This is a genomic window from Streptomyces sp. NPDC050546 (genome assembly GCF_044457425.1).
GTDB lineage: Bacteria > Actinomycetota > Actinomycetes > Streptomycetales > Streptomycetaceae > Streptomyces.
Genome location: NZ_JBITGX010000017.1, coordinates 55,484 through 111,262 on the forward strand (window position 1 = coordinate 55,484; position 55,779 = coordinate 111,262).

Genomic DNA, 55,779 nt, shown 5'->3' on the forward strand with positions numbered 1-55,779 from the left:
TGTGTGCCCCCACTGGCCCAACCATGACGCTGTCCGGCACTTCGTCTCTCTTGCCGGACGGGGTGCTGGACCCCGCTTCGGGGGTGGTCCCCGCTCTTGGGCGCGGAGACCACGCTCGTGCGGCCGCCCCCGTGGCGGTCGACCCGGAAGCGGAGGGCCTCGCCCTCGCGGCCGTACGTGTGCTGGGAGCCGACGCGTTGCTGCCGAGCACCCTTCACCACACCCCGCCCCCGCCCGGCGAACTCGCCGTGTTCCGGAAGGCCGTGGAGGCCTACCCGCCCGGCGCCCACGCCGCCCCCACCGTCGTGTGGAGCCACTGGGCCATGCGACGCACGCTGCGCCGGCTCGACCCGGGCCACGCCGACGGCCCGGACGAAGAACCCGACACGGCCTGGCTCGAGGGCGCGAGCTGGCAACTCCTGACGCACCAGCTCGCGGTGCTGGCCGCCCTCGCCCTGCCCGGCGAGGACAGCGCGGTCGCCCGCGCGGCCGTGCACCGGCCGGTCGACGTCGCCCGCGGCTTCGTGCGCGCCGTACGCCGCAGGGACTGGCGGCAGGCGGCCGGCGCCGGACGCTGGCTGACCCTGCTGGACGGCGTACCGCGGACGCTGGGCCTCGAGAACGGCCTGGACTTCGTGGAGCTGATGGGCGGTCAGGACCCGCTCGTGGCACTGCAGGTGCGGGCGGCACGGCTGACCCGGACGGGAGCGTTCGTGTGAGCGACGTACGGGGGCCGCGCCAGGTGGCCGAGGACGCGCTGGCGTGGGTGTCCGCGCATCGCGAGCGGTTCGCGCTGGGCGAGGACGCGCTGGCCGCCGACGGACAGGTGAACCGCAGCTGGAAACCGCTCGGGGAACTGGCCCAGGTGTGCGCGACCGTGTCCCGGCACACGGCGCCCCCTGATCCGCTCCACGCCTGCGCGGCCGACCTCATGGCCTTCGCGTGGCAACAGACCGGCCGGGGAGAGCTGTTCGTGCGCCTGCAACGGCTGGAGCCCTTCGCCACCTACCCGTTGGAGGTGTACGCCGCCATGGCCGCGGCGGGCCTGCGGCACCCCGGCTACGAGGCGGCCACCGCCACGGTGGCCCGCACCCTCGGCTGGCGGCTCACCGAGCAGGAGCCCACCCGGCGGCTCGGCGTCCTGAACGCCGAGAACCGCAGCGGCATCCGGCAGTCCGACGCGATGCCGCAGGCGCTGCGGCACACCTGGCTGGCCGGGCTGCCCGAGCCCTGGACCTTCGAGAAGTCCTCCGGCTACTCCCTCACCCACGTGGTCTTCCACCTCACCGACTGGGGGCGCGCCGGGCCCGGCGGCGTACCACCGGACGTCGCCGACTACCTGGCCGACTGGCTGCCGCCCTGGCTGGACACCTGTCTGGACGCCGGGATGTGGGACCTCGGCTGCGAGCTGCTGGCCGTGGCGGCGAGCCTGCCCGTGCTGCCCGAACCCGCCGTCCTCGAGGACGCCTGGGCACGGGTCGCGGCGGTTCAGCACCCCTCCGGCGCGATCCCGGAGCAAGGAGGCGGAACGGACCACGACGGCGGCCCGGACTTCCTCACCCACTACCACCCCACCCTCATGGCCGCCTTCGCGGCAACCCTGACCACAGGGCGTCTCGAGGACGGAGCCCGGGCAGGCACACAGCACCGGCCCGGCGGACAAGGAGTGCTGGGATGACCGACACCCGCCTGATCCACAACGTCGGGGCTAGCGCCCTGGAATGGCTGTGGGCCCACCGCGACGGATTCGAGCTGGAACCCGACGTCGACCCGGAGGTCGGATTCCTGGAGCGCTTCAAACCCATCGGCGAACTCGCCATGATCTGCAAGGTGCTGTTCCGCGAGGGCGTTGCGGGATCACGCCAGGCACAACTGGCCCGGCAACTCGTCGACCACGCCTGGCGCGAGACGCTGGACGGCGGCCGCATGCTGGTGCGCGGGCAGCTCACGGAGCCGATCTCACCCATCCCGTTCGAGGTGTACCTGCCCTTCAAGGAACTCGGCTACAGCCAGCCGGAGGTGGAGCGGGCGGCCGCCCTGAACCACCGGCTGGACAGCTGGGTGGCGTTCGAGGCGACCCCCACCCGCAGGCTCGGACTGTCCGCGTTCCAGCGCCGGTTCGGCCTCCCACCGCGTCCTGCCGAGGCCGAACTGCGGGACACCACCTGGCTGGCCCGCACCCCCGAGCCCTGGACGGTGGAAGGGCACATCGCCTACGACGTCACGCACAACGTGTTCCATCTGACCGACTGGGGAGAGAACCCGGACGGCCTGCCGCCCGCCACCGCCGACTACCTCGCGACCTGGCTGCCCGTCTGGATCGACGACTGGCTGGACCTCGAGCGCTGGGACCTGCTGGGCGAACTGCTGGTGGTCGACGCCTGCCTGCCCCGCCCCACCCTGGACGAACGGGCCTGGGAGGGCTTCGCCGCCGCACAGCAGCCCGACGGGGCCATGCCGGCCCTGCGGACGATGCCCGAGGGCGACCCCGACGAGGTGTTCGACATCGTCTACCATCCGACCCTGGTCGCCGCCTACGCGTCCGTCCTGGCCACCTCCCGCTCCCTGTCCCGCCTGGCACACGCCTCGTGACGACCGGCCGGCGCGCCTCGCGGCAGGGCGAACCGCTCGACGACCCTCGTGCCACGCCCGCGGCCGCTCACCCCGCCCCGCCCGTCCGGTCACCGGAACTCGTCCCGGACGACGGGGCGCTCGGCATGCTGCTCGCGGACGCCGTCACCGCCACCGACGCGCCGGACGTCGTCTTCGCCCTCTCGCGGCACGGCCGCCGCATCGTCCTGAGCGGCGGTACCGCCCCGCCTCCGCCGCTTCCCCGGGAGGATCTGCGGTACGAGATCGGCTCGGCCGCCAAGACGTTCACCGGGCTGCTGCTGGCCCGGCTGATCCACAGCGGAAGGCTGTCGGGCGGTGAGCCCGCCATCGCCTTCCTGGACGGGGGCCGGCCGGCCGCCGCCCACCCGGTGACGCTCGCGCATCTGATCACCCACACCTCCGGACTGCCCGCCCTGCCGCCCGGGTTCTTCCTCCGGGCCCTGCCCGCCTGGCACACCAACCCCTACGGCCGCTTCCCGGCCGCCCGGGTCGTCGACGCCTTCCTGCGTCACCGGCCGCGCCACCGCCCCGGCACCCGGTGGCGCTACTCCAACTACGGTGTCGCCGTACTCGGACACGCACTCGCCGCCGCGACCGGCACACCGTGGGAGGACCTGCTCACCGGCCAGGTCCTGCACCCGCTCGGTCTGGACGGCACGACCCTGCGCGCGGACGACTCCGGGCTCGACGCACTCGGGCACGGCAAGGACGGCCGGTCGCCCGTGCCCCCCTTCGACGCCGGGGGCTTCCAGGCCGCGGGCGCCGTACGGGCCACGCCGCACGACCTGCTCACCTTCCTCGAGGCCCATCTGGACCCCACCGGCCGATCACCACAACTCACCGCGGCCCTGCGCGAGGTGCGCCGGCCCGTGCTCCGCCGGGGCATCGGGCACCGGCATGTCCACACCACCGCCTGGTTCCGTCACCCGACCGACGGCGGACCGATGTACTTCCACAGCGGGGCGACTCTCGGCCAGCAGACGTTCCTGGGCTTCTGCCCCGACACCGGCACGGCCCTGGCCGCGGTGTGCACCCGCCGCTTCCGCGGCCACGACCCGTTCCTGGCGTCCGCGTACGCGCTGCTGACGGGGGAGCAGCGGGCCCGGCCCGGCGCCGACGGGAGCTGCCGGGCCGGCGCCGGACCGTCCTGACCCTTCGTCACATCCGCTGCCACAGGGCCGGGGTGCGGGTGGGCGCCCACGGGCCCTGGGCCTGGTGGGTCTGCAGGCACTGGTAGCGCACTCCGGCGTGACTCACCGTGACGCCGGCTTCGTAGACCCGGCCGGCGGCCCAGGTCTGCGCGACGTTGCCCTGCGGTGCCGCGGCTTCGGCGACCGCGGTCTTCAGAGTGAGACCGAATGCGCTGAGCAGCGGATTGATCGGCTGGAAGAACGTCGTGCCCCCGCTCTTGCAGTCGCCCGTACCACCGGAGGTCACGCCCTGCGCCTGGACGCCCGCGACGTAGGGCCCGCCGGAGTCACCCGGCTCGGCGCACACCGTCGTCCGGGTCAGCCCGTCCACCCGGCCCTCGGCGTAGCTGACACTGGCGTCGTGCTGCTCGACCTTGCCGCAGTGCCACCCGCTGGTGGAGCCGGAGCGGCAGACGGCGGCCCCGACGAGCGCCTGGACCGAGCCGGTGACCTGCACCTTCTGCTCGCCCTCGACCTTCACGTTCGCCGTGGTCGTCCACTGGTCGTTGACGGCCACCCACGACATGTCCTTGCCGGGGAACGTGGAGGCCTGGAACGTGCCCTGTTCGGCCTGGTTGAACCCGGTCGTCGTATCGCCCTTCTTGCCGCAGTGCCCCGCCGAGGCGAAGCCCTGCTGCTGGCCCTTGGTGACGGAGAACCCGATCGAGCAGCGGGCGCTGCCGTTGATGTAGTAGGCGTCGCCGCCGGTGAGATCCGCGAACAGCCGTGGCCGCTCCGCCGTCACGGTCACGCCCACGCTCTTGGCGTCGAGGCCCGCGGCCTTGACGAACGCGGCGGCCGCGGCCTTGCTCCGGGCCTGCACCGCGACCCGGTTCGCCGGGAGGTCGACGTACCACAGGGGCGTGTCGCGGGTGTTGGCACGGGCCGCTGCCCCGTCGAGCTTCTTCTTCGCCGTCTGGAGGTCCCGGAGCGTCTTCTTCACGACGGCGGCCTTGGCGCCCTGGGCCTTGATGGCGGGCACGTCCGCGGTGTTGGTGGTCGCCACCACGAGCTCCTGTGCTGTCGTGCCGCGCAGCCAGGCCCCCGCGAAGCGGGTGCCCAGGGCGTTGCGCAGCCGCCCCGCCCGGGTGCCCGCCTCCGCCTCGTTGACCAGCCGCCGGGACGCCTGGGCCGGGGTCAGCCCGAGGTCGCGCTCCAGGGCACGCAGCACCGGAGCCGACGGCCGGTCGGCGCCGAGGGTCTGGGCGGCCGAGGGCAACGGGCCCGCGGGAGGCGTCGGCTCGGCCGCCACGGCGGAGGGGAGCCCGGTGGCGACGAGCGCGCCGAGGGCGGTCAGGGCCGCCCGGCGGCCGGTCACGGCGTGTCTGTGGACCATGCGATGTGTCTCCTTCGATCACGGTGGAACTGCCGCAAGCCATAGGCCTTGCCGGAACGGCACGGAGAGATGTCCCGGTCCGCCCCGTTTCGCGCTTTGGCGCGGGGAAGGGCGCCAAGTGCAGTACTGCGGTCGCCGGGTGTGTCACGCGGACTTCAGGCCGGGCGAACCCACCTCCGTGACGAAGGACGCGGTCGTCGCGACGGTGCCCCCGGGCTGCGTGATGGACGGGACGGTCCGGAAGTCGACCTGGGCGTTCGCGCGGCCCAGTTCCACCCGGACGTAACCGCGCCGGCCGTCGTAGTACTTCATATGGGGGTTGGCCCGCAGGTAGGTGTCCCAGTTGTCGGGCTTCTCGGTCCCGTTGCCGCCGCTGGAGACGGAGGTGCAGGTGAACTCCGTGCCCAGCGTCCTGGACCGCGGGTCGTCGAAGTCGTCCTTGATGTCGAAGGCGTATCCGACGTGGACGTCGCCGGTGAGGACCATCCAGTTGTCGACGCCCGCGGCCTTCGCGCCCGCCGTGACCCGGTCGCGGGATGCGCGGTAGCCGTCCCAGGCGTCCATGGAGACCCGGGCCGGCCCGGTCACGTCGAACTTGCGCTGTGCGAAGCACACCTGCTGGGGCATCACGTGCCACAGCGCGGAGGAGTCACGCCAGCCGTCCAGCAGCCAGCGTTCCTGAGCGGCGCCGGTCAGCGTGCGGGCCGGGTCGTCCGACTCGGTGCCCGGCGCGTGCGGCCGGTCGTCGTAGGCCTGGTCGGAGCGGTACTGGCGGGTGTCCAGGAGGTCGAACTGGACGAGTGACCCCCAGTTCAGGCGGCGGTACAGCCTGGCGTCGGGGCCCTGCGGCAGCTGCTCGGCGCGCAGCGGCTGGTTCTCCCAGTAGGCCCTGTATGCGGCGGCGCGGCGCGCCAGGAACTGGTCCGGGGAGGTGCCGTTCTCGTCGAAGGCGCCCGCGTAGTTGTTCTCCGTCTCGTGGTCGTCCCAGGTGACGAGGAACGGGTGCCGGGCGTGCGCGGCGCGCAGGTCCGGGTCGTTCTTGTAGAGCGCGTAGCGCAGCCGGTAGTCCGCGAGGGTGATCGTCTCGCGGTTGAACACGTCGGGCAGCTTGCGGTCGCTGTAGCGGCGGGCCCCGCCGGCGGAGTCCACCGGGTACTCGTACAGGTAGTCGCCGAGGTGGAACACCGCGTCGACGTCCTCCTCCGCCAGATGCCGGTAGGCGGTGTAGTAGCCGTCCTGGTAGGCCTGGCAGGCCACGGCGGCCAGCCGCATGCCGGCGGTGGCGCTGCCGGCGGCCGGTGCCGTACGGGTCCGGCCCGTGGGACTGATCCAGCTGCCCACCCGGAACCGGTAGTAGTAGTGGCTGTTCGGCCTCAGGCCCTTGACGTCGACGTGCACGCTGTGGGCGTACTCGGGATGAGCCGTGGCGACACCCCGCTGCTCGACGAGCGCGAACCACTCGTCCGTGGCCACTTCCCAGGAGACGGCGACCCGCTCCTGGCCCAGACCGCCGTCCGCGGTGAACGGCTCGGGGGCCAGGCGCGTCCAGATCAGCACCGAGTCGGGCAGCGGATCGCCGGAGGCCACGCCGAGGGTGAAGGGGTCGTCGGAGACCCGGGCGGCGTCGAGTTCCGGAGCGGCGGTGGCGCCGCGGGCCGGCCGGTTGGTGGTGAAGGCGAGCATCGCCGCCGCCGCGGTGACGGTCAGGAACCGACGGCGGGCGACGTGCGGAGCCGCGGTGCGCAGTACGGTGTCGTGCGGGGAGAAGGCATGCTCGGACGGTGCTTTTCGACGGCCCGTCAGCGCCATCTGATGTCCTCTCGTACGGGGCAGGGCGCCCCGGACGGACGCGTGGGGCATCGCCGACGTGGGGAGCGCGGAGCATGCATGCTAAGCAGACAAAATGCCTGAAGCGGGCGCGACCTGCGGGGCGTTCACACCAGAGGCGGTACGGGAACGGCGTCTCGCGTCACCTGTCGCGGAACACGGAAACGCCGCCGGCGTCGGCCGGCGGCGGTGGGTGGAGGGGTAGGGGCGAGCTGGCAGGGGCCCAGGGGCCCAGGGGCCGCCCAGGGAGCTAGCGGGCGGCCTGGGCGGCGGCCCCGGTGGTCGCGTGATCACCGACCGGCAGGTGGTAGACGTGGAACGCCCGCCCGATGACCGGCTGGGCGACATTGCGCACGCGTACGCCGCCGCTCGTCATGCCGTGTTCCGTGCCGGCGTGGGCGTGCCCGTGCACCGCGAGGTCGGCGCCCGCCGTGTCGATCGCCTCGGCCAGCAGATAGCTGCCCAGGAAGGGATAGATCTCCAGCGGTTCGCCGGCCAGCGTGTCCGGGACGGGGGAGTAGTGGGTCAGGGCGATCCGCGCGTCACAGCCCTCCTCGCCGAGCCGCTCCAGGGACGCCCGCAGGCCGTCGGCGCAGTGACGCGAGTGCCTGACGAACTCCTTCATGACCGGCTCGCCGAACTCCCCGGCGCAGCGGCCGACGAAGCCGCCGCCGAACCCCTTGGTGCCGGCCACGCCGATCCGCGCCCCGCCGCACGGCACGACCGTCCCCTGCCCCTCGAGGACATGGGCGCCGGCGTCCCTGAGCACGGCCGTGACCTCGTCGGGCTGGTCGTCGTGATGGTCGTGATTGCCCAGGACGGCGACCACCGGCACCCCGAGGCCCTGGATCTCCCGGGCCACCACCCGGGCCTCCTCGGGAGTGCCGTGCCGGGTGAGGTCCCCGGCCAGCAGCAGGAGGTCGGCGCACTCGGGCAGGGTCTCGAACGCGGGGCGGAGCAGGCCCTGGCTGTCGGGCCCCATGTGGATGTCTCCGACGGCTGCGACGCGGATCATGAGAGGTCCTCCGCGTGGTCGGGGGAGGACGCGTCGGTGACCACGAGGTCGCTGTGCACCGGTGTCCCGGCGAGTTCCTCGAGGGCGGTGCGCAGGATCTCGTCGCGGCAGGGGGCCGAGGGCACGGTGCCGGTGAGCAGCACCGTCCCGCCGCGGGCCTCGGCCCGTACGCCCAGTTCACCGAGTTCGCCGGAGGCGAGCCGGTCCTGGAGGTGGGCGATGCGGTAGTCCAGGCTCTGCGCCGGCGGCGCGCCGCCCGTGTCCTGGGAACCGTGGGTGCTCATGGCTGCTCCTTCAGATGACGTCGAGGCGCTCCAGGAGAAAGAAGAAGGCGGCGGGCATGGGCGCGTCCCCGCACTCGCGCCGCACCCGCTCCCAGTCGACCTTCTCCCGCAGGGCGCGCGCGATGGGAAGGGCGGCGCCGAAGTCGCAGTGGTGCTCGGAGAAGGCGGCGGCCAGGCTCCACAGCAGGTCGGTCGGGGCCAGCACGGGCATGCGCACCGAGTCGACCGAGATCTCCTCCGCCCGCTCCAGCATGTCCGCGCCGACCGGCCGGTCCGCCAGCTCGAAGATGATGTCGACGGGCTGGCCGAAACACGTGGCCTTGATCAGCCAGTCCTCCGGCGGCGTGTAGACGGTCAGTCCCGCGTCGCGGAGCGTGACCGCCACCGCCTCGGCGTCCTCGGGGCGGACGGCGAAGTCGACGTCGTGCTGGAGGTTCTTCTCGCCCCCGTGCGCGTAGACGGCCACGCTCCCGGCCAGCGCGAAGAGATGCCCCTTCCGCTTCAGCAGGGAACCGACCTGTTTGGCCGCCTCCAGAATCGCCTGGTTGCGGTCCAGGGGCAGTTCGTGCGGAGGCTCGCCGGCCTGCGGGTCCTGGGGCGGCGCGGGCTCGGTCCGGTCCGGGGCCAGTCGGAGGTCGGGTATCCCCGGCCGCCGCACGAGCGTCGCGTCATCACCGTTCTCCGTCATGACCACTCCATTCGCCGAACCGGACACTCCGCTGCCGCGAGGGGCCGTGTGCCCGCTCTGAGTACCCAGCGCGCCCGTGCCGACACGGAAGGCTGCGACTCGCTGCTCCGGCCGAACAAGACAAGCGCTCACACCGCCGACGACGGAATATAGGGCAGGAAGCTGGAAAACCGTTCTAAGCCGGACAAAAGCGCGCCTGTGGAGGTCGACATGAACCAGGAGACATCACGTTCGTCGGATCTTCCGCAGCCGTTGCGGGCCGTCGCCTCCGGCCTCAGGCATCTGCCGGGCGCGGAGCAGGTGGGCAGGGTGGCCGGAGGAGCCCTGGACAAGGTCGGCGCGGTGTCGCCGCGCGGCCGCCGGATGGCCGTCTACGCCGGTGCCGGTGTGCTCGGTGTGGCCGGAGTGGTGGAGTGGCCGGTGGCGCTGACTGCCACCGCGGTCGCCTGGCTGACACAGCCCCGGCACGGGCAGGAGCCCGACGGCGCGTCACCGAACGGCGGCACGCGGACCGCCCGGTCCGGTGAACGCCGCGAGGGCACCGGTGCCCAGGACACGCCGGACGATCAGGACACCTCCGCCTACGGCCCCGGCGGCAGGCTCGCCGCGTCCCACTACCGGCACGAGCGGCACGACCGGTCCGAACAGCACGTCCACGAACAGCCCGCCAAGGTGGGCGACACCGCCACCGCCTCCGCGCTGAAGCAGGTCGCCGAGGCCACCGCGCATCACGAGGCGCACGGCGAGGAGCCGGACCGGGAACGCGCTCACCCCCAGGGACACGACAGCCGGTCCGCCGGCTGAGCCGGGACAGCGGCAGATGCTCACACGCTTCGAGGTCGCCCCGCTCGTCGGGGCCGTGGCCGGGGCGGCCGCAGGGGCCGTCCGCAGCACCGCCCAGGGCGTGACGTCCGTCTACGACACCACGCGGCGGGTGCGCAACGTCGCGCGCAACGCCCTGACCGGCGGACAGCACTGGAAGGCCGGGCAGCACGTCCACCTCGCCCTGCGGCGCTCCGACGGCGAGGCCGGCACGCTCGCCCGCGAGCTGGCCGGGGAACTGCTCGACCACCCGGACGTCCTCATGGCGTACTGGGACGAGGGGCTGTCCCGCATGGTGATCACCGTGGCCGAGGAGGCCGCCACCGACCGGGTCACCGAGCGGGCCACCGCGCTCGCCGCCCGCTTCGGCCTGGACGAGGGCGCCGACCCGAACGCCCGGGACACCAGCCACCCCGGCGACCCCACCGAGGTGCGCGTCACCGCGGCGGCGATCCTGCTGGACGCCGCCGGCGCGGCCGGCGCCCTGGCCGGCCGGTCCCTGCGCCTGCCGCCCACCTCACGCATCATCACCGCCGGCGTCACCCTGCTGCGCGAGAACCCCCGCTTCCGCGCCCTGCTCCGGGAGCGCTTCGGCAGCTCCGGCATGGAACTCGTCCTCGCCGCCGCCAACGCCGCGGCACACGGCGCCGGCCAGACCCCGCTGGCGCTCCTGCTCGACGGCTTCCTGCGCGGTACCCAGCTGACGGAGGCCGTGGCCAGGGCCGCGGCCTTCGAGGCACTGCACGACGACATCGTCCACGAACGGCGCACCAGTCTGCCCTGCCCCCCGGACACCCGGCCGCCGCTCAAGGTGACGCCCGCCGCGGAGTACGCCTCCCACGCGAGCACGGGCAGCCTCGCCGGTGCCGCCGCCACCCTCCTCGTCACGCACAGGGCGAGCGACGCGGCCGAAGCGGTCCTCGCGGGATCCCCCAAGGCGGCCCGGTACGGACCGGCCGCCTTCGGCGCGACCCTCGGCACCTTCCTCGCCCACGCCGGGATCCTCCTGCGCAACGGGGAGCGCCTGCGGCAGCTGGAGATCGCCGACGCCCTGGTCCTGCACGCCGACGCCCTGCGCAGTCGGCGGGAGGACCACGAGGACGACGCCGACGGGCTGCCCGACGACCCGGTCCACCCCTTCGCCGAGGCCGTCCTCGACGCCGCCCGCAGGGCGGGACTGCACGTCGTGATCGCCGGCGGCTCCGACCTGAAGGACATCACCCGGCTCGCCGACGAGGTCGCCCCGGGTGCGAAACCGTTCGGAGACGTCGTACGGGCCCTGCAGCAGGACGGGCACGTGGTGGTGACCGTCGCCCGCCTCAGGGCGTCCGGCGACGGGCACGTGGCGGCCGGACTGCCCGCGGGCGACGTGGCCATCGCCCTCACCGACGGGCGTGCCGCCGTCTCCTGGGGCGTCGACGCACTGGCCCCGGGCGGCCTCGCCGACGTCTGGCGGCTGCTGACGGCGATCCCCGCGGCCCGGCGCGTCGGACGCCGGTCCCAGACACTGGCCCGCGCGGGCGCCGCCCTGTCGGGGCTCCTGGTCGCCCGCGGCGGACAGCGCATGGGCCGACTCGGGATGTGGCCCCTCACCCGGCACGCCCCCGTCAACATCGCCGCCGCCAACGCCCTGTTCACCGGCTGGCTCGCGGGCGTCCAGGTGGCCCGGGCCACCCCGCCCCCGCCACGACTGCACATCCCCTGGCACGCCCTGGAACCCCACGAGGCCCGCGACCGGCTGGTACGCGCCGGGCGCGACGACGAGCCCCGCGGACTCGCCCTGCTCGCCGACCGATCGCGACAGCAGGCCGGGCGGCTGATCCGCCACCCGGTCATGACCCCCGGGCGCTGGACGTGGCAGGCGGCCGGTGCCGTACGCCGCGAACTCGACGATCCGCTCACCCCCGTCCTGGCCACGGGCGCCGTCGCCTCCGCACTGCTCGGCTCGCTCGTCGACGCCCTGCTGGTCGTGGGCGCCATGGACCTCAACGCCGTGACGGGCGGACTCCAGCGGATGCGCGCCGAACAGGCACTGGCCCGGCTGGCCGCCCGGCAGCAGCCCAAGGCCCGCAAGCAGGACAGGCACCGGCGCACCGTCACCGTCGACGCCGCCCGGCTGCGGCCCGGCGACGAGATCAGTCTCGGCGCGGGCGACGTCGTCCCCGCCGACGCCCGGCTGCTGGAGGTCGACGGCCTCGAGGTCGACGAGTCGGCACTCACCGGTGAGTCCCTGCCCGTCTCCAAGGCCGTCGACGCCACGCCCGGACTGCCGGTGGGCCGGCGCACCTGCATGGTGTTCGAGGGCACGACCGTCGTGGCCGGACGCGCCACCGCACTCGTCGTCGACACCGGCGACCAGACCGAGGCGGGCCGCGCCGTCACACTCGCCGCCCGCACCCCGCCGCCCGCCGGCGTCCAGGCCCGGTTGCAGGAACTGACCCGCAAGGCCCTGCCGGTGACCTTCACGGGCGGCGCCGCCGTGACCGGACTGTCCCTGCTGCGCGGCAGCCCCGTACGACGCGCCGTCAGCGGCGGTGTCGCCGTCGCCGTCGCCGCCGTGCCGGAAGGACTCCCGCTCGTCGCCACGGTCGCGCAGATGGCGGCCGCCCGGCGGCTGTCCCGGCGCGGCGTCCTGGTCCGCACCCCGCGCACCCTGGAGGCGCTCGGGCGGGTCGACACCGTCTGCTTCGACAAGACCGGCACCCTCACCGAGAACAGACTGCGCCTGGTCCGCGTCGCCACCGCCGACGGCACCGTCCTCGAGACCGGCACCGAACAGGCCCTGCCGGTCGTACGCCTGGCCGCGCGCGCCTGCCCGCAGGAGGAGACGGGACACGGCCGCCGTGTCGCACACGCCACCGACGAGGCCGTCCTCGACGTCGCCCCGCCCGACGAGGGCTGGGCCCCGACCGGCGAGCTGCCCTTCGAGACCCGGCGGGGCTACGCCGCGGCGGTCGGCCGTGACGGCGACCCGGACTTCGGTGAACTCCTCGTCGTCAAGGGCGCCCCGGAGACGATCCTGCCGGCCTGCCGGGACCTTCCCGGCCACGCGACCGACACCGCCCACGAGCTGGCGGGAAAGGGGCTGCGCGTCCTCGCCGTCGCCCGGCGCCCCTGCCGGGCCGACGACGCCGAGGCCGAACTCGAGGCGCCGCTCGCCGACCTGGAGTTCAGCGGCTTCGTCGCCCTCGCCGACGTCCCGCGCGACACCTCGCACGCCCTGCTCGCGGAACTCCGCCGCTCCGGCATCCTGCCCGTCATGCTCACCGGCGACCACCCCGAGACCGCCCGCGCCATCGCCCTGCAACTGGGCTGGCCGGAGGAGACCGAGGCGGTGACAGGCGACGAACTCGTGGCGATGGAACGCCGCGAACGCGTCCGGGTCCTGCACGGCGCCGGCGTCATCGCCCGGGTCGCACCCGAGCAGAAACTGCACGTCGTCGAGGCCCTGCAACAGGCCGGACGGGTCGTGGCGATGGCCGGTGACGGTGCCAACGACGCTGCCGCCATCCGCGCCGCCGATGTCGGGGTCGGCGTCGAGTCCCGCGGCTCCGCGGCCGCCCGCAACGCCGCCGACCTCGTGCTCACCACGGGCGACCTGTCCGTCCTCGTCGACGCGGTCGCCGAGGGCCGTGCCCTGTGGCGCAGCGTGGCCGACGCGGTGAGCATCCTCATCGGCGGCAACGCCGGCGAGGTCGGCTTCAGTGTCCTCGGCACCCTGCTGGCCGGCGCCTCCCCCCTGTCGACACGTCAGCTGCTCCTGGTCAACCTGCTCACCGACATGTTCCCGGCCATGGCCGTGGCGGTCACGCCGAGCGACGACCCCTCGACGGCGGAGAACGCCGCGACCGGCCCGATGAGCCTCAACGTCCTCGGCGCCCCGCTGCTGCGCTCCATCCGGCGCCGGGGCATCACCACCTGCCTCGGCGCGGTCACGGCGTACCTCATCGGCCGCCTCACCCCGGGCACCGAACGCAGGTCCACCACCATGGCCCTGTGCGGCGTGGTCGGCGCCCAGCTCGTGCAGACCCTCTCCGGCCGCCGCCGCAGCCCGCTGGTGTGGGTGACGGCCCTCGGCTCGGCCGCCGTGCTCGCCGCCCTCGTCCAGACCCCCGGCGTCAGCCACTTCTTCGGCTGCACCCCGCTCGGCCCGGCGGCCTGGGCGGGCGTGGCCGTGGCCATCGCCCTCTCGGCCCTGGCCCCGCGTCTGGAACACCTCCGGGCCGTCCACCTCCTCTACGAGGCGGTGACACGCCTCGCGCTGCGTCTGGGCGACCTGACCCAGCAGGCCCGGGAACTGCTGCAGAGCGGGATCGCCCGGCCGGTGGTGGCGTAGCGGGCGAGCACGCACGCGAAAGGCGGCCGTCACCACTGCGCGTGGTGGCGGCCGCCCGCTGTCGCCGGCTCAGACCGCGCCGCGCCAGGCGCCCGTCTCCGACCCCCGGGCCTCCATGAACTGCTTGAACCGCCGCAGGTCACCCGAGACCTGCCGCTTGACGAACCCGAGCTTGTCGCCCACGGTCTCGGTCAGCCCGACGGGGTCGAACTCCAACTGCAGCATGACCTTGGTCGTGTCGTCCTGGATGCGGTGGAAGGTGACCACACCGGCCTGCCTGGCCTCCCCGCCCACCGTCGTCCAGGCGACGCGCTCGTCGGGAACCTGCTCGGTGATCTCCGCGTCGAACTCCCGCTCCTGGCCGCCGACCTTCGTCACCCAGTGCGTCAGCGTGTCGGTGCGTTGCTCGATGCGCTCGACACCCTCCATGAACTGGGGAAAGTCCTCGAACTGGGTCCACTGGTTGTAAGCGGTGTGCACGGGGACGTGGACCTCGATGGATTCCTCTACCTGTGACAAGGCGGTACCTCCCTTTCTCGTACGGAGAGCGACGGACGGGTACCAGATCTCGCGCCGGGCACTCATGGTCTTCACGACTTGTAAGGTCGGGTGCCGTGGCCACCTTGCTGATCGTCCATCACACACCCTCGCCGCACTGCCAGGCGATGTTCGAAGCCGTCGTCTCCGGGGCGACGGACCCCGAGATCGAGGACGTCCGGGTGGTACGCCTGCCCGCGCTGTCCGCCACCGCCTCCGACGTCCTCGCGGCCGACGGCTGCATCCTCGGCACCCCCGCGAACCTCGGCTACATGTCGGGCGCCCTCAAGCACTTCTTCGACCAGGTCTACTACCCGTGCCTGGACGCGACGCGCGGCCGGCCCTTCGGCTTCTACGTGCACGGCGGGAACGACGTGACCGGAGCGGTGCGGGGCATCGAGTCGATCACGACGGGTCTCGGCTGGCGCCGCGCCGCCGAGGCCGTGACCGTCACCGGCGAGCCGGACAAGGGCGACATCGAGAGGTGCTGGGAACTGGGCGCGACGGTCGCCGCCGGCCTCATGGGCTGACCAGCTCAGGGCCCCTCGACCCGGCGCCGGTCCTCCTCGTCCCACGCGCGGGTGTCACGCGGCTGGGTGTACGGCTCCTCCTCGGGCGGATGCCCACCGGCGACGGCCCGCTGCCGTACCGTCTCCGCGTCGAACTCCAGGCCCAGCAGGATCGCCAGGTTGGTGATCCACAGCCACACCAGGAAGACGATGACACCGGCCATCGTGCCGTAGGTCTTGTTGTACGAGGCGAAGTTGGCCACGTACACGGCGAAGCCCGCCGACGCGGCCAGCCAGATCAGCAGGGCCAGCACACTGCCCGGTGTGACCCAGCGGAACCCCTTCACCTTGGCGTTCGGGGTCGCCCAGTACAGGATCGCGATCATGATCGTGACCAGTACGACGAGAACGGGCCACTTCGCGATCGACCACACGGTCAGGGCGGTGTCGCCGATGCCCAGAGTCGTCCCGGCCTGACGGGCCAGCCCGCCCGTGAAGACCACGATCAGCGCGCTCATCGTGGCCATCACCATCAGCACCACCGTCACACCCACCCGCACCGGCAGCACCTTCCACACCGGCCGCCCCTCGGGCACGTCGTAGACGGCGTTGGCGGAGCGGATGAACGCCGCCACGTAGCCGGAGGCCGACCACACCGCCAGGACCAGACCGACGATCGCCATCAGTGAGCCGATCCCGGCGTTGCCCTGCAACTGCTCGACGGCCCGGGTGATGATGTCCCGTGCCGCGCCGGGAGCGAACTGCTGGATGTTCTCGAGCACCTTGTCCGTGGTGGATCTGCCGGTGATCCCCAGCAGCGACACCAGGACGAGCAGGGCCGGGAACATCGCCAGCACCGTGTAGTACGTCAGCGCCGCCGCCCGGTCGGTCAGCTCGTCCTTCTTGAACTCCCGCACGCTCCCCTTCAGCACCGCGCTCCACGACGTCCGGGGCAGCTCACTCGGCGTGTCGGGCGCCGCACGCTCCACATCGGGCCCCGGACCGGCCGTCCCGGGCGCTTGCCGAGAGCTCTCGGACTGCTCCGAAGGCGGAGCCTCAGTCGCCTCGTGTTCTTTTCGTCCTGGAATATGCAGCTTCACCATGTGGGCCCGGGTAACCCCGGTCCCTGCCCTTAAGCGGTCAGCCCGCTTCGCATCGAACGCACCGAACGCGCCAGGAGGCGCGGAAGTGGCGCAATCGCGCGTTGCCGACTGGTGCCATCGGGCGCAGCGTGGGAGTGCGGGAGCGCTCCCACGCCGCGCCCGCACTCCCCACACAAGGCACACCGCAAGCACCGCAACCCCCACATCCGAAAGTAGGAGATCATGAATTGTCATGGTCATGTCTATAAGGCTGGGCCCCGTCCGGTCCGGTCCCGTCTGACGCTCGCCCTGAGCGTGCTGGTAGCCGCGCTGCTCAGCCTGATTCCATGGAGCGGCACCGCTGTCGCCCACGGCTCGGTCGTCGACCCGGCATCCCGCAACTACGGCTGCTGGCTGCGCTGGGGGAACGACCACCTCAATCCCGCCATGGCCCAGCAGGACCCCATGTGCTGGCAGGCGTGGCGGAGCGACGCGAACGCCATGTGGAACTGGAACGGCCTGTACCGCAACGGCTCCGGCGGCAACTTCCAGGCCGTGGTGCCCAACGGCCAGCTGTGCAGCGGCGGCCGTACCGAGGGCGGCCGGTACAACTCCCTCGACACCGTCGGCGCCTGGAAGACGACAGACATCGGCGGCAACTTCACCGTGAAGCTGTACGACCAGGCCAGCCATGGCGCCGACTACTTCCTGGTGTACGTCACGCGGCAGGGCTTCAACCCCGCCACCCAGCCGCTGACCTGGAACGACCTCCGGCTCGTCACCCGCACAGGCAGGTACGCGCCCAGCCAGAACTACGAGATCCCCGTGAGCACTTCGGGGCTGAGCGGCCGGCATGTCGTCTACACGATCTGGCAGGCGTCGCACATGGACCAGACCTACTTCCTGTGCAGTGATGTGAACTTCCGCTGACCTGCCGCTTCGACTGCCGTATCCCGCCGGACGGGGCGAGTCCGGCGGGATACGACTGTGCGGGCTTTCTGAGAGTTCCCGAAGAATTTCAGGAGCGGCTGAACGCTCCGGTGCTCCCGCACGTATGGGGCGAGGGGATTTTCATGCCCGGCACGCCTCAAGCGCAGGAGAGCACCCTTGGCACGCAATTCGCGAAGACGCCCTACAGGCCCACGGCGCGCGACCTTCGCCGCAGTCGCGCTGATGCTGGGCGGAGGCGGCCTGATGGCGGCGAACGTCTACGCCTCGGCCACGGACGGCGGTTCGGGCGGTGAGTCCGCCCAGACGCGGTCCGGTACGGGGGTGCGGACCGCCGGCGCCACGATCGACTGCCCGGACGTCGGCACCAAGCTGACCTCGGTCCCCGAGCAGGCGAGGACGGAGGTCGACAAGGAACTCGCCCTCCTGGACGAGCAGATCGCCAAGGCCTACCAGCGGCTGAGCGAATCGGCGCAGCAGATCCAGCAGGATTCCGGCTTCGCCGACAACGCGATCATGAACCCGCTGAAGGAGAAGCGGGGCGCGACCCTCGAGCGCATCGCCATCGCCATCGACCGGGTGGGAGACCGCCCCCAGGGACTCGACGCCCTCGCGGCCTGCACCGTCCGGGACTCCGGCAACCAGGCTCCCGAGCAGGGCGAGGGCCAGGACGGCGACGGCCAGGAGCAGCCCGGCGAGGAGCAGGACCAGGGCGGCCAGGAGCAGGGGAACGGCCAGGAACAGGGCCAGGGCAACAACGGCGGACAGGCGGGCAACGGACCGGTCGCCGCAGACTTCGCGGACATCACCGGCGTCCAGCCCAATGTGAACAGCCCCCGCCAGAAGGGCAACGCCTCCCGCGGCACCTTCGCCACCAGTTGCGGCGTGAACGAGAACGGCCTGTTCAACTCCGACAACATCATCGCCGCCCCGGGTGTCACCAACGGCGCCCACCACTTCCACGACTACGTCGGCAACCAGGCCAACAACGCCTTCGCCAGCGACCAGGACCTCGCGAACGCCGAGACCAGCTGCGACGACCAGGGCGACAAGTCCTCCTACTACTGGCCCGTCCTGCGCGTGCAGAACGGCACCCAGGAGCAGGACGCCAACTCGCCCGGCGGCGGCATCGAGGGCAACGCCGGCGCGATCGTCACGCCGAAGCAGGTCACCCTGAACTTCGAGGGGAACCCGCGCGACAAGGTCACCGCCATGCCGCGGCTGCTGCGCATCATCACCGGCGACGCCAAGGCGTTCGTCAACGGCACGGCCAACGCCAACGCCTCCTGGAGCTGCACCGGCTTCGAGGACCGGCAGCTGAAGGACAAGTACCCGCTCTGCCCGAAGGGCAGCGACGTCGTGCGCTCCTTCAAGTTCCAGAGCTGCTGGGACGGCCGCAACATCGACAGCGCCAACCATCGCACCCACGTGGCCTTCGCCGACGCCTCCGGCGCGTGCCCGTCCGGCTTCCGGCCGATCCCGCAGCTGGTCCAGCGCATCGTCTACGACGTCGACGCGCCGAGCCTGCGGGACGGCGGCCGTACGACGCCGCTGTTCGCGGTGGACTCCTTCCCCGAGCAGCTGCACAAGCCGGTCACGGACCACGGCGACTTCATCAACGTCTTCGACGAGGACCTGATGGGGGAGATGGTCGACTGCATCAACGAGGGCCGGAAGTGCGGAGCAGGAGCGGGAGCGGAGCCGGGCGGGGAGCCGAGCCAGCAGCCGGGCGAGGAGCCGAGTCAGGAGCCGACGAAGACCCCCGAGGCTCCGCAGGAGCAGCCCACCCGCACCCCGGACGCCCCGCAGGACGGCAACGCGGGCGGCAAGCCCGGCGACACGGGCAATGGCGGCAAGGGCGGCAAGGACGAGGCTGCCAAGCCTCCGGCGACGGACAAACCGGCCCCCGAACCGGAGCCCAGCGACTCGCCCGCCGGCGAAGCCGAGGTGTACGCGACGCCCTCGGCGAAGTCCGGTGAACAGGACGGTGCGAAGGACGGCAGCGGCGAGGACTCGGACGGCCTCGGCCAGTCGCAGGCCGTCGGCACGGCGACCAGCGCCGCCGCCACCCCGGCGACCCCGCCCCGGACCGAGCCCCAGGCGGTCGGCAGCGGCAGCCTGGCCGAGACCGGCGCTCAGCTCTGGCCGGCCGCGGCAGGCGCCGTACTCGTCATGGCGGGCTTCGTGGTCCTCCGCCGGGCCCGGCGCAGCTGACACGACAACGCCCTGACGTGCCCCGGGAACGGCGGCGGGATCCCCTGGGATCCCGCCGCCGTTCTCTCGTCCATGTATCCGGGTGACATCGATCCGGCCGGCTCGATCTCAGGCGTCCGGCACCCTTCGGCGAACCCCGAAGTGCGCACCCTCTAGCGTGATCCCATGGACAGCACCTGGAACGCCGGACGCGGCGCCGGCGGCGGAGTCGCGGCATGACGCCCTGGGAGATGGCGGCCGTGTTCGCGGCCGGTACGGGCGCCGGTGCCGTCAACGCCGTCGTCGGCTCGGGAACGCTGATCACCTTCCCGGTGCTGCTCGCCACCGGACTGCCTCCGGTCACGGCCACCGTGTCCAACGGGCTCGGGCTGGTGCCCGGCTCGATCAGCGCGGTCATCGGCTACCGCGAGGAACTCCGGGGTCAGAGACGGCGCGTCCTCCTGCTCGGCATCGCTGCCGTGCTGGGCGGCCTCGCGGGCGCCGTGCTGCTGCTGACCCTGCCCGCCGCGGCCTTCGAGCGGATCGTGCCCGCCCTGGTGGGCCTCGCCCTGGTCCTGGTCGCCTGCCAGCCCCTCATCGCGGAGCGGGTGCGCCGCCGCCGTCGCCGAACCGGCGGCCCCGCCCGTCCCGACGGCGGTCCGCTGCTGTTCACGGGGCTGACTCTCGCCAGCGTCTACGGCGGCTACTTCTCCGCCGCGCAGGGCATCATCTACGTCTCCCTGATGGGCATGCTGCTCGACGAGACGCTCCAGCGGCTCAACGCCGTGAAGAACGTACTCGCGGCCGTCGTCAACACCGTCGCCGCCCTGCTCTTCCTCTTCTTCGCGGAGTTCGACTGGACGGCAGTCGTCCTCATCGCCGCCGGATCCGCGCTGGGCGGCCTGGTCGGGGCCAGGACGGGCCGCCGCTTCAGCCCCGCCGTCCTGCGGACCCTGATCGTGTCGGTCGGCGCCGTCGCCCTCGTCCACCTGGTGCTCCACTGAGGCCGGCTCGCTACGGCGCCGGACGGCCGCCCGCCGTGGCCTGTTCCCCTTCGGCGTCGATGTGGGGGAGCACCCGGTCCAGCCAGCGCGGCGTCCACCAGGCGTGCGCCCCGAGCAGCGTCATCACGGCCGGCACCATCAGCAGCCGTACCACGGAGGCGTCGATGAGCACGCTGACGGCCAGTCCCAGTCCCAGCATCTTGACCACGATGTTGTCGCTGATGATGAACGCCGCGAACACGCTCACCATGATCAGCGCGGCGCTCGTGATGACCCGGGCCGTGATCTCCAGGGCGTGCGCCACCGACGCCTTGGCGTCTCCGGTGCGCCGCCACGCCTCGTGGACGCGGGACAGCAGGAAGATCTCGTAGTCCATGCTGAGGCCGAAGATGATGGCGAACATCATCATCGGCACATAGCTCTCGATGGGCACCTTGCCGTGCACGCCGAGCGCGGGCCCGCCCCAGCCCCACTGGAACACCGCGACGACCACGCCGTACGACGCGGCGATCGACAGCACGTTCAGGACGGCCGCCTTGACGGCGACGAGCAGCCCCCGGAACACGGCCAGGATGATGAGGAACGCCAGGCCCACCACGACGGCGATGATCACGGGCAGCTGGGAGGCGACGATGTCACGGAAGTCGACCTGGGTCGCCGTCGTGCCGGTGACGTACCCCTTGGCGTCCGTCCCCTGCACGGCGTCCGGCAGTGTGTCGCCGACGAGACGGTTGGTCAGGTCCGTGGTCGCGGCGTTCTGCGGGGACACGGTCGAGTAGACCGTGCCGACCAGGACGTCCCCGTCCTGGGTGGGCGTCAGCGGGGTGACGGTGGCGGCCCCTTCGACCGAGTCGAGCGTCGTCTGGGCGCGCGAGGCCAGATCGTCGCGCTGCGAGTCCGGTACGTTCGTCTGGTCGATGACCACGGTGAGCGGACCGTTGGAGCCCGGCCCGAACGCGTCGGTCATCAGGTCGAACGCCCGCCGGTCGGTGAAGGAGGTCGGGTCGGCGCCGTCGCCGATGTGGCCGAGCTGGATGGAGAACAGCGGGATCGCGAGCACCGCGATCACGGCGACGCCCCCCGACAGGAACCACAGCGGCCTGCGCTCCACCCGCTGCGCGTACCGGTGCCAGGTGCCCTGCGCCGTCTCACCCGCCTCGGCGTTCGTCTCGGCGACGGGGCGGCGCACATGGTAGCGGTCGATATACCGGCCGATGAGGCCGAGCAGGGCGGGGACCAGGGTGAGCGCGCCGACGACGGCCGAGACCACGGTGACGGCGGCGGCGAGACCGAGCAGGGAAATGAAGGAGACCCCGGACGCGGACAGACCCGCCAGCGCGATGATCACCGTGCAGCCGGAGACCAGGACGGCGTGGCCGCTGGTGCTCGCGGCCTGCCCGGCGGCCCGCACCGGGTCCATGCCGTCGATGAGGTTCTGCCGGTGACGGGTGATCATGAACAGGGCGTAGTCGATACCGACACCGAGGCCGATCATGGTGGCCAGGGTCGGCGAGACCGTCGCGAAGGTGAACGCGGCTGCCAGCAACCCGAGGATGGCGAGACCGCCGACGACGCTGATCAGCGCGGTGAGCAGCGGAACGCCGGCGGCGATCACGCTGCCGAACCCGACCAGCAGCACGATGATGGCGACACCGAACCCGATCAGCTCGCTCACCCGGTCGTCGGCGGGGGGCCTCGCGAGTTCGCCGAGCGGCCCGCCGTACTCGACCTCCGCTCCCGCCGAACGCAGCGGCTGTACGGCGGAGTCGACGCCGTTCAGGTACCCGGCGCCGAGCGTCGAGGGCTGCACATTGAAACGGACCGTGATGTACGCCGTCTTCTTGTCGTCCGAGAGCGGCCCGACGTTCGGCTGCGACTGCTGCGAGGACGAGCCCGGGGCGGACAGCGGGTTCTGGGCCGACAGGACGTGCGGGAGCTTCTCCAGGTCGGCGACCGTGGTGGACATCTGCGAGCTCAGCGCCGTCAGTTCCTGGCTGTCGTCGCGCAGCACGATCTGGCTGCTGTAGCCGCCGGCCTGCGGGTCGTGCTCCTTCAGCACGTCCAGACCCTTCTGCGCCTGCGCCTGGGGGAGGGAGAAGTTGTCGGAGTACTCACCCCCGGACACATGGTTGACGACCTGGAGAGTCACCAGCGCCACGAGCCAGGCCCCGATGACGATCCCGAAGTGGCGTGCGCACCACTCGCCCAGCCGCCGCAGCAGACCCGCACGCGCGGCCTTCTTGTCCCCTTGACCGGTGCGGGAGTGCGGCATCTACGGGCTCCTGTGTCGGCTGAGACATTAGGTGCCGTCCATTAGATGCGCGGGGGATCACTCCGGCATTTCCGGCGCGCGGGCGCCCTGCCACTCCGGGTGGGCGTTCCCCCGAAAGGTCGTCGCCGGGGCGGCGCGCCGGGTTCGCCCGCCGAAGCGCCGGCGCGCGGCGGTCAGGTTCAGCGCCCCGGACCCCAGGGCGACGCCGAGGCCGACCAGCGCGCTGCCCGCCGCCTGCGCCAGGCCGTAGGAGCCCGTGCCGACGAGTGGCGCGGTGCCGGCCGCCGCGACCGGGATGAGGCCGGAGAACAGGGTGGCCCGTTCCGCGCCGATCCGCTGCATGCCCATGTACCAGCACACGAACCCGATCACGGTGACCACCACCGCCTGCCACAGCAGCGCGGCGGCCTCGGCGGCGTCCGGACGCCGAAGCCACCCGGCACCGTCGACGAGCGCACCGACCGCCGCCGACTCCAGCGCGGCGACCGCGCACACCGTGGCGGACAGCAGCCGGGGGCCGAGCGGCCGCAGCACGGGTACGGCGAGCACGGCGAACCCGACCTCCCCCGCCAGGGCGCACACGGAGAAGGCCAGGCCCGCGCCGTCGGCGCGCCCCCAGCCCTGGACCGCGCAGGCGCCGACGGCCACGAGCAGAGCCCCGCACAGCACCGCCCGCCTGGGCCCGCGCCCGTCCAGGAGCGGCACGAGCACGGCGACGACGACCGGCGCACAGCCCACGAACACACCGGGAACCGCCGGTTCCGCCGTGCGCTCCGCGGCGATGACGGCCAGGTTGAAGCCGACCATGCCGATGGCGGCGAGCAGGACGAGACGGACCCACTGACGCGGCGTCAGCGCCCGCAGCCGGGCGGTCGAGCCCCTCCCGGCCAGGGGCAGGAGCAGCAGACAGGCAAGCCCGTAGCGCAGGAACTGGCCGCCCGCGTACGGGTACTCGCCCAGGACGCTGTTGGCCGTGAAGGACGCTCCGACGAGGACACAGGCAAACGCGGCGAGCAGGGCTCCCCGCGTGGTGGTGACGTTCATACCGGCGACGCTAGGCAGCGCGGCGGCCCGGCTGGAGGTCCACTCCCGTGCCTGCTTCATGGACCAATCCGCCCCGGGCCGCCGCCCTGGGGTCAGCCGATGTGGTAGCTGTCGCCGTAGACCTTCCAGTCCAGCGGCGGATCGAGGTCGAGGTTGCGCCCGCGCAGGAAGACGCGCTGAGCCGTGTCGACCCGGCTCGTGTCGCTGTGCGCCTCCTCCTGCCTCATGGCCCACACCCGCGCGTCCAGGAAGGCGTCGAGGTAGGTCACCTCGTCACCGCCCGACGCCGGAGGCTCAGCCGTACGCAGGGCACGCTTACGGATGTTGCGGAAGCTCAGCGGGTCGTTGCCGTCGCCGTGCATGACGATGGCGTCGTAGTACGCGAACTGGCCCAGCACCCGCAGCCCGTCCGCCTTCCCCTGCCGGACCGCCGGGCCGAAGTACACCCGGTCGCGCTCGTCGTCCTGCGCCCGCCGGAACACGGCGTCACGGGCCGCCCGGCGCCAGTCGCCGGGGAAGCCCGGGTCGAGCCCGTCGTGCGAGTCGGAACCGTCGACCCGGCGCAGTGCCGGCAGGTACCGCGCGAGGACGTTGCCGGGCCTGCGGCCGGTGTAGAGCTCGACGAGGTCGAGCATATCGCCGGTGCCGGAGCAGAACCCGATGATGCCGGCGGTGTAGCCGCGGCCGTCGCGGATGTCCTCGATGTACTGGTACTGCGCCTTCCAGTCGAGTGAGGAGTTCTCCGCGCTCGACACGAGCTGCATGGCGATCTCCTTCTTCGCCGGGTCGTCGAGCCCGATCGCACGGGCGGAAGCCGTGGCGTGCGACGGCCTCAGGAGCGGGGCGGCGGCGAGGGCGGCGCCGAACAACGCCAGAGCGGTGCGGCGCGGGGTCGGGTGTCTCACGGGGCCTCCAGACAGAGTGGGGGGTGGGAGAGCTGGCCGTGCACAACTGATAGGAAGGTTTCCTATCACTGTCTCGGCGTCCCGGGAACCGTCAGAGGCGAAGTTCGTGGGGTCGAACGAGCCGGCTGATCGCCCTCACGGGAACCAGGAGCCCGCCCCGCACGTCAACTCATTGCGCAGCGAGGCCGATCGGCCTCGAAGGCCGGCGAGAGAGGGGAATCGCGGTGGACGACGCGACGTCGCAGCAGGGGAGCGAGACGGAGGCGGCGGCACGCAGGGCCCGCTTCGGCGCACTGCCGGAGCCGGTGCGCGTGGAGGACATGGTCGAGGAACGGGCCGCGGGCGCCCCCGACCCCGCGCGCACCGCCTACAACCAGGACGAGTGGATGGTGCGCTACTGCCTGTGACCCGGCCCTACGAGCGGCTCTTCGCGCCCAGTTCGCGCAGCCACCGCACGACGTCGTCGGCGTCATGGGCGCGGGCGATGTCGAGCGGTGTCATGTCGTCGTAGCCGCACCAGTCGGCGTCCGCGCCGTGCTCGTGGAGATACCGCGCGGTGGGCAGCTGCCCGCCGTGGCAGGCGCCCCAGAAGGCGCTGGTGATCTCGTCGGCCGAAGGGGACTCCCCGGCCTCGACGTACACCTTGACCCGGTCGAGCAGGCCGAGCGTGGCGGCGTCCTGGAGGGTGGTGCGGGCGCCGTGCTCGACCAGCCGGCGCGCGGCGCGCCACTGGCCGAACGCGCGGGCGTCGGCGAGCGGAGTGCCACCGGCGATCACCGCCCCGGGGGCCTCGATGTCGGCCCCGGCGGCGATGAGCGCGTCCAGGACGGCCACGTCGTTGCTGCTGGCGGCCCAGTGCAGCGGCGTCTCCGTGTGCGCACCGCCGAAGCGCGCGTCGGGATCGGCCCCCGCGGCGACCAGGGCGGCGACCACCTCGGGACCGTGGGGGAAGTGGCCGGGCCAGTCGGTCGCGATGTGCAGCAGACTGCGCGTGCCCTTGCCGTCCTCGCCCTGCTCGGTGACGCGTGCCGCGGCCAGACCGGGATGGCCGGCGAGCAACCGCCCGAGCTCCGGCAGGTCCCCGGCCCGGATCGCCGCGGTGACGGCGACGGCCAGCGGATCCTGTGATGTCAGCGTCTGCAAGCCGGCCTCCCGATCGCCGTCCAGGGCCTCCGATTCTGTAGGAAGACACCCCCGCGCACCACGCTCCGTGCCCGTAGCACGCATCCACGCAGTCCCGCCCGACGACATGCCCGCAGGCTCCGTGAGGCGTAGCGTCCGGATAGGAGCGGGAGGACAGCATGTCCGCGAGCAACGCGCCGCCCGGGGGCGCCGGGACGCTGGACGCCCTGGGGACGGCCCTGGCCGACACCGTGCGCGGAACCGGAGCCTCGATCGGCGGCCTGTACCTCATCGAGGAGGCCGAGCCCGTGCTGCGGCTGGTCGCGCTCTGCGGCCTGCCGATCGCGTTCAGTGCCCCCTGGCAGCGGCTGCCCCTGACCGCGCCGGTCCCGGTCGCCGACGCGATCCACGACGACACACTGGTCAGTATCGCCAGCCAGGAGGAGATGGCCCGCCGCTACCCCCGCGCCGCCGCGGTCCTGCCCTACCCGTTCGCCCTGGCAGCCGTGCCGCTGGCCGGCGTACGGCGCCGCTGGGGCGGCATCGTGCTGATGTGGCCCGCCGTCCGGCCGCGCGGCATCACGCCACGCGTACGCGGCCACATCACCTCCAGCGCCCGCCGCATGGCCCGCCTGCTGGACGACGCGGCGGGGCCGCCCGCCCTGCCCGACCAGCCGCGCGTCGTCCCCGTCGACGCCGAGCACCACCCCGTGCAGACCGGCCTGGCCGCCGCCGACTACCTCGAACGCCTCCCCGAAGGCGCCCTGTCCCTCGATCTGGAGGGCCGTATCACCTTCGCCACCACCACCGCTGCCCGCCTGCTCGGCTGCCGCGCCGACCGGCTGCTCGGCACCCGGCCCTGGCAGTCCCTGCCCTGGCTGGACGACCCCGTCTACGAGGACCACTACCGCACGGCGGTCGTCGGCCGCACCCCCGTGTCGTTCACCGCGCTCCGCCCGCCCGACCTGTGGCTCACCTTCCAGCTCTACCCGGACACCAGCGGCATCAGCGTCCGCGTCGCCCCGGGCGGAGAGCGGACCGAGACCCCGTCACCGCCCGCCGCCGCGCGCAGCCCCGCGGCGGCCCCGACGGGACGCCTCTACCAACTGGTGCACCTGGCCGCCGCGCTCACCGAGGCCGTGACCGTGCGCGACCTCGTGGCGCTGAGCGCCCACCAGATCCTGCCCGCCTTCGGCGCCCAGGGCCTCGTGCTGTCCGTCGCCGAGGCCGGGCGTCTGAAGATCACCGGCTACCACGGCTACGCGGCCGACGTCATGGAACGCCTCGACGCCCTGTCGCTGGACACCGACCTCACCCCGGCCGGCCAGGTCCTCGCCAGCGGCACCCCCGCCTTCTTCGCCTCCCCGGCCGAGCTGGCCGCCAACTACCCCGGCGCCCCCCAGATCAGCGGCAAACAGGCCTGGGCCTTCCTGCCGTTGATCATCTCCGGCCGGCCCGTGGGCTGCTGCATCCTGTCCTACGACCACCCGCACACCTTCACCGCCGACGAACGCGCCGTCCTGACCTCCCTGTCCGGACTGATCGCCCAGGCCCTCGACCGCGCCCGGCTCTACGACACCAAACACCGTCTCGTCCACGAACTGCAGCGCGCCCTGCTGCCCCGTGCCCTGCCGAACCTGTCCGGCCTCGACGTCGCCGCCCGCTACCTGCCCGCCGGCCACGGCATCGAGGTCGGCGGCGACTTCTTCGACCTCCTGCGCCTGGACGAGACGACCGCGGCCGCCGTCATCGGCGACGTGGAGGGCCACAGCATCGCCGCCGCCGCTCTCATGGGCCAGGTGCGCACCGCCATCCACGCCCACGCCACCGCGGGCGCCGCACCCGACGAGGTCCTCGTGCGCACCAACCGGCTCCTCGCCGACCTCGACTCCGAACTGCTCGTCTCCTGCCTCTACGCCCATCTCGACCTGACCCGCCACCAGGTGGCCTTCGCCAGCGCGGGACACGTGCCGCCGCTGCTGCGGCACACCAGCCGCCCCGCCGCGGCCCTCGACGTCGAGCCCGGCCCCCTGCTGGGCATCGACACCGGCAACCACTACCCGGTCACCACCGCGCCCCTGCTCCCCGGCACCACGCTCGCCCTCTACACCGACGGTCTGGTCGAGCTCCCCGGCACCGACGCGACCCGCACCACGTCCGATCTCGCCGCGCAGCTGGACGCCGCCGACGGCCACGACCTGGAACGGCTCATCGACCGGCTCGTCCACCACACGACGCCCACCGGGCAGCACACCGACGACATCGCGGTGCTCCTGCTGCGCGCGTACCGCCCCGACCGCCACCGGGCCTGAGCCCGCTGCCGCGACGTCCCGGTCAGGCCTGGAAGGGATCCGGGCGAACGTGCCGGGCGACGTCGCGCAGCTTGATGTTGTGGTTCTGCGAGATACGCCGCAGCACGCCGAAGGCCTCGTCCTCGCTCAGCCGGTGGCGTTCCATGAGGATCCCCATGGCCTCTCCCACGGCGTGCCGGGTCTCCAGGGCGTGCTCGAGCTGGTCGACGGTACGGGCGGTGTCCAGTGCCACGGCGGCATGGGAGGCGAGCAGCCAGCCCGCGGCCTCGATGTCCTTGCCGAAGGCCCCCGGGTGGCGCGAGTAGAGGTTCAGCGCGCCGAAGTCCTCCTGCTCGGTGTAGAGCAGCACACCGGTCATGCTGCCGATCCCCAGATCGCGGGCAGCCTGGGAGAACCGCGGCCAGGACGCCTGCGGCGTGGTCATGTCGGCGATACGGAACAGCCGCTCGCCGTCCACACGCCGGGCGGCGTCGAAGCACGGCCCCTCGCCCAGCTCGCCCTGCAGCCGGTCGGACTCCTCGACCATGTCGCCGCACGCGGACAGTGTCACGGCCCGGCCCTTGGACACCGTCAGGATCCCCGCCGCGTCGCAGCCCTCGACGAGCTTCACCGCCGACGCGGCGATCTCGTCCAGCGTCGCCTGCACCGAATCCTGGGCCACCAGATCCCGGGCGAGCTGCGCCATCTGCTCGGCATACCGCTGCCACTCCACCGCCACCACCGCCTCGCTCCCCGGTCCCGCCCACCGTACTCCGAACCACACCACCCACCCCCGTGCCCCGCGCCTGCACCGCCCGACCGCCGCCGAGGCGCCGGCCCCGACGAGCCCGACCGGCCCGGCCCGCGCCGCGCCGAAACCCGCCGGTCTCTGGATACGGCGGCACCCACCGGACCGGGGATGCGGGCGGCGCCAACCGGGCCGGGCCAAGCGGTGACCAGGCGTGCTGGGCGAGGCGACGTCCGCCGACCCGGACATGCGGACCCCGTAGGGGCCGACGAAGTGGCGGCGCCTGCCGGACCGGGGCGGCGGTGCCGGTGGGGCCTGGATGTACCGGTGCCGGCCGGGGCGGATGGCGTGGTGCCTACTGGGCCTGGATATGCGGTAGCCGGACGGGTCGCGTGCGGGGCGCTCGCCGGGCGGACGTGCCGGTGCGGCCGGGGCGGATGGTGTGGCGTTCACCGGGGCCGGGATGTGCGGGGGAGCCGCCGAGCTCGGTGCGGCGGTGATGCCGGGGGCCTGGATGCGGCGGTCCCCCTTCGGCGCAGCCGGGGCCGTGACCGGCACGCCGCGCCCGTCAGCGGTACGCCGTCAGCAGGAGGGCCACGTCGTCCGGTCGCTCGGGGGCGCGTCGGGCTGTTCTCACCAGGCGGTCGGCGAGATGCTCCACCGAGTCCGCCGGGGTGTCGGCCAGCGCGCGGCGGACCTCCTCGATGCCCGTCTCGATGTCACTGCCGGGCTGTTCCACGAGCCCGTCGGTGTACAGGGCGAGAACACTCCCGGGGTTCAGCGTGAGGGCGGTGACGGGATAGACCGAGTCGGGCTGCACACCCAGCATGACCCCGCCCACCAGGTCCAGCGTCTCCGCGTGCCCGTCGGGGTGGCGCAGCAGCGGCGGGGGATGGCCGGCCCGCACGGCGAGCGCCCGCCCGGTGAGCGGGTCGAGTTCGATGTAGCAGCAGGTGGCGAAGGCGTCCGACTCCAGCTCGGTGAGCAGCCGGTTGGTATGGGTGATGACCTCCTGCGGCGGCCGCTCGCTCGCGGCGAAGGCGTGCACCGCACTGCGCAACTGGCCCATCACCGCGGCGGCGCCGACACTGTGGCCCTCGACGTCCCCGATGACCAGGGCCACACCACGCCCGGTCGTGATCACGTCGTACCAGTCACCGCCGATGGCCATGCCCTGCGTCCCCGGCAGATAGCGGCCGGTGGTGCGCAGCCCGTCGACCGCCGGCAGCCGGTGCGGCAGCAGCCCCTCCTGGAGACCGCGGGCGACGGCGGACTCCGAGTCGTAGAGCCGTGCCCGCTCCATCGCCTGGGCGGCCAGCCCGCCCAGCGCCGTGAGGGCGGACCGCTCGTCGGCGGTGAACCGGTGCGGGGCGTCCCAGCCGAGGATGCAGGAGCCGACGGAATGACCGGAGGCGATCAGCGGCAGGAACGACCAGGCGTTCATCCGGTCCAGGGCGATGCCCGGGTAGGCGAGGGAGAGGTCCTCGGGCGACTCGAAGAAGAGCGGCAGCCGCGTGGTCAGCGCGTGCACGCCGGGCAGCCGCGTGTCGAGGGCGACGCCCTCGAACTGGGTGAGGAAGCCCTCCGGGTACCCCGACTCCCACTGGAGGTACATCCGGCCCTCGCGGACGGTGTACAGGGCGAGCTCCCGCGCGCCGAACGCGGGCAGCAACTGCTCGGAAACGGCCCGGCACACGTCCTGCACGGTGACCGCCTCGGTGAGCACGCTCGCCATCTGCACCACGTGGTACAGCGCTCCGGCCCGCGCCGCCGCCACCGGCCCGGGCGGCGGCGCCACGGCCGCGGCGCCCGGCACGGGACCGGCGGACGACCCGGCCTCGCGCGCCTCCTCGCCTCCGCTGGGCGGGACGGTCGGATGGACCCGCCCGGTCAGCCCGTGCACGTCCGGGAACAGCACGAAGCTCAGCCAGTTCCCGGCGGGATGCCGCACGAGGAAGGACACCTGCTCCTGCGACAGCATCGCCGCCCGGTAGCGGTCCTCGTACGCGGGATCCCGGAGCCAGGTGATCACCTCCCACGGATAGCGGCCGAGGAGCTCCTCCCGGCCGGCGCCGAGCAGTTCCTCGCAGCGGCGGTTGGCGTAGGTCAGACGGCCGTCCTGGTCCAGGGAGAACAGCCCGTCGGGCAGTCGCTCCGCCGCCTCGGCCGCGGTGAGCCCGCCCGCCGCGTCGACGAGGGCGCCCACCAGGATCCGGGCGGAGCCGGTGCCGCCGCGCAGGAGATGACCCCACAGTTCGACGGGCCGGTAGCCGATCTCCCCGCTGCCGGCGGAGTCGTCCCGGACCCGGAAGTGACGGGATCTGACCCGGCCGTGCGTCAGCGCGTCCTGCCGGCTCGCCCACAGTTCGTGCAGGTCGTCCGGGCTGACCCGGGCCTCGACGGCCGTCATGGTGCCGTCGAAGTCCGCCTCGGAGATGCCGAGGAGCGCGAGGGCCTCGTCGTCCGGCGTGCACCGGTCGCTGTCCAGGTCCCAGTCGAACAGACCGACCCGCACGGGGTGGACGGCGGCCGTGGGCAGCCGCACGCTGACGGGTTCGTCGTCGAACTCCACCTGGTACGCGCCCGAGCCGGACCGGCCGGCGGCGAGGCGGCCGAGGCGCTCCTCCATCTCCCGCCCGGCGGGGCGCAGCGCGCGATCCACCGCCTCGGCGTCCATCGGCGACCGGGCGGCCGAGCGCAGCACGACCAGCACGCCCACGGCCTCCCCGCCGGCCCGGACGGGCTGGTAGGCGGAGCCGAAGGAGTACGGCAGCCCGGCGGTGAAGTGCGGGAAACGAACCATGGTGACGCGCTCGTCCGGCAGCCACAGGGGCTCGTCGCGCCGGTAGACCTCGGCCATGGGCAGCGCGCCGCCCGTGGGCACCCGCCACCACGCCCTGAGCAGCGACCGGGGCACCCCGGTCACCAGGGCCAGCACCAGCGAGCGCCGGTCGCGGGAGCGCAGGTAGACAAGGCCGCCGTACCCCCCGAGGTCCCGTACGGCCGCGATCAGCGGAGCGGTGAGGGCGTCCTCGATCCGGCCGGTGTCTCCGGTCCGGACCCGGCCGTCGCCCCCGCCCCGGCCGCCGGATGACCGCGGCCCGTCCGGCACGGCGGCTGCCTCATCCATCTCGCGTCCTCCCGGTACGGACGCACCGGACACCAATCGCTCCCCATCAGGATGTGCCATGGTCGGCACTCCGGCACGGCAAGTGCAACCTTCCGGTCGTCACGGCCGTCTCACCCGATATCAGCAACACATAAGCCTCGGGGGCGAAAATGGTACGAATCCGAACTGCATGCGCGACTCTCGCACTCGTGGGTGCCACCGTGGGCGTGGCCGCGGTCCCGGCGGGCGCGGCTCCGGTCGCCGCCCGGCAGACGACCCAGGCCGCGGCGTGCCCCACCGGCTGGGGAAGTCTCGCCAAGACCGACACCAGCGCCACGATCGCGCCGGTGAAGGACATCAGGACCGGCCGTCACACCTGCTTCGACCGGATGGTCATCGACCTGCCCGGCGCGGGCCGCGACGCCGGGTACTCCGTCCGCTATGTCGACCGGCTCCACCAGGACGGATCCGGCCGCCACATCCCCGTGACCGGCGGAGCCGTCCTCGAGGTGCGGGTCGCGGCGCCCGCCTACGACCCGGAGACCGGCGCCGCCACCTATCCCGGTCGTGTGGCGCGTCCGCTGCCGGGAGTGGACCTCACCGGCTATCGCACCTTCCGGGACACCCGCTTCGCGGGCAGCTTCGAGGGGGAGACCCAGATCGGACTCGGCCTCCGCGCCCGGCTCCCCTTCCGGGTGCTGCAGCTGGACGACCGTGTCATCGTCGACGTCGCCCACAGCTGGACCGCCGCGAGGTGACGGCACGGCGCGCCCGGTTCTCCGGAGCCGGGCGCGCGGGTCCGGATGATCCGCCGGGTGCGACAGGGCAAGCACCTCCACGGTGATACGTCCGCTCGGGCCGCGCCCACCGGCGCCCCGCCCGCCCGGCGGGGCCGCTCTCACCGGCCGCGCATGCGTCCCAGTTCCGCCAGGGTCCGTGCCGCGGCGCCGGCCAGACGGGGCCGGTTGCGCACGAAGCGGCGGGCGGCCCGGGCGGGCTCCCGGCCCAGCCAGTGGACGGCTCCGCCCGGCACGGGCCGTACCACCGCCCCTTCGTACACCCGCAGGTCACGCGTCTTGAGCGACTCCTTGTAGCGGGCGGGGCCGCTCCCCAGGTCGACCGTCTCCACACCGTCGGCCGCCGCGGCCTCCAGCATCCTGAGCTGCAGCACGAGGCCGGGGGAGTACTTGGCGCAGGCGCGGTCGTAGGCCGGGAACCACCAGGACAGCACCGTGCGCGAGCGCAGACCGAAGTGCGCGGCCACCGGCCGGTCCGCGGCGTAGAGCACGGACAGCACGCCGCGGCACTCCGGTTCCTCGCTCTCCCCGAGCAGCGTCACCAGCCGGGTGATCCACTCCTGTGCGAACCGGTCGCGCCGGCCCGTCCGCCGGTACTGCGCCGACTTCCAGTCCATCAGCGCCCGCAGGGCGTCCGGGTCCCGGGCGTCGTACACGAACCGCACCTCGCCGACCTGCCGGGCCAGCTTGCGCTCCTTGGCCAGGGTCTGTCTCAGGAAGCCCGGCGACTTCGCCCGCAACCGCTCCCTGTACCGCTCGAACCCCTCGCCGATGTCGACGACCGGGGAGGCGAGCTCCTCGGCGGCGTGCGGCAGGAACAGCCCCTGGCCGGCCTCCAGGTTGTCGAACTCCCAGGACGACAGCGCGCAGGACCGCAGCAACCCGCGGGCGTCGAGCCGGATCCCGGGCCGCAGCACGGCCCCCTGGCTGTCGGACACACCGAGCCCGATGGCCCGGCCATGGCCCAAGGGGCCCCTCTCGTACGGGAAGAACCCGACCGGGGAGCCGTCGTCGAGCAGTACCGCCACTCTCGCGCCCGGCCTGACCTGTCCCACCGCGGTGGTGAACGCCGGGTCGAGAAAGGGATTCGCGGGGGCCGCGGACTCCGTCCGTATCTCCCGCCACATCTTCTGGTCGTTCGGGCCCAGTTCGTCCGGCCGCAGAACGAGAACGCGCTTTCCAGGCAACTCTGCCTCCTGTGTCATCGGCATGGGGACACACGAAGGCCTGTACATCGCCGCGAATCGGCACCAGGCAGTACTCAGGCCGCACGGCGCAGGCCCCTTGTCGGTACTGCCGTCACTCAGCAGCGGAACGTCTGCAGCTCCACGGCGTTCGGGGCGGACCCGGCCGTCCCCGTACACCGGCTGGTCTCCACCGCCCGGAGGTCCGTACCGCCCCGGTCCGCCACGGGCGTCCCGGTCACCACCACGCTCGCCCCGGCCGCGCCCGCGGCCCTCGGGGTCCGTGCCGCCAGGTACCGGAGCGAGGGCTCCGCCTCGCACGGACAGGGCTCCCCGGCTCCTTCGGCCTCAGGTGCCGATGCCGCACCGGCCGGCCGCACATCCGCGGCCGCCGTGACCGCGGCCCCCGCCGTGCGCTCGCCCTGTGCCGGCCCCGGGACGACGAGATGCAGCAACAGCAGGCAGACCACCAGGCCCACCACCGCCGCCCATCGTCGCCGCACCATCAGACCCCCCGACACGGCCGCTGCGCCTACCAGTAGGCCGAGCGCGTCTCGCCCGCGTCAAGCCCTTGTGGGCCGATTCGCCCCGGTCGGCCAGTTGCTGCCGAAATCCAACGGAAAGCGCTGCCGCCCTCCTTGCCGGACCGGGTCAGTTGCTGCCGCCGGGCAGGCTCAGCACCTCGCCCGCCTTCGGCGCCCGGATGCCGAGGGGCTCGTCGAAGGCGCTGAACGCGGTGGTGGTGTGCTGTGCAGCGTTCTTGTAGACCGTCTTGAGCAGGTAGGGCTTGCCTTCGTCGGCCACGTAGAAGGTGTACGTCCCTTCCTTGTCCGCCTTGTCGGTCACGATCAGCTCGATGGCCTTCGTGCCCCCGACCCGGGTGGAGCCGCCCTTCTCGGCCGTGCCGAACGAGTCGAAGGGCCGTTCGCAGGAGGTGAGGTCGTTGCCCGAAGCGGCCGGGTCCACCGGCGTCTTCACCCACTTCCGCTGTTCGCCCGTGACACCCGGGTTCTTCTTCCACTTCTGCAGATAGGCCCGGTTCGGCCGGACGAAGTCGGTCTCGCCCAGACGGATCTGTTCCAGAGCGGCGCCTCCGGGCATCTCGGTCTTCGCTCTGCACCGGCTGTCCAGGTCGGTCTCCAGATGGCTGGTGACGGTACCTCTGGTGGTGCGGTTGGTGATGTCGACGGTGACGGAGTCCAGCTTTCGCATCGTCGCGTTGGCCTCGTCGAGGAGATCGCCCGCGGACCTGTCCTCGCCGGTGCCGCCGGAGCCGCACCCGGCCAGGGCGGCGCCCGCCAGCAGGCACGCGAGCGCGGTCGTCGTCACGGTAGCCATGGCCCGCACGGAGCCCCCCAGTTGTTCGTGTCGGCCGGTGATCAGCACGGGAGCCTACCCGTCCGCCGGTGCGCCCGGCGGACGGACCGGGTTCATGCTCCGGAACCGGCCTCCCGGACCAACTCGATCGCCCGGCCAAGGGTGTCGAGCCGGTCGTCCAGGGTCTCCCCGGCCGGGTAGAGGCGGACCGTGTCCACACCGGCGTCCCGCCAGACCCGCAGCCGTCGCCGCACCATCTCCTCGGTGCCGATGAGCGTGGTGGCCAGCACCATCTCGTCGGTGACGAGCCCCGCCGCGCCGTCCCGGTCGCCCGCCTGCCAGCGCTCCCGCACCTCCGCGGCGACCTCGGCCCAGCCCTGACGCCCGTAGGCCCGGTTGTAGAAGTTGGTCGACGCGGAACCCATGCCGCCCAGGCTGAAGGCGAGTTCCTTCCTCCGGCTCGCGATCATGCCGCCGAGCGCCTCCTCGTCACGGGCGAAGGCGACCTCGGCGCCCTGGCAGACGTCGAACCCGGCGCGTCCGCGCCCGGCGGCGGCCAGCCCCTCGTCCAGCGGTGCGAAGTAGGCGTCCGCCGCGCCCTCCGGTACGAAGCTGGTGCCGAGCCAGCCGTCCGCGACCTGGCCGGTCAGCCGCAGCATGGCGGGCGACAGCGCGGCCAGGTAGACGGGGACGGGGTGTTCGGCCCGCATCGACAGGCGCATCGGCACCGCCTCCCCGCCGGGCAGCGGGATCCTGAACTCGGAGCCCGAGTGGGAGATCTTGCCGCCCGCGACCACCTGCCGCACGATCTCCACGGTCTCGCGCATCCGGGCCAGCGGGCGGGCGAACGGCACCCCGTGCAGCCCCTCCATCACCTGCGGTCCGGACGGGCCCAGACCCAGCAGGAAACGCCCGCCGGACAGGTTGGACAGCGTGATCGCGGCCTGGGCGAGGGCCACCGGGGTGCGCGTCCCGACCTGCATGACCGCGGAGCCCAGCAGCATCCGTTCCGTACGGGCCGCGTAGAAGCCCAGGGCGGACGGTGCGTCCGATCCCCAGGCCTCGGCCACCCAGCAGACGTCGAGCCCCAGTTTCTCCGCCTCGACGACGAAGTCGGCCTGCCGGGACCAGGAGCCGAGGGCCGCCGCCTCGACGGTCGTCGCCGTGCGCATCACGCCTCCGCCCGCTGCCTGATGTGCTCCAGCGTGGCGGTCATGCCTCGCTCGAACTCCCGCAACCTCACGAACACGATCTTCTGCTCCTTCTCCGGCATGGCGTCGATCGCGAAGGAGAGGCCGGAACGCCCCGGCCCCATCCGCATCCACTGCGACAGCTCGGTCCCGCCGTCCCTGGGCTCGAGCCCGAACCGCCAGACGGCGCTGGGCTCGGCCGGATCCCCGACCGCCCAGGCGAACACCCGCTCCGGGTCACAGGTGACGACCGTGGAGGTCGTCTCCCACGCACCGAGCGACTCGTGCCTGCTCCGGCCGGTGAAGCGCGCCCCGACGGCAGGCCCGGCGGCTCCGTCGGCCCACCCCGCCCACTGCAACTCCTCGCTCAGCTCCGGCATCCGCGTCACGTCCGACACCAGTGCCCACACTCTCTCCGGCGGAGCGGCGATCCACGTCGTCACCTCCACCGTCGGCCCGTCCGCGTACCGCGCGCCCGTCCACTCCATCGCGTGCCGGCCTCCTCGTTGACAGGGACTGTGGGCAGAAGGGTTGCGTAATGAGACTCACCAGGTCAAGAGGGCGTATGTGTCCGTGCCTTTAACGGGCCGTGAAGGTGGGCGCAGGCGTGTCCCAGTGCGCGGAACAACACTCGCGGGGCCGCGTACGCTACCGATGGCTGCACCCCGGGGGATCTTCACGTCTGACGTGCCCGCCGGTGGGGAGTCATCAGGGACGGCAGTGGCCGAGCCGATCCGTCGGCGGGCACCGTGAAGTACGGCCGGGCGCGGCCGCGAGGGTGCGCCCGAGTCTTCGAGTGGAGGACGAGATGGGATCGGCGATGGGCGAGCGGGATCACCGCCGGCAGAGATGGGCGGCCAGGGGAGCCCTGGCCGCGGTCGCGCTCGCGGCGTTGCTGCCTCTCGTCTCAGGCGGTCTGAAGGGACTGCTGCTGCTTCTGGCCGGCCTGGCGGGACTCGCCCTGACCGCGGCGGCGCTCTGGTGGGTCCTGTCCCGCCGCGGACCGGCACGCATGGCGGCGGCCGTACTGGCCGTCGTCGCCCCCGTCGGCGTCATCATCCTCTTCGCGGCCGCGAATCTGATCTGGGTGGTCTTCGCCTCGCTGCTGCTGTGGTGCGTCGCGGTCTGGAGCGGCCGCTACGCCCTGCGCAGCACGGGTCTGCGGCCGGTACGGGTCAAGGAGTACCGCACACCGCCGCCGCAGCGCCCCTTCCTCCTGCTCAACCCGCGTTCCGGCGGCGGCAAGGTCGAGAAGTTCTCCCTCAAGGAGAAGGCCGAGGAGCTGGGTGCCCGGGTCGTCATGCTCGACCCGGACCACCATCAGGACGTCACCGCCCTGGCCAAGGCCGCCGTGGCCGACGGAGCCGACCTCCTGGGCGTCGCGGGCGGCGACGGTACGCAGGCGATGGTCGCCGCCGTCGCGGCGGAACACGGCCTTCCGTTCCTCGTCATCTCGGCCGGCACCCGCAACCACTTCGCCATGGACCTGGGCCTGGACCGGGACGACCCGTCCACCTGCCTCGACGCCCTCACGGACGGGGTCGAACTCCGCGTCGACCTCGGCTTCGCCGACGACCGCCCCTTCGTCAACAACGCGTCGTTCGGGGTCTACGGGGCCGTCGTCCAGAGCCCCGGCTACCGCGACGACAAGGTGGGTGCCGCGCTGGAGCGGCTGCCCGAGCTGCTCACCCGCCAGAGCGGCCCGCGTCTGACGGCCAGTGCCGACGGCACCACCATCGCCGACCCACAGGCCGTCCTGGTGAGCAACAACGCCTACCGCATGGACGACCCGTTCGGCTTCGGCCGGCGCGAGCGGCTCAACTCCGGGAAGCTGGGCGTGCTCGCGGTCCGCGTGGACAGTGCCGTGGAAGCGGCCGAACTCCTGCTGTCCCCGCGCCCGGAAGGCCTCACCGTGCTCACCGCCCAGCACGTCGTCGTCCACTCCGACGAACCGCATCTCGAAGTCGGCCTCGACGGCGAGGCGCTCACCCTGCCAGCCCCCGTCCACTGCCGCATCGCACGCCGGGCCCTGCGCGTCCGGGTGCCCCGCAACCGCCCCGGAGTCCCCGAGGCGCCACCGCGCCTGGACTGGCGCCGGCTCCGCAAGCTGGCGGCCGCGGTCGGCCGTACCGCAGCACCCACACGCTCCCGGCGCCCCTGAGCGCGGCGCCCGGTCCCATGTGAGAGGTCCCCCCTGCCCGAAACGGCAGGGGGGACCTCTCACATGCGATCAAGCGGGTTACGCGCCCTTCGGCCCCGCCTGCTGTACGACCTCGAAGGACCACAGGGTCGAGTCGCTCGCGGCGGGCTTGGGCCGCTCGCCGCCCTCGCCGCCGCCCTGGTGCGCGGCCTTCATCGGCCCCTCCATCCAGGCCTGGAACGACGCCTCGTCACGCCACCGCGTGTAGACGAGGTAGGTGTCGGTGCCCTCCACCGGGCGGAGGAGCTCGAACCACTCGAACCCGTCGGAGCTCTCCACGGTGTGCGCGCGGGAGGCGAACCGCTTCTCCAGCGTCTCCCGCTGCTCGGCGGGCACGGTCAGCACATTGATCTTGACTACGCTCATGGCCCCATCTTGCCCGATGGCACCTCCGCGCCGACCGGGACCTGCGCCGCCGGATCTTTTGAACGCGTTCAAATGTGAGCTAGGGTCGGCCCCACACGTCGAGGGGGAGACCTTCATGAAGATCGTGATACCCGGCGGGACCGGACAGGTCGGCACCGTCCTCAAGCGCGCGCTGAGCACCGCCGGACATGACGTCGTGGTGCTGAGCAGGCGCCCCGCACGTCAGGGCGAAGTCCACTGGGACGGTGCGACCCCGGGACCGTGGGGGGAGGAGATCGACGGCAGCGATGTCGTCGTCAACCTGGCCGGCCGGAGCGTGAGCTGCCGCTACACCCCGGCCAACCTCCGCGCCATGATGGACTCGCGGGTCGACTCAGCCCGGGTCGTGGGCGAGGCCATCGCCAAAGCCGCCCGGCCGCCCCGGCTCTGGCTCCAGATGAGCACCGCCACCGTCTACGCCCACCGCTTCGACGCGCCCAACGACGAGGCCACCGGCGTGATCGGCGGAGCCGAACCCGGCACCCCCGGCTACTGGTCCTACAGCGTCGACATCGCCAAGGCCTGGGAGCGGGAGCAGGAGACGGCCGACACACCGGACACCCGGAAGGTGGCCCTGCGCGCCGCCATGGTGATGAGCCCGGACCGCGGCGGAGTCTTCGACGTCCTGCTCCGGCTGGCCCGGCTCGGCCTCGGCGGCCCGGTCGCCGGCGGTGCGCAGTACGTGTCCTGGATCCACGACCGGGACTTCGTCCGGGCGGTGGAGTTCCTCGTCGCCCGGGACGACATCACGGGCCCGGTCAACATCGCCGCTCCCACGCCCCTGCCGCAGAGCGCCTTCATGCGCGCCCTGCGTACCGCCTGGGGGATGCCGGTGGGGCTGCCGGCGACGCGCTGGATGGCCGAGGCCGGCGCCTTCGTGCTGCGTTCGGACACCGAACTGCTGCTGAAGAGCCGCCGCGTCGTCCCCGGCCGTCTGCTCGAAGCGGGCTTCGCTTTCGAGCACCCCGGCTGGCCGGAGGCCGCGGACGACCTCGTGCGGCGGGTCCGCGGCCGCGGCCTCGGGTGAGCCGGCGTCAGCTCTGCCCCTGGCCCTGCTCCAGGGCCTTGCCGGTCATGTCGGTGACCTGCCCGGCCGGCGGCTCGTCCGCCGCCACCTCGGTACCGAAGTCGGTGAAGTCCATGACCGTGCGCACCGTGACCTTCTGCGGCGCGGACGAGGCGTCGCCGGAGGACCGCTGCGTCGACGTCGGGGCCTTGAGGGTCATGTCGATCTGCTGACGGCGCATCCGGCCGTCGTCGTCCAGCCACACGTCCATCGGCAGGGTCGGGCCGACCTGCCGGCGAAGAGTGTCGCCGCCGGGCAGCTCGGCGACGTCGACGGAGACGCGGTAGTGCGTGGTCCGCACCCCGCCGATCGTGGCCGTGCCCTTCCTGGTCACGTCTTTGTCGGAGATGGCTTTGGCGTATGCCGCCGACTGGGCCGGATCGCTCATGGAGTTGTCGCCGGCGCCCTGCTTCTCGGCGACCTTCCCCAGGTCGATCTTGATCCAGGGCTTGCCGTCCGGCGCCTGCCCCTTCGGCATCTTCTGGTACAGCACCTGATCGATCACGCGCTGCTCGATCCGCTGCCCCCGCACCGTGAGCGTCATGACGCTGTCGCCGTCGTCCAGGTCCACGACGCCCTGCCCGTCGGCCGACTCCGAGGCACCCTGGGCGGAGGTCCGCACCCGCAGCTTCACCTCGGCGGTGTCCTCCTCGGCCGTCCTGTCGTAGGCCGAGCGCACCGCCTGCGTGCCCTGCTCCTGTGTGCCGCCGGCGGCGGAGGAACCCCGCGCACCGTCGCGGGTGTCCCCGTCGTCGCCGCAGCCGGTCAGCACCGTTCCCGCCAGGACACCGGCGACGCCTAAGGCGCAGACCCTCCTGCCGTTCCCTGCCCTGCTCATCGAACCAGCTCCTCTCAGGTGTGGTGCGACCCAAGTGCCCGAACCGGACATGAACACACGTGTCGGTACGAGGAGTTGGCCACCGGGACGGTTCGTGACGCGGCCGGTGCGGATGCCGGGTCCGGTCAGCGGCGGCCCCGGAGCTTGCCCAGCAGACGCTGGGCCTGGGCCCGCTTGCGGGGGTCGGCCGCGGCCCGCCGTGCCTGCTCGACGGCCCGCCGCCCCTGCGGACTCCGGGCGAACTGCTTGATGCGATCCAGGATGTTGGCCATGGGGCACCTTCCCTCGTGTCTGACGTGCTTGTTGTCTGTAGCCCGCCTACCCCTCCGACGAGGGGCTCAGCCCTCTCGCGCCCCGACGGCGGTCGACCGAACGTGTTTGCCGACGGAGTCAGAGGCAAGTCGGTGTCCATGACTGAACAGAACAAGCGCACGAATCACAAGCCGACCACCATTCAGGCGACGGAGTCCAAGGCACGCAACGCCACGGACAAGGCGACCGCGCCGACGACCCAGGCCGCGAAGCGTGCGGCGGCCAAGGCCGATGACGCGGGGTCAGCGGTCAAGGCCGGCGCCGAGCGCTCCGCCGAGGCGACGACGGCGGCCATGCAGACCGCGGCCAAGGGCGTCGAGGCCGGCCGTCAGGCGGTCGTCACGGCCTCGGGCCATGTCGCGGCCACGGCGAAGACGGCCTGGACGGTCATCGCCCACCGCAAGCTCGTCGCCGCGGGCGTCGGAGCCGGCCTGACCGCCCTGAGCGCCGCGTCCTACGCGGTGGGACGCCGCTCGGAACGCGGCACGCACGGCCCCGTCACCCGGTTCACCGGCGGACGGATCTGACCACGGCACGGCGTTCGACGTGACGGCCACGAGGAGGGCAGGCGGCGCGGCGCGCATCACCGGACTTCCCGGTGGTCCGCAGCGCCGCCTCCTTGTGGTCCCCGGCGCGCCTCGGCACCCGTAGGCACCGCCTCCGTGTGCTCCATAGCAACTCCCGCCGTCCGAGGTGTCTCCTTCTCGTGGCTTGGCGCACATCCGGCCCTCGTAGTGGTGTCCCCCTCGCGCGGCACCGCCGTGACGAGGAAGGATGAGACCGCAAGCGAAGGATCAACCCATGCGGAGGAGCGGGCCCATGCAGCACGAGCGAGCGGGCGATCCGGCCGGTTTCGAGGATCTCGTCGATGTGGCCCGGCTGGTGACCGCGTACTACGCGCTCCGCCCCGACCTGGACGACCCGGGGCAGCGCGTCACCTTCGGGACCTCCGGACACCGCGGATCGTCCCTGGCGAGCGCGTTCAACGACGACCACATCGCCGCCACCAGCCAGGCCATCTGCGAGTACCGCGCCGAGCAGGGCATCACCGGCCCGCTCTTCCTGGGCGCCGACACCCACGCCCTGTCGGAGCCCGCGCGCGTCACCGCCCTGGAGGTGTTCGCCGCCAACGAGGTGACGGTGCTGATCGACGAAGCGGACGGCTACACGCCGACCCCGGCCGTCTCGCACGCCATCCTCGCCCACAACCGCGGCCGCACCACGGGGCTCGCGGACGGCGTCGTCGTCACGCCCTCCCACAACCCGCCCGCCGACGGAGGGTTCAAGTACAACCCGCCCAGCGGCGGCCCCGCCGCCTCCGACGCCACCTCCTGGATCCAGGACCGGGCGAACGAGATCATCCGGGGCTCTCTGAAGGACGTACGGCGCGTCCCCTACGCCCGGGCCCTCGCCGCCCCCACCACCGGCCGCTACGACTTCCTGGGCACCTATGTCGCCGACCTGCCCGGCGTGCTCGACCTGGACGCGATCCGGGCGGCCGGGGTGCGGATCGGGGCGGACCCGCTGGGCGGGGCGTCCGTCGCCTACTGGGGCCGTATCGCCGAACAGCACCGCATCGACCTCACCGTCGTCAACCCGCACACCGACCCCACCTGGCGGTTCATGACGCTGGACTGGGACGGCAAGATCCGCATGGACTGCTCGTCGCCGTACGCGATGGCCTCGCTCATCGAGCAGCGCGACCGCTTCCAGATCTCCACCGGCAACGACGCCGACGCCGACCGGCACGGCATCGTCACCCCGGACGCGGGCCTGATGAACCCCAACCACTACCTGGCCGTCGCCATCTCCTATCTGTACGCCCACCGCGACCGCTGGCCGGCCGCCACCGGCATCGGCAAGACCCTGGTGTCCTCCGCCATGATCGACCGCGTCGCCGCCGACCTGGGCCGCGAACTGGTCGAGGTGCCCGTGGGGTTCAAGTGGTTCGTGGACGGGCTGGCCGGCGGCACCATCGGCTTCGGCGGGGAGGAGTCGGCCGGCGCGTCCTTCCTGCGCCGGGACGGCTCCGTGTGGACCACCGACAAGGACGGCATCATCCTGGCGCTGCTCGCCTCCGAGATCACCGCGGTCACCGGCAGGACCCCGTCGGAGCACTACGCCACGCTGGCCGCCCGCTTCGGCGAGCCCGCCTACGCCCGGATCGACGCCCCGGCGTCCCGCGAGGAGAAGGCCCTGCTCGCCAAGCTCTCCCCGGCCCAGGTCAGCGCGGACACCCTGGCCGGAGACGCGGTCACCGCCGTCCTCACCGAGGCCCCGGGCAACGGCGCCCCCATCGGCGGCATCAAGGTGACCACGGACAACGCCTGGTTCGCGGCCCGCCCCTCGGGCACCGAGGACGTCTACAAGATCTACGCCGAGTCCTTCCTCGGCCCCGACCACCTCGGCCGGGTCCAGGAGGAGGCCAAGAGCGTGGTGCTGACGGCACTGGGGGGCTGAGCACCGACCGGACCGCCCACGGCCCGGGCCACGACGACGTGACCCGGGCCGTACGGGCCGCCGGCTCGTCCTGCCGGACCGAGATACAGGACACTGGGGGAAGATCCGATCCGGGAAGGACCGTCACGTGATCATCTTTGGCACCAAGGGGTACCTGTACCAGCTGGCGATACTGACGCTGGTCTGCGGGCAGTGCGGCAACCCCGCCGCGCACACGCTCAGGAAGCGTGTCACGAAGTTCACGCTGTTCTTCGTGCCGCTGTTCCCGATCTCGACGAAATACCTGACCCAGTGCACCTTCTGCGGCGCGGAACAGAAGGTGACCAAGGAGCAGGCGGAGCAGCTGCAGATCCAGAACGCGGGCGGCCAGGGTGGTCAGACGTCCGGGCAGCCGGAGCAGCAGCACCACCGGTTCTAGTGCTCTGGTGCGGGACACTTCGGTGAGCGGCGAAGCGTCCCGCCCGTAGCGTCCTGATCATGACGACCGACACTCACATAGTGGTCCGGCCGAGCATCCTCTAGTTCGGCACGCCCGTGGTCCTGCTGACCACCGAGAACGAGGACGGCACCTTCAACCTGGCTCCCATCTCCTCCGTATGGGCCCTGGGGCAGCACATCGTCCTGGGCCTGGGGAGCGAGAGCCATACCGCACGCAACCTCGCGGAACGCCCGGGGAGGGCCGGGCCCGCGCGCTGACACCCGGGGGAGCGGGCCACTTCCTCAGCGTCGAATGCGATTTCCGCCACTACCACGGCCTGGCCCCGGGCTCGGCCACGGTTCTCGCTCGGAGACGGCGGGGCGGCCACCAGCGCGGCCTGACACGTACTGTCGGTTCCGCTTCCTTTCCGGACCGGCGCGGATCTGTGTGGCAACCGCAAGATCTCGGGTACCCGGCCCGCCACGGGCCCGGACTTGTGCTGCGGGCCGATGGGCCTCCTGTAGTCGACCAGTGAAAACGGAGGCATGAAGATGAGCACCGTCAAGGAATCCGTGGAAGTCGACGTCCCCGTCCACACCGCCTACAACCAGTGGACGCAGTTCGAGGAGTTCCCGAAGTTCATGGAGGGCGTCGAGGAGGTCAGGCAACTGGACGACCGCCACAACCACTGGACCACCAAGATCGGCGGAGTACGGCGCGAGTTCGACACCGAGATCGTCGACCAGCTGGCCGACGAGCGTGTCACCTGGCGCACGACCAGCGGCGACACCAACCAGAGGGGGTCCGTCCGCTTCGAGCGCCTCGACGACAGCCACACCAGGGTCGAGCTGGTGATGGACATCGAGCCCAGCGGAGCCGCGGAGAAGGCGGCGGACATGACGGGCACGATCGACCGCCGGGTCAAGGGCGACATGAAGCGCTTCAAGCAGTACATCGAGGAGCGCGGAGCGGAGTCCGGGGCCTGGCGCGGACGCATCCAGCCCGGCGGCACCGGCCCCGCCCTCTGACCCTCACGCTCCGTCCCGGACCCGGCCTCCATCGTGGAGGCCGGGTCCTTTTGCGCGCGCACGCGGAGAGGAGGTGATGATTCGGCCATCGTTATGACATGCACCTGTCCATATCGGCCTTCTGGTGGCACGCTGCCCTCTGACTGTCCGCAGTGACACCCCTGCCTGACCGGGCGGACGGTTCCCCGCCGCCCGGCCCCCACAGCAGAAGGAGACCGCGTGATAGGCAGATCCCGCAGCCCTCGATCGTCCGGCGGCACCACCCGCGCTCGCCACACCGTCCTCGGCACGCTCGCCGGCGTCGCCGCACTCCTGGCGACCGGTGTCACCGCCGCACCGGCGAGCGCCGCGCCCGGACCGGGAGCCATGGCACCCTCGGCGCAGAAGAGCGCCCTCGACTTCTGGACCCCGCAGCGGATGCGCGCGGCCACCCCGCTCGACATCCTGTCCGTCGACCGCTCCGACGCACGGGCATCCGCACCCCGCAAGGGCAAGGCGACCGTCGTGGCACCCAGCGCACCCGTTTCCGACGTGGGCCCCATGGCCATCCCGCACGGCGGCGGCCCCTGGTCCGGCGGGGGAGCGGTGGCCAAGACCGCGGGGCGGGTGTTCTTCACCTACCAGGGCCGGACCGCCTCCTGCTCCGGCAACGCCGTCACCAGCTCCAACAAGAGCACCGTCATCACCGCCGGGCACTGCGTGAAGATGCAGGGAGCCTGGCACACCAACTGGGTGTTCGTGCCCGGCTATCACGACGGCCAGCGCCCGTACGGCACCTGGGCCGCGTCCAGGACCCTGTCCACGCCGCAGTGGACGGCCAGTGAGGACATCAACTACGACATCGGCGCCGCCGTGGTCGCCCCGCTGGACGGGAAGCAGCTGACCGATGTCGTCGGCGGCCAGGGGCTGGCCTTCAACACCGGCTACAACAAGGCCATGTACTCCTTCGGCTTCCCGGCCGCCGCTCCGTACGACGGCGAGAAGTTCATCTACTGCAGCGGAACCACGTTCCGGGACTTCCTGCTGTCCAGCGACCACGGCCTGACCTGCAACATGACCGGAGGCTCCAGCGGAGGCCCGTGGTTCACCCAGTTCGACGAGGCCACCGGGACCGGCCTGCAGTCCTCGGTGAACAGCTTCAAGTACAACTTCCTGCCGAACGCCATGTACGGCCCGTACTTCGGCGCGGACGCGCAGAACCTGTACCAGAGCGCCCAGTCGTCCTGAGCCGGCGCACCAGCCGGGAGCCGGGAGCCGCCCCACCACGGGGGCGGGCCCGGCTCCCGCGCCGGTGGATCCGCAAGGGCGTCCACCGGCCCGCGGCTCAGCCCCGGGCCACCGCGATAGCACCCGCGAGTCGCTCTCCCGCCTCGTAGATCATGTACTTGTCGTAGGTGAAGCGGATGCCGTCGGCCGACCGGGCGAGGCGGGTCGTGAAGTTCTCCCCGTGGAAGTACAGCCAGAACTCCCTGGCGTCCGCGTTCCACAGCACACGGGGCGACGAGACATGGCTGACGGAGTGGTGCGGTGACCACTTGTTGGAGACGATCGGGTTCGACGGGTACTCCGTGAACGGACCCTCCAGTGAGTTGCCGTAGGCCAGGCAGATCCCCCCGGACGCGTCGTGCGGCGCGTAGTACGGGTAGTAGCGGCCGAGCGGGGAGCGCAGCCTGTCGTAGACGCCCCTGACGCAGGGGAAGATGATCTCGCCGGTGGGGTTGTACTTCAGCTGGGACGCCGTCAGCAGGGTGCGGACGTACCTATAGTCGGGGAATCCGCCGGGCGCCGCGGCCGCGGGCTCGGCACCCACGGTCGTCCCGACGGTGAGAGCGGCTCCGGTGGCGGCGCCGGCGCGCAGGAAGAGACGCCGGTCGAAGTGCTGCTCGGGCATGGTGGGCTCCAATGACGGAAGGCACCTGCGGACCTGGCCGACCTTCGAACTCACCTCCCGTGCGCCCCGGCCCCAGGCCGTGGTCACGGTCAGGCCGGACCACCTGACCATGGCGTTCCGCCGGAAGGCGGTGGCGACTCCCGAGTGACATCCCGGGGCCCGGGCGACGGGAGGTTGGTGCCGGTGGTTACGGGCAACCGGACCGGGGAGGGGAGGCATGCATGAGGCATCGCTCCGGTTCCGGTGAGCCGCCGCCATGGGCAAGGCCGGGTAGCCGATGGGGACCGTGGGTCTACTGGCCGATGCTCTGCTTGAGCGCCGGTCTTCTGGTGTGGCGGGTGATCGACGGCGACGGCGCGGGCCGCATCCTGGTGGCGGCCGGCCTGGTGCTCGTCTGGGGCTGTCTGCTGGCCGCCAACCGTGCGGCGCGACGCAGGCGGAGGTGAACCCGCGAGGCCCGCTGTCCCGCCCCGCGGGTGCCGCGCGGCGTGGTCGTCAGCTCCAGCCGAACCGCCGGTCCACCACCGCGGCGAACTCGTCGAGGGTCAGTACCGCGTCCCCGTTCTGGTCGGCCCTGTCGAACAACGCGGAGGAGTCGTCGACGTCCTGCACTCCCCAGAACGGCAGTACGCCCGAGGCGGCCAGGGACGGTCCGTTCGTGCGCAGGGCGATGATCACCTCTTCCCGGGTGAGAACCCCGTCGTGGTCGAGGTCGAGCGCCTCGAACAGCTTGCGGGCCTTGTCGCTCATCATCCGTCCCCGTCGCATGGAGGTCAGGCGGGCAGCTGCGTCCCGCTCTCTGGCTAGGACGCCCTATTCGCCGACCGGGTTGCCCCCGGGACGGAAAGCCGGCTCCAGGCGGACACAGCAGTAGCCGGGACTCGGGGCCAGGCATGCCTGGAGGGTCTTCGTGCCGAGGCCTTCGAGGGCGCCGCGGAGCAGGCGCAGGTTCATACCGCAGACGGTCTCGGTGTGGTCGCGGGCGAGCGCGTGGAAGGGACAGTTGCCCAGCACGATCGCGTCACCGTCATAGCGGGGCTCGAACCCGTGCCGTTCCAGCAGGTCGAACACGCCTGCGTCGCCCTGGCCGACGAGCTGGGCGCCGAGGTCGTGGGCTTTGCGGTGCAAGACGGTACGGACCGGCTCGCCGGTGGCCTCGGATTCCTCCATGGCCTGGGCGAGGAGCCGTCCGGCCAGCTCGTAGTGCCGCTCGGGCAGGCTGACGGAGACCTGCCTGGTGGAGCGCTTGTAGAGCTTGGCCGGCCTGCCCGCTCCTGGACCGGTGCGGCCGCTGCGCCGTTCGTGGACGACGTCGAGGAGTGACTCGTCCGCCAGACGGTCCAGATGGAACGCCGCGGTCTGCCGTGCGAGACCGAGGGCGGCGGCTGCTTCGTCGCGGCTGACGGGCTCCGGCCGGCGCACGACGAGCTCGTACAGCCGCATCCGCGTCGGCTCGGCCAGTGCGGCGATCGCGGAAACGTCGGCACGGGGCGCTTGCTGCGGGTGGTCCATGAACACCAGTGTAAAACCAATGACCATTGACTAAAGAACGTCTTCGCGCTTCTATCGTTAATGAGAGTCATCGATAGAAGGAGGCAGTCATGTCGTCCGCCGCCCCGACCACCACGTCCGCCGTCCCCCGGCGATCCAAGTTCACCGACCCCGGCTACCAGGCGTTCCTCATCCTGCGTGCCGGGTTCACCGTGGCGCCGATCCTGTTCGGGCTGGACAAGTTCGCCAACCTGCTCGTGGACTGGCCCGGCTACCTCGCGCCCTGGATCAACGACGTCGTGCCCGGCAGTGCCCAAGCGGCGATGTACGCCGTCGGAGCCATCGAGATCGTCGCGGGACTCGTCGTCGCCGTCGCCCCGCGCTTCGGAGGCTGGCTGGTGGCCGGATGGCTGGCCGGCATCATCGTCAACCTGCTGACCATCCCCGGCTACTACGACATCGCGCTGCGCGACTTCGGCCTTCTGCTCGGCGCGGTCGCCCTGGCCCGGCTCGCCCAGCACTACCACGCCGAGCGGCCGTCACACTGAGGGGCGCACCGCCCACCGCGATCTCGTACGTCGTCCTGATGTCGATGTGGTGGCCGCCGAGGCCCGGCCACCCCCGCGTCGCGGTCGGCCGTACCCTGCCGTGGGCAGCGGAAGGCACGTACGGGATGGTGGCAGATCGATGAACGACGAAGAGAAGACCCCCGGCGCGGCCGGTGCCCCCTTGCCGCGGGTGCTGTGCGATACGGAGTCGCTCATCTCTGACGAATCGGCACCGGCGGGTGCGCTGTGGCGACTGGCCGAGTCGGGTCGGCAGCTGGACGCCAACCTCATCCGCATCCCACCGCACGGCCGTATCGACACGCATACCGAGCCCGACCTCGATGTCCTCCTGCTCGTCGTCGCCGGTGACGGTACCCTCGGCCCGGCAGCGGACCCGCAGCCCCTGGCCCCCGGTCGTCTGGTCTGGCTGCCGCACGGCAGCGAGCGCAGCCTGGTCGCGGGAAGCGACGGCTTGTCCTATGTGACCGTGCACCGCCGCCGCCCGGGCATGCGGATCCGGACCAGGCCTGGCATGTGACACAGCCTGCTCCGGCCCAGGAGACGACTCGGCCTCGTCGAGTAACCCGAGCCCACACAACCTTCCCCCGCCTCGGCGGTCTTCCTCCCCGGAGGTGTCCATGGGGACGGACCATCAGATCGCCTTCTTCTTACGGGAGTTGGCGGCGACAGATCCGGCGCGCCGCGCGGTGGCGGTGAAGGGGCTGGGGAAGGCGGGCGGGGCCGCGTACGTCCGCGTCGTCGCCGGTGCGGCCGACGACCCCGCCCCCGCGGTGCGCGCGGCCGCCGCCCTGGCCCTGGGCCGGCTCGGGATCCCCGAGGCGGGCGGTGAGGTGCTCCCCCTGCTCATGGACGACGAGGACCCGGGTGTACGGCGCAGGGCCTCGGTCGCCGCCGTCCGGCTGGGACTCCAGGGGCCAGCGGTCACCCGGGCCTTCGCCCGGCTTCTGTCCGACCCGGACCACCACGCGCGGATCAACGCGCTGGAAGGGCTGGCCGCACTCGGCGCGCCAGGGGATGCCACGACCCTGGTCGGGCTGCTCGGTGACCCGGACTCCGCCGTGTGGGGGCGGGCCCGGACTCTGGTGTACCGGTGGAAGGACGACACCGCTGTGCGGGCGGAAGTGATCCGCACGGCCCGTCAGGGCCCGGGCGCCGCCCGCGCACGGGCCCTGGACCTGCTGCCGGAGGACTGCTCCGAGCGGCTCCTGGAGTCACTGCTCGCTGGACTGGGCGACCCTTCCCCCGCGGTGCGGATCGCCGTGGCCCGGAGACTGTTCGACGTGGCAGCGCCGCAGGCACAGGACGCGCTGGCCGCGACGCTGCGCACCGAGCGGGACCCCGAGACCGCGGCACGGCTGCTGCGCGGTCTCGGACGGCTCGGCGACGAGCGGGTGACCGGACCGGCGGTGCGGTGGCTGCGCGACCCAGACGCTGGAGCATCCGCCGCGTGTGCCTTGGGTGGCGCTGACACGGGTACGGCCGCCGCGCACCTGCGCACGGCCTTGACCGACGAGACCTTCCCCGCCCGCACACGGGCCGCCGCCGCAAGGGCGGTGGGCGCCGGGGCCCGATGGGACGCGGTGTGGCTCCTGCTGGCGGTCCTGGACGATCCCGACGACGAGATACGCGCGGGCGTGATCGACGGACTGGAAGCACTCGTCGAGAACGGACTCCGCCTCTGGGAGCGCCACCCCGTGGCCTGGGCCCTGGTCGAACGGCTGGAAGCCGGCGGGAAGCACACCTGGCGCACCCGCAACGCCCTCGACGGCCTCACCCAGGCACTGCCCGCCGTACGGCGCCTTGCCGACGAAGCCCCGTCCGCCGAGGTCCGTGCCGCGGCACTCTCGCTCCTGGCCGGGGACGACGAGACCGACGAGCACACCCGGCACGACCTACGACGTTTCCTGCGCGGCCTGGACGACCCGTACGAGGCGGTCCGTTACGAGGCCGTCCTCGGTCTCGAACGCCTGGTGACGGCGACCGGGTCGCTGCACGCCGGAAGCGAGGAGGCGCACAGCCGGCTGACCGACCTCACCGCGGACGCGTCCCCACGACTGCGCCAGGCCGCCACCAGAGTCCTCGAGGCGCTGGGCACAGGCCCAAGGGCCTGAACCACCGCAGAACCATGCACCACCGACTCCGCGTACCACCCATCCCGCGTACCACCGCTCCACGCACCACACCCACTCCGCGCCTCACCCGCACCGGCGATTCTCGGACCCCTGCCGCCGTCCACCGTGTGTCGTCCGCCTCGCCGGGCCACACTGGGACCCATGCGGCTGGTGATCATGACGGCGGGATCGCGCGGCGACGTCGCGCCGTACACCGGGTTGGGCGCGGGGCTGGCGCGGAGCGGGCACGAGGTCACGCTCGTCACCCACGGGCTGTTCGAGCCGCTGACCGCCGGCTCCGGGGTCCGGTTCCATCCGACCCCGGTCGACCCGCACGCCGAGTTGCACTCCGAGCGCGGCCGCCGTCTGCACGCCAGCACCACGGGACTCGGCAAACTGCTGCGCGTCGTCTCGATGGCACGGTCGGCGGCCGAGGAGATGACCGACGACCTCGTCCGGGCGGCACACGGCGCCGACGCCGTGCTGGCCGCCGGTGCCGTGGCACCGCTGGGCCGCGCCATCGCCGAGGGACTGACCCTGCCCAGCGTCGGACTGTTCCTCCAGCCCCAGCACCCGACACGGGAGTTCGGGGCACCCATGCTCGGCGGACGCCACCTCGGCACCGTGGGCAACCGCCTGGGCGGACTGGCCGTCACCACCGCCGTCGACCAGGTCTTCACCCGGGCGATGCGCCGACTGCGCACCCGGCACGGCATGACCCTGCCCGGCCGCGCCGCGATGCGCCGGGCCCAGGAACGGGCGCGGTGGCCGGTGCTGCACGGGTTCAGCGAGGTGGTGGTGTCCCGGCCGCGGGACTGGCGGCCCGGGCTGGAGATCGCCGGGTACTGGTGGCCGTACGACACCCGGACCCTGCCCGCCGAACTGGAGGAGTTCCTCGCCGCCGGGCCCGCTCCCGTCTTCGTCGGGCTGGGCAGTGCCACCGTGCCGGACCCTGAGCGTCTCAGCGGCGAGATCGTGCGCGCCCTGCGCACCGCCGGACTGCGCGGGATCATCCAGCAGGGGTGGGCGGGCCTCACCGCCCGCACCGACGACGTGATCACCGTCGGCGATGTGCCGCACGCGTCGCTGTTCCCCCGGACGGCCGCCGTCGTCCACCACGCCGGAGCCGGCACCACCGCCGCCGTCCTGCGCGCGGGTGTGCCGACCGTGCCGGTGCCGGTGCAGTTCGACGCCGGCTTCTGGGCGGCCCGTCTCGTCGCCCTGGGCACCGCCCCCTGCGCCGTTCCCCTGCGCCGCCTCACCGCCGAAGCGCTGGCTCCCGCCCTGCGCCGGGCCGTGGGCGAACCGGCCCATCGCGACCGTGCCCAGGACGTGGCGCGCCGCCTGGCCGAGGAGGACGGCGTGGCACCGGTCCTGGCGGCACTCGGCCGACTCGCGACATGAGCCGCGATCGGGCGCCGCGGCTCACGACAGCGGCACGGTCGACCCCCTGATCACCACCCGGCAGGGCAGGGTCTCGATCCCGGAGCGGCGCGTGCCGCCGGAGATCGCCGTGAACAGGGCGTGCGCGGCCGCCCGCCCGACCTGTTCGAGGTTCATGTCGACACTGGTCAGCGGCGGCCGGGACGCGGACGTCAGGACCCGCCAGTTGTCGAAACCCATGACCGCCACGTCCTCCGGCACCCGCCGGCCGCGCTCGCGCAGGACGTCGATGACGCCCCGGGCGATCTGGTCGCTGCCGCACAGCACGGAGTCCACCTCCGGGTGCTGGTCGAGCAGCATCGCGGTGGCCGCCCGCCCCCAGCCCTCCGACCACGCCCCGAACCGCGGCTCGCCCACCAGGGCCAGGCCCGCGTCGGCCAGGGCGGCCCGGGCGCCCTCGGCACGCTCCCGCGCGGCGGCGTACCCGGGGTCTCCGGTGATGTGCGCGATGCGGGTACGGCCCGAGGCCAGCAGATGCTCCACGGCGATCCGGCCCGCGCCGACGCTGTCCGGGACGATGGACAGATCCTCCGGATTCTCCGACGGCGCGTACGCGTAGACCACGGGGACCGGCAACTCCCGTCCCAGGGACGGCCGCGGGTCGGTCCTGCTGCCCACCACGATGAGCCCGTCGACCCGGCGGCCCAGCAGCGCGCGGACATGGTGCTGCTCGCGAATCGCGTCCCCGCGGGCGTCGCACAGGAACACCGCGACCTCGCCCGCCCCGAAGGCGTCCTCGGCGCCCATCAGTATCGGGATGCTGAACCGGCCCTCCAGGTCGCTGGTCAGCAGCCCCACGGTGCCCGTCCGTCCGGCCAGCAGTCCCCGGGCCACCTGGTTGGGCCGGAACGCCAGGCGCTCGGCCGCCTCGATCACACGCGTTCTGGTCTCCGCCCGCACCTGGCTGCGGCCGTTGAGGGCCTTGGACGCCGTGGCGATCGACACGCCCGCCAGCCGGGCGACATCGCTGAGGGTGGCGGGCTGCGAACGCGAGGGGCCGGTGGCCTGTGCCATGGGTCTTCTCCTGTCTCGCGTCGCCTGCCGACGCCGTCGAGGGCACCCCAAACAGTACGCGGAAATTTTCGGTCCCGCCCTGGTCCGGGTTTTCGAGTACTGCTCAGAAACCGCTTCACGCAAGGGGATTGACGGGTCGTGGGATGCGTCCTTAGCGTCTCAGAAAGCCTTTTCGGCCCGTTTCCGCCACTCAGTTCAGTGCCACCACATCATTGTCCCGACCGGCAGGCCCGCGCACGGCCCGCCGCGACACAAGGGGAATCGACCATGGGGAGCACGGGGAGCACGGCCGGACCGCGTGGACACATACGCCGCCTCGTCACAGGCGCCATCGCCCTGCTCGCCACCGCGAGCCTGCTCACCGCGTGCGGCTCGGACGAAGAGGGTTCCGGCGGGGGAGGGGGCAAGGCCGCCGCGGGCGGTGTCGACGACGGCACCAAGCTGACGATGTGGACGCGCGCGGCGACCCGGCCGCAGAGCGAGGCCCTGGTCAAGGCCTACAACGCCGGCCACAAGAACAAGATCGAGCTGACCGTCGTCCCCACCGACGACTACCAGGCCAAGGTCGGCGCGGCGGCGGGCTCGCGCGACCTGCCCGACCTGTTCGCCTCCGACGTCGTGTTCGTGCCCAACTACACCTCCAGCGGCCTCTTCGCCGACCTCACCGACCGCGTCGACGCCCTGCCCTTCGCCGAGCACCTGGCCCAGTCGCACATCAAGGCCGGCACGTACGAGGACAAGAAGTACGTGGTCCCGCACACCCTCGACCTGTCGGTGCTCTTCTACAACAAGGAGCTCTACCGGAAGGCGAAGCTCGACCCCGAGAAGCCGCCCACCACGCTGCGTGAGTGGGACCGGCAGGCCCGGGCCGTGGACGCGCTGGGCGGCGGTGTCGACGGCACCTTCTTCGGCGGCAACTGCGGCGGCTGCGGCGTCTTCACCTGGTGGCCGTCCGTCTGGGCGGCCGGGGAGGACGTCCTGAACGAGGAGGGCACCGAGGCGAATCTCGCCTCCGCCGCCTCGAAGAAGGTCTACGACACCTACCGCGGCTGGGTGCGGGACTCCATCGTGGCGCCCGGCGCCCGCGAGGAAACCGGCACGACCTGGACCGGCATCTTCCCCAAGGGCAAGGTCGGCGTGATGCCCATGCCGTCGACCACGCTCGGGCTGATGCCCGAGGACCTCGACCTCGGCGTCGCCCCCATCCCAGGACCCGACGGCGGCAAGTCCACCTTCGTCGGCGGCGACGCCATCGGCATCTCCGCCACCAGCGAGTCGGCCGACCAGGCCTGGAACTTCCTCGCATGGTCCCTGGGCGACAAGGCCCAGGTCGACGTGGTCGCCGCACACAAGGACGTGGTGGCCCGCACCGACCTCGCGTCCAACAAGCACTCCGAGGCCGACCCGCGCCTGGTCACCATCAACCAGCTCGTCGCGGAGGGCCGCACCCCGTACGCGATGAAGTTCGGCCAGACCTTCAACGACCCCAACGGGCCCTGGCTGGAGCTGATGCGCCACGCCGTATTCGGCGACGGGAAGACGGTCGAGAAGGACAACGACGCCGTCACCGCCTCGCTGGCCGACTGAACCGACCGCCCCTCCCGACGTCCCACGGCTGAGACGTTCTACGGCTAAGGAGAGCCATGCCGGTGAAAGTGGCCGACCGGGCGACGGCCGCGCACCTGACCTCGCCGCAGCCGCGGGGCGGCACGCCCCCGCCCCGCTGGCGCTCCCGCAAGGCCAAGGGCCTGGCCTACGCGGCCCCCACGGCGGTGTTCGTCACGGTCTTCTTCCTGCTTCCCCTGCTGCTGGTCGGTCAGATGTCGTTCAGCGACTGGCCGCTGCTCGCGGGAGACCGAGGCGTCAACGCGCCCGAGAACTACACCGACATCACCGACAGCACGCTGTTCTGGCCCGCGATCCGCTTCACCCTCCTCTACACCGTGATCGTCACGGTCGTCCTGCTCGCCCTGGCACTGCTCCTGGCTCTGCTGGTGCAGGAGTCCCGCCCGGGCGCGGGCTTCTTCCGCACGGTCTACTTCCTGCCCGGCGCCCTCGGCCTGGCCTCCGCGTCCCTGCTGTTCTGGGGCCTGTACAGCCCGACCACCGGCCCGCTCAGCCGGATCCTCGAACGCCTCGGCCTCGTCGACGACCCGGTGTCCTTCCTCGG

General features: G+C 72.6%; 52 protein-coding genes and 2 pseudogenes (1 of these 54 running past the window's edge). 29 read left to right on the plus strand and 25 right to left on the minus strand.

Translation table 11 applies throughout. The features are described from left to right. Positions 1-23: 23 nt before the first annotated feature. The 4 genes from ACIBK5_RS34145 (at position 24) to ACIBK5_RS34160 (ending at position 3,764) form a co-directional block, all read left to right on the plus strand. Complete coding sequence (locus ACIBK5_RS34145) at positions 24-719, plus strand: hypothetical protein (protein ID WP_399025940.1); 696 nt, start codon at positions 24-26, stop codon at positions 717-719. Further along, the gene (locus ACIBK5_RS34150; protein ID WP_399025749.1) at positions 716-1,678 is read left to right on the plus strand and encodes a DUF6895 family protein; all 963 of its coding nucleotides are present in this window, start codon (positions 716-718) and stop codon (positions 1,676-1,678) included. Before ACIBK5_RS34145 ends, ACIBK5_RS34150 begins: the two co-directional genes overlap by 4 nt. Further along, complete coding sequence (locus ACIBK5_RS34155; protein WP_399025751.1) at positions 1,675-2,592, plus strand: DUF6895 family protein; 918 nt, start codon at positions 1,675-1,677, stop codon at positions 2,590-2,592. Before ACIBK5_RS34150 ends, ACIBK5_RS34155 begins: the two co-directional genes overlap by 4 nt. A 125-nt stretch (positions 2,593-2,717) precedes the next feature. Further along, a complete protein-coding gene (locus ACIBK5_RS34160; protein ID WP_399025942.1) occupies positions 2,718-3,764 on the plus strand; it encodes a serine hydrolase domain-containing protein in 1,047 nt (348 codons plus the stop codon). A 7-nt stretch (positions 3,765-3,771) separates the two neighbouring features. On the opposite strand, the gene ACIBK5_RS34165 is transcribed toward ACIBK5_RS34160, so the two are convergent. The 5 genes from ACIBK5_RS34165 to ACIBK5_RS34185 all read right to left on the minus strand — a co-directional run bounded on the left by ACIBK5_RS34165 (position 3,772) and on the right by ACIBK5_RS34185 (position 8,953). After that, positions 3,772-5,139, minus strand: coding sequence for an alpha-lytic protease prodomain-containing protein (locus tag ACIBK5_RS34165; RefSeq protein WP_399025753.1), 1,368 nt, complete (start codon positions 5,137-5,139; stop codon positions 3,772-3,774). 144 nt (positions 5,140-5,283) lie between these two features. Next, positions 5,284-6,948, minus strand: coding sequence for an alkaline phosphatase D family protein (locus ACIBK5_RS34170; RefSeq protein ID WP_399025755.1), 1,665 nt, complete (start codon positions 6,946-6,948; stop codon positions 5,284-5,286). Between the two features lie 268 nt (positions 6,949-7,216). Beyond that, a complete protein-coding gene (locus tag ACIBK5_RS34175) occupies positions 7,217-7,981 on the minus strand; it encodes a metallophosphoesterase (protein ID WP_399025756.1) in 765 nt (254 codons plus the stop codon). Further along, positions 7,978-8,265 carry a BON domain-containing protein gene (locus ACIBK5_RS34180; RefSeq protein ID WP_399025758.1) on the minus strand — a complete coding sequence of 96 codons (288 nt, stop codon included), beginning with the start codon at positions 8,263-8,265 and terminating at the stop codon, positions 7,978-7,980. Before ACIBK5_RS34180 ends, ACIBK5_RS34175 begins: the two co-directional genes overlap by 4 nt. 10 nt (positions 8,266-8,275) lie before the next feature. Next, positions 8,276-8,953 carry a nucleotidyltransferase family protein gene (locus ACIBK5_RS34185; protein ID WP_399025760.1) on the minus strand — a complete coding sequence of 226 codons (678 nt, stop codon included), beginning with the start codon at positions 8,951-8,953 and terminating at the stop codon, positions 8,276-8,278. Between the two features lie 210 nt (positions 8,954-9,163). On the opposite strand from ACIBK5_RS34185, the gene ACIBK5_RS34190 reads away from it, so the two are divergent. Both ACIBK5_RS34190 and ACIBK5_RS34195 read left to right on the plus strand, forming a co-directional pair. Further along, positions 9,164-9,757: a hypothetical protein gene (locus ACIBK5_RS34190; RefSeq protein WP_399025762.1), complete on the plus strand. Its 594-nt coding sequence runs from the start codon at positions 9,164-9,166 to the stop codon at positions 9,755-9,757. A gap of 16 nt (positions 9,758-9,773) precedes the next feature. Continuing rightward, positions 9,774-14,111 (plus strand): HAD-IC family P-type ATPase, encoded by a 4,338-nt coding sequence (locus ACIBK5_RS34195; RefSeq protein ID WP_399025763.1) that lies wholly within the window; start codon positions 9,774-9,776, stop codon positions 14,109-14,111. A 69-nt stretch (positions 14,112-14,180) separates the two neighbouring features. Here ACIBK5_RS34195 and ACIBK5_RS34200 read toward each other — a convergent pair whose 3' ends face one another. Continuing rightward, positions 14,181-14,630, minus strand: coding sequence for an SRPBCC family protein (locus ACIBK5_RS34200; RefSeq protein WP_215124027.1), 450 nt, complete (start codon positions 14,628-14,630; stop codon positions 14,181-14,183). Between the two features lie 95 nt (positions 14,631-14,725). On the opposite strand from ACIBK5_RS34200, the gene ACIBK5_RS34205 reads away from it, so the two are divergent. Continuing rightward, a complete protein-coding gene (locus ACIBK5_RS34205; RefSeq protein ID WP_399025766.1) occupies positions 14,726-15,178 on the plus strand; it encodes a flavodoxin family protein in 453 nt (150 codons plus the stop codon). Between the two features lie 5 nt (positions 15,179-15,183). On the opposite strand, the gene ACIBK5_RS34210 is transcribed toward ACIBK5_RS34205, so the two are convergent. Further along, on the minus strand, positions 15,184-16,260 hold the full coding sequence (locus tag ACIBK5_RS34210) for a YihY/virulence factor BrkB family protein (protein WP_399025768.1): 1,077 nt from the start codon (positions 16,258-16,260) through the stop codon (positions 15,184-15,186). Between the two features lie 222 nt (positions 16,261-16,482). On the opposite strand from ACIBK5_RS34210, the gene ACIBK5_RS34215 reads away from it, so the two are divergent. From ACIBK5_RS34215 to ACIBK5_RS34225, 3 genes are all read left to right on the plus strand, one after another. Then, positions 16,483-17,169 carry a lytic polysaccharide monooxygenase gene (locus ACIBK5_RS34215; RefSeq protein WP_399025770.1) on the plus strand — a complete coding sequence of 229 codons (687 nt, stop codon included), beginning with the start codon at positions 16,483-16,485 and terminating at the stop codon, positions 17,167-17,169. Positions 17,170-17,433: 264 nt separating this feature from the next. Next, on the plus strand, positions 17,434-19,401 hold the full coding sequence (locus tag ACIBK5_RS34220; protein ID WP_399025772.1) for a DUF1996 domain-containing protein: 1,968 nt from the start codon (positions 17,434-17,436) through the stop codon (positions 19,399-19,401). Positions 19,402-19,616: 215 nt separating this feature from the next. Continuing rightward, the gene (locus tag ACIBK5_RS34225; protein ID WP_399025774.1) at positions 19,617-20,384 is read left to right on the plus strand and encodes a sulfite exporter TauE/SafE family protein; all 768 of its coding nucleotides are present in this window, start codon (positions 19,617-19,619) and stop codon (positions 20,382-20,384) included. 10 nt (positions 20,385-20,394) lie between these two features. On the opposite strand, the gene ACIBK5_RS34230 is transcribed toward ACIBK5_RS34225, so the two are convergent. The 3 genes from ACIBK5_RS34230 to ACIBK5_RS34240 all read right to left on the minus strand — a co-directional run bounded on the left by ACIBK5_RS34230 (position 20,395) and on the right by ACIBK5_RS34240 (position 24,605). After that, positions 20,395-22,656, minus strand: a complete 2,262-nt coding sequence (locus ACIBK5_RS34230; RefSeq protein ID WP_399025775.1) for an MMPL family transporter — start codon at positions 22,654-22,656, stop codon at positions 20,395-20,397. Positions 22,657-22,713: 57 nt separating this feature from the next. Next, positions 22,714-23,700 carry a DMT family transporter gene (locus ACIBK5_RS34235; RefSeq protein WP_399025944.1) on the minus strand — a complete coding sequence of 329 codons (987 nt, stop codon included), beginning with the start codon at positions 23,698-23,700 and terminating at the stop codon, positions 22,714-22,716. Between the two features lie 92 nt (positions 23,701-23,792). Next, entirely contained in the window at positions 23,793-24,605 is an 813-nt protein-coding gene (locus ACIBK5_RS34240; RefSeq protein WP_399025777.1) for a chitosanase, read from the minus strand. A gap of 224 nt (positions 24,606-24,829) precedes the next feature. Between ACIBK5_RS34240 and ACIBK5_RS34245 the strand changes: the two genes are divergently transcribed. Then, complete coding sequence (locus ACIBK5_RS34245; RefSeq protein ID WP_399025779.1) at positions 24,830-25,012, plus strand: hypothetical protein; 183 nt, start codon at positions 24,830-24,832, stop codon at positions 25,010-25,012. A 7-nt stretch (positions 25,013-25,019) separates the two neighbouring features. Here the strand turns inward: ACIBK5_RS34245 and ACIBK5_RS34250 are convergent, their stop codons facing one another. Continuing rightward, the gene (locus ACIBK5_RS34250; protein WP_399025781.1) at positions 25,020-25,748 is read right to left on the minus strand and encodes an ankyrin repeat domain-containing protein; all 729 of its coding nucleotides are present in this window, start codon (positions 25,746-25,748) and stop codon (positions 25,020-25,022) included. A 158-nt stretch (positions 25,749-25,906) separates the two neighbouring features. Here ACIBK5_RS34250 and ACIBK5_RS34255 point away from each other — a divergent pair, with 158 nt between their 5' ends. Then, positions 25,907-28,039 (plus strand): SpoIIE family protein phosphatase, encoded by a 2,133-nt coding sequence (locus ACIBK5_RS34255; RefSeq protein ID WP_399025783.1) that lies wholly within the window; start codon positions 25,907-25,909, stop codon positions 28,037-28,039. Positions 28,040-28,061: 22 nt separating this feature from the next. On the opposite strand, the gene ACIBK5_RS34260 is transcribed toward ACIBK5_RS34255, so the two are convergent. Then, entirely contained in the window at positions 28,062-28,724 is a 663-nt protein-coding gene (locus ACIBK5_RS34260) for a GAF and ANTAR domain-containing protein (RefSeq protein ID WP_399025946.1), read from the minus strand. A gap of 610 nt (positions 28,725-29,334) precedes the next feature. Further along, positions 29,335-31,896: a SpoIIE family protein phosphatase gene (locus ACIBK5_RS34265; protein WP_399025785.1), complete on the minus strand. Its 2,562-nt coding sequence runs from the start codon at positions 31,894-31,896 to the stop codon at positions 29,335-29,337. Positions 31,897-32,045: 149 nt separating this feature from the next. Between ACIBK5_RS34265 and ACIBK5_RS34270 the strand changes: the two genes are divergently transcribed. Then, positions 32,046-32,633 carry a hypothetical protein gene (locus ACIBK5_RS34270; RefSeq protein ID WP_399025786.1) on the plus strand — a complete coding sequence of 196 codons (588 nt, stop codon included), beginning with the start codon at positions 32,046-32,048 and terminating at the stop codon, positions 32,631-32,633. Between the two features lie 140 nt (positions 32,634-32,773). On the opposite strand, the gene ACIBK5_RS34275 is transcribed toward ACIBK5_RS34270, so the two are convergent. The 5 genes from ACIBK5_RS34275 to ACIBK5_RS34295 form a co-directional block, all read right to left on the minus strand. Then, positions 32,774-33,877 carry a GNAT family N-acetyltransferase gene (locus ACIBK5_RS34275; RefSeq protein ID WP_399025948.1) on the minus strand — a complete coding sequence of 368 codons (1,104 nt, stop codon included), beginning with the start codon at positions 33,875-33,877 and terminating at the stop codon, positions 32,774-32,776. 98 nt (positions 33,878-33,975) lie between these two features. Beyond that, positions 33,976-34,362, minus strand: coding sequence for a hypothetical protein (locus ACIBK5_RS34280; RefSeq protein ID WP_399025788.1), 387 nt, complete (start codon positions 34,360-34,362; stop codon positions 33,976-33,978). 145 nt (positions 34,363-34,507) lie between these two features. Next, the gene (locus tag ACIBK5_RS34285) at positions 34,508-35,194 is read right to left on the minus strand and encodes a hypothetical protein (RefSeq protein WP_399025790.1); all 687 of its coding nucleotides are present in this window, start codon (positions 35,192-35,194) and stop codon (positions 34,508-34,510) included. Between the two features lie 92 nt (positions 35,195-35,286). Further along, complete coding sequence (locus tag ACIBK5_RS34290) at positions 35,287-36,345, minus strand: LLM class flavin-dependent oxidoreductase (RefSeq protein ID WP_399025792.1); 1,059 nt, start codon at positions 36,343-36,345, stop codon at positions 35,287-35,289. After that, positions 36,345-36,851, minus strand: coding sequence for an SRPBCC family protein (locus ACIBK5_RS34295; protein ID WP_399025794.1), 507 nt, complete (start codon positions 36,849-36,851; stop codon positions 36,345-36,347). Before ACIBK5_RS34295 ends, ACIBK5_RS34290 begins: the two co-directional genes overlap by 1 nt. A 320-nt stretch (positions 36,852-37,171) precedes the next feature. On the opposite strand from ACIBK5_RS34295, the gene ACIBK5_RS34300 reads away from it, so the two are divergent. After that, entirely contained in the window at positions 37,172-38,524 is a 1,353-nt protein-coding gene (locus tag ACIBK5_RS34300) for a diacylglycerol/lipid kinase family protein (RefSeq protein WP_399025796.1), read from the plus strand. Positions 38,525-38,602: 78 nt separating this feature from the next. Here ACIBK5_RS34300 and ACIBK5_RS34305 read toward each other — a convergent pair whose 3' ends face one another. Further along, complete coding sequence (locus ACIBK5_RS34305) at positions 38,603-38,929, minus strand: antibiotic biosynthesis monooxygenase (RefSeq protein WP_059416674.1); 327 nt, start codon at positions 38,927-38,929, stop codon at positions 38,603-38,605. Between the two features lie 115 nt (positions 38,930-39,044). Between ACIBK5_RS34305 and ACIBK5_RS34310 the strand changes: the two genes are divergently transcribed. Continuing rightward, positions 39,045-39,995, plus strand: a complete 951-nt coding sequence (locus ACIBK5_RS34310) for a TIGR01777 family oxidoreductase (protein WP_399025799.1) — start codon at positions 39,045-39,047, stop codon at positions 39,993-39,995. Positions 39,996-40,002: 7 nt separating this feature from the next. Here the strand turns inward: ACIBK5_RS34310 and ACIBK5_RS34315 are convergent, their stop codons facing one another. Then, positions 40,003-40,872, minus strand: coding sequence for a hypothetical protein (locus ACIBK5_RS34315; protein WP_399025800.1), 870 nt, complete (start codon positions 40,870-40,872; stop codon positions 40,003-40,005). Between the two features lie 125 nt (positions 40,873-40,997). Then, entirely contained in the window at positions 40,998-41,144 is a 147-nt protein-coding gene (locus tag ACIBK5_RS34320) for a hypothetical protein (protein ID WP_193482844.1), read from the minus strand. Positions 41,145-41,282: 138 nt separating this feature from the next. On the opposite strand from ACIBK5_RS34320, the gene ACIBK5_RS34325 reads away from it, so the two are divergent. The 6 genes and pseudogenes from ACIBK5_RS34325 (at position 41,283) to ACIBK5_RS34350 (ending at position 46,317) form a co-directional block, all read left to right on the plus strand. After that, the gene (locus ACIBK5_RS34325) at positions 41,283-41,711 is read left to right on the plus strand and encodes a hypothetical protein (protein ID WP_399025804.1); all 429 of its coding nucleotides are present in this window, start codon (positions 41,283-41,285) and stop codon (positions 41,709-41,711) included. A gap of 292 nt (positions 41,712-42,003) precedes the next feature. Further along, on the plus strand, positions 42,004-43,644 hold the full coding sequence (pgm, locus tag ACIBK5_RS34330) for a phosphoglucomutase (alpha-D-glucose-1,6-bisphosphate-dependent) (protein WP_399025806.1): 1,641 nt from the start codon (positions 42,004-42,006) through the stop codon (positions 43,642-43,644). 127 nt (positions 43,645-43,771) lie between these two features. Next, on the plus strand, positions 43,772-44,062 hold the full coding sequence (locus ACIBK5_RS34335) for a zinc-ribbon domain-containing protein (protein WP_399025807.1): 291 nt from the start codon (positions 43,772-43,774) through the stop codon (positions 44,060-44,062). Positions 44,063-44,178: 116 nt separating this feature from the next. After that, positions 44,179-44,316, plus strand: a pseudogene (locus tag ACIBK5_RS34340) (flavin reductase family protein); the annotation flags it as partial. 297 nt (positions 44,317-44,613) lie between these two features. Beyond that, positions 44,614-45,090 (plus strand): SRPBCC family protein, encoded by a 477-nt coding sequence (locus ACIBK5_RS34345; RefSeq protein WP_399025809.1) that lies wholly within the window; start codon positions 44,614-44,616, stop codon positions 45,088-45,090. Between the two features lie 219 nt (positions 45,091-45,309). Beyond that, positions 45,310-46,317 (plus strand): trypsin-like serine peptidase, encoded by a 1,008-nt coding sequence (locus tag ACIBK5_RS34350; protein ID WP_399025810.1) that lies wholly within the window; start codon positions 45,310-45,312, stop codon positions 46,315-46,317. A 148-nt stretch (positions 46,318-46,465) separates the two neighbouring features. Here ACIBK5_RS34350 and ACIBK5_RS34355 read toward each other — a convergent pair. After that, positions 46,466-46,981: pseudogene (locus ACIBK5_RS34355) on the minus strand (hypothetical protein); the annotation flags it as partial. On the opposite strand from ACIBK5_RS34355, the gene ACIBK5_RS34360 reads away from it, so the two are divergent. Both ACIBK5_RS34360 and ACIBK5_RS34365 read left to right on the plus strand, forming a co-directional pair. Then, positions 46,980-47,129: a hypothetical protein gene (locus ACIBK5_RS34360; protein WP_399025812.1), complete on the plus strand. Its 150-nt coding sequence runs from the start codon at positions 46,980-46,982 to the stop codon at positions 47,127-47,129. The pseudogene ACIBK5_RS34355 and the gene ACIBK5_RS34360 sit on opposite strands and share 2 nt — an antisense overlap. Before the next feature lie 163 nt (positions 47,130-47,292). Next, positions 47,293-47,427 carry a hypothetical protein gene (locus tag ACIBK5_RS34365; RefSeq protein ID WP_399025814.1) on the plus strand — a complete coding sequence of 45 codons (135 nt, stop codon included), beginning with the start codon at positions 47,293-47,295 and terminating at the stop codon, positions 47,425-47,427. Positions 47,428-47,476: 49 nt separating this feature from the next. Here the strand turns inward: ACIBK5_RS34365 and ACIBK5_RS34370 are convergent, their stop codons facing one another. After that, positions 47,477-47,749, minus strand: a complete 273-nt coding sequence (locus tag ACIBK5_RS34370; protein ID WP_399025815.1) for an EF-hand domain-containing protein — start codon at positions 47,747-47,749, stop codon at positions 47,477-47,479. 45 nt (positions 47,750-47,794) lie between these two features. Next, positions 47,795-48,493 carry a helix-turn-helix transcriptional regulator gene (locus ACIBK5_RS34375; RefSeq protein WP_399025816.1) on the minus strand — a complete coding sequence of 233 codons (699 nt, stop codon included), beginning with the start codon at positions 48,491-48,493 and terminating at the stop codon, positions 47,795-47,797. 89 nt (positions 48,494-48,582) lie between these two features. Between ACIBK5_RS34375 and ACIBK5_RS34380 the strand changes: the two genes are divergently transcribed. From ACIBK5_RS34380 to ACIBK5_RS34395, 4 genes are all read left to right on the plus strand, one after another. Beyond that, positions 48,583-49,020, plus strand: a complete 438-nt coding sequence (locus ACIBK5_RS34380; RefSeq protein ID WP_399025817.1) for a hypothetical protein — start codon at positions 48,583-48,585, stop codon at positions 49,018-49,020. A gap of 139 nt (positions 49,021-49,159) precedes the next feature. Beyond that, positions 49,160-49,558, plus strand: a complete 399-nt coding sequence (locus ACIBK5_RS34385; protein ID WP_399025818.1) for a cupin domain-containing protein — start codon at positions 49,160-49,162, stop codon at positions 49,556-49,558. 100 nt (positions 49,559-49,658) lie between these two features. Beyond that, entirely contained in the window at positions 49,659-51,152 is a 1,494-nt protein-coding gene (locus ACIBK5_RS34390) for a HEAT repeat domain-containing protein (protein ID WP_399025819.1), read from the plus strand. A 162-nt stretch (positions 51,153-51,314) separates the two neighbouring features. Then, the gene (locus tag ACIBK5_RS34395; RefSeq protein ID WP_399025821.1) at positions 51,315-52,556 is read left to right on the plus strand and encodes a glycosyltransferase; all 1,242 of its coding nucleotides are present in this window, start codon (positions 51,315-51,317) and stop codon (positions 52,554-52,556) included. Between the two features lie 21 nt (positions 52,557-52,577). Here ACIBK5_RS34395 and ACIBK5_RS34400 read toward each other — a convergent pair whose 3' ends face one another. Beyond that, the gene (locus ACIBK5_RS34400; protein ID WP_399025823.1) at positions 52,578-53,609 is read right to left on the minus strand and encodes a LacI family DNA-binding transcriptional regulator; all 1,032 of its coding nucleotides are present in this window, start codon (positions 53,607-53,609) and stop codon (positions 52,578-52,580) included. 267 nt (positions 53,610-53,876) lie between these two features. Between ACIBK5_RS34400 and ACIBK5_RS34405 the strand changes: the two genes are divergently transcribed. Continuing rightward, positions 53,877-55,196 (plus strand): ABC transporter substrate-binding protein, encoded by a 1,320-nt coding sequence (locus tag ACIBK5_RS34405; protein ID WP_399025825.1) that lies wholly within the window; start codon positions 53,877-53,879, stop codon positions 55,194-55,196. Between the two features lie 56 nt (positions 55,197-55,252). Continuing rightward, a protein-coding gene (locus ACIBK5_RS34410; RefSeq protein WP_399025827.1) for a carbohydrate ABC transporter permease crosses the window boundary here: on the plus strand, positions 55,253-55,779 show its 5' portion. The gene runs 427 nt beyond the window's last position; the window shows 527 of its 954 coding nt (coding positions 1-527); its start codon is at positions 55,253-55,255; the stop codon falls past the right edge of the window.

Bases quoted from the DNA above. Each gene is read 5' to 3' on its own strand.
- ACIBK5_RS34185 (WP_399025760.1), bottom strand. From the start codon at position 8,953: ATGACGGAGAACGGTGATGACGCGACGCTCGTGCGGCGGCCGGGGATA.
- ACIBK5_RS34320 (WP_193482844.1), bottom strand. From the start codon at position 41,144: ATGGCCAACATCCTGGATCGCATCAAGCAGTTCGCCCGGAGTCCGCAG.
- ACIBK5_RS34375 (WP_399025816.1), bottom strand. From the start codon at position 48,493: ATGGACCACCCGCAGCAAGCGCCCCGTGCCGACGTTTCCGCGATCGCC.
- ACIBK5_RS34405 (WP_399025825.1), top strand. From the start codon at position 53,877: ATGGGGAGCACGGGGAGCACGGCCGGACCGCGTGGACACATACGCCGC.
- ACIBK5_RS34220 (WP_399025772.1), top strand. From the start codon at position 17,434: ATGGCGGCGAACGTCTACGCCTCGGCCACGGACGGCGGTTCGGGCGGT.
- ACIBK5_RS34215 (WP_399025770.1), top strand. From the start codon at position 16,483: ATGAATTGTCATGGTCATGTCTATAAGGCTGGGCCCCGTCCGGTCCGG.
- ACIBK5_RS34275 (WP_399025948.1), bottom strand. From the start codon at position 33,877: ATGACACAGGAGGCAGAGTTGCCTGGAAAGCGCGTTCTCGTTCTGCGG.
- ACIBK5_RS34315 (WP_399025800.1), bottom strand. From the start codon at position 40,872: ATGAGCAGGGCAGGGAACGGCAGGAGGGTCTGCGCCTTAGGCGTCGCC.
- ACIBK5_RS34190 (WP_399025762.1), top strand. From the start codon at position 9,164: ATGAACCAGGAGACATCACGTTCGTCGGATCTTCCGCAGCCGTTGCGG.
- ACIBK5_RS34380 (WP_399025817.1), top strand. From the start codon at position 48,583: ATGTCGTCCGCCGCCCCGACCACCACGTCCGCCGTCCCCCGGCGATCC.
- ACIBK5_RS34305 (WP_059416674.1), bottom strand. From the start codon at position 38,929: ATGAGCGTAGTCAAGATCAATGTGCTGACCGTGCCCGCCGAGCAGCGG.
- ACIBK5_RS34300 (WP_399025796.1), top strand. From the start codon at position 37,172: ATGGGATCGGCGATGGGCGAGCGGGATCACCGCCGGCAGAGATGGGCG.
- ACIBK5_RS34285 (WP_399025790.1), bottom strand. From the start codon at position 35,194: ATGGCTACCGTGACGACGACCGCGCTCGCGTGCCTGCTGGCGGGCGCC.
- ACIBK5_RS34395 (WP_399025821.1), top strand. From the start codon at position 51,315: ATGCGGCTGGTGATCATGACGGCGGGATCGCGCGGCGACGTCGCGCCG.
- ACIBK5_RS34145 (WP_399025940.1), top strand. From the start codon at position 24: ATGACGCTGTCCGGCACTTCGTCTCTCTTGCCGGACGGGGTGCTGGAC.
- ACIBK5_RS34230 (WP_399025775.1), bottom strand. From the start codon at position 22,656: ATGCCGCACTCCCGCACCGGTCAAGGGGACAAGAAGGCCGCGCGTGCG.
- ACIBK5_RS34295 (WP_399025794.1), bottom strand. From the start codon at position 36,851: ATGGAGTGGACGGGCGCGCGGTACGCGGACGGGCCGACGGTGGAGGTG.
- ACIBK5_RS34400 (WP_399025823.1), bottom strand. From the start codon at position 53,609: ATGGCACAGGCCACCGGCCCCTCGCGTTCGCAGCCCGCCACCCTCAGC.
- ACIBK5_RS34260 (WP_399025946.1), bottom strand. From the start codon at position 28,724: ATGGCGCAGCTCGCCCGGGATCTGGTGGCCCAGGATTCGGTGCAGGCG.
- ACIBK5_RS34170 (WP_399025755.1), bottom strand. From the start codon at position 6,948: ATGGCGCTGACGGGCCGTCGAAAAGCACCGTCCGAGCATGCCTTCTCC.
- ACIBK5_RS34210 (WP_399025768.1), bottom strand. From the start codon at position 16,260: ATGGTGAAGCTGCATATTCCAGGACGAAAAGAACACGAGGCGACTGAG.
- ACIBK5_RS34360 (WP_399025812.1), top strand. From the start codon at position 46,980: ATGGTGGGCTCCAATGACGGAAGGCACCTGCGGACCTGGCCGACCTTC.
- ACIBK5_RS34310 (WP_399025799.1), top strand. From the start codon at position 39,045: ATGAAGATCGTGATACCCGGCGGGACCGGACAGGTCGGCACCGTCCTC.
- pgm (WP_399025806.1), top strand. From the start codon at position 42,004: ATGCAGCACGAGCGAGCGGGCGATCCGGCCGGTTTCGAGGATCTCGTC.
- ACIBK5_RS34290 (WP_399025792.1), bottom strand. From the start codon at position 36,345: ATGCGCACGGCGACGACCGTCGAGGCGGCGGCCCTCGGCTCCTGGTCC.
- ACIBK5_RS34195 (WP_399025763.1), top strand. From the start codon at position 9,774: ATGCTCACACGCTTCGAGGTCGCCCCGCTCGTCGGGGCCGTGGCCGGG.
- ACIBK5_RS34155 (WP_399025751.1), top strand. From the start codon at position 1,675: ATGACCGACACCCGCCTGATCCACAACGTCGGGGCTAGCGCCCTGGAA.
- ACIBK5_RS34255 (WP_399025783.1), top strand. From the start codon at position 25,907: ATGTCCGCGAGCAACGCGCCGCCCGGGGGCGCCGGGACGCTGGACGCC.
- ACIBK5_RS34160 (WP_399025942.1), top strand. From the start codon at position 2,718: ATGCTGCTCGCGGACGCCGTCACCGCCACCGACGCGCCGGACGTCGTC.
- ACIBK5_RS34345 (WP_399025809.1), top strand. From the start codon at position 44,614: ATGAGCACCGTCAAGGAATCCGTGGAAGTCGACGTCCCCGTCCACACC.
- ACIBK5_RS34280 (WP_399025788.1), bottom strand. From the start codon at position 34,362: ATGGTGCGGCGACGATGGGCGGCGGTGGTGGGCCTGGTGGTCTGCCTG.
- ACIBK5_RS34175 (WP_399025756.1), bottom strand. From the start codon at position 7,981: ATGATCCGCGTCGCAGCCGTCGGAGACATCCACATGGGGCCCGACAGC.
- ACIBK5_RS34225 (WP_399025774.1), top strand. From the start codon at position 19,617: ATGACGCCCTGGGAGATGGCGGCCGTGTTCGCGGCCGGTACGGGCGCC.
- ACIBK5_RS34265 (WP_399025785.1), bottom strand. From the start codon at position 31,896: ATGGATGAGGCAGCCGCCGTGCCGGACGGGCCGCGGTCATCCGGCGGC.
- ACIBK5_RS34325 (WP_399025804.1), top strand. From the start codon at position 41,283: ATGACTGAACAGAACAAGCGCACGAATCACAAGCCGACCACCATTCAG.
- ACIBK5_RS34385 (WP_399025818.1), top strand. From the start codon at position 49,160: ATGAACGACGAAGAGAAGACCCCCGGCGCGGCCGGTGCCCCCTTGCCG.
- ACIBK5_RS34370 (WP_399025815.1), bottom strand. From the start codon at position 47,749: ATGCGACGGGGACGGATGATGAGCGACAAGGCCCGCAAGCTGTTCGAG.
- ACIBK5_RS34270 (WP_399025786.1), top strand. From the start codon at position 32,046: ATGGTACGAATCCGAACTGCATGCGCGACTCTCGCACTCGTGGGTGCC.
- ACIBK5_RS34390 (WP_399025819.1), top strand. From the start codon at position 49,659: ATGGGGACGGACCATCAGATCGCCTTCTTCTTACGGGAGTTGGCGGCG.
- ACIBK5_RS34180 (WP_399025758.1), bottom strand. From the start codon at position 8,265: ATGAGCACCCACGGTTCCCAGGACACGGGCGGCGCGCCGCCGGCGCAG.
- ACIBK5_RS34235 (WP_399025944.1), bottom strand. From the start codon at position 23,700: ATGAACGTCACCACCACGCGGGGAGCCCTGCTCGCCGCGTTTGCCTGT.
- ACIBK5_RS34165 (WP_399025753.1), bottom strand. From the start codon at position 5,139: ATGGTCCACAGACACGCCGTGACCGGCCGCCGGGCGGCCCTGACCGCC.